This is a genomic window from Rhizobium sp. L43 (genome assembly GCF_002531725.1).
Taxonomy (GTDB): domain Bacteria; phylum Pseudomonadota; class Alphaproteobacteria; order Rhizobiales; family Rhizobiaceae; genus Rhizobium.
In genome coordinates this window covers 56,416-111,416 of the sequence record NZ_NWSQ01000016.1, presented here as the reverse complement: position 1 = coordinate 111,416, position 55,001 = coordinate 56,416, and the positions used below count along the sequence as shown (strand labels likewise).

Annotated in this window: 59 protein-coding genes and 1 pseudogene (2 of these 60 only partly in view); 33 read left to right on the top strand and 27 right to left on the bottom strand. The window is 61.9% G+C overall.

Annotation, left to right across the window (positions count from 1 at the left end):
- The 3 genes from CO667_RS21550 to CO667_RS21540 form a co-directional block, all read left to right on the top strand.
- Positions 1-760, top strand: partial view of a DMT family transporter gene (locus CO667_RS21550; protein WP_097620294.1) — the 3' portion only. Its footprint begins 131 nt before the window's first position; only the last 760 of its 891 coding nucleotides appear in the window; the start codon falls outside the window, past its left edge; the stop codon is at positions 758-760.
- A gap of 486 nt (positions 761-1,246) precedes the next feature.
- Positions 1,247-1,462: a cold-shock protein gene (locus CO667_RS21545; RefSeq protein WP_003561293.1), complete on the top strand. Its 216-nt coding sequence runs from the start codon at positions 1,247-1,249 to the stop codon at positions 1,460-1,462.
- Between the two features lie 141 nt (positions 1,463-1,603).
- Positions 1,604-2,071, top strand: coding sequence for a BA14K family protein (locus tag CO667_RS21540; protein ID WP_179874189.1), 468 nt, complete (start codon positions 1,604-1,606; stop codon positions 2,069-2,071).
- Between the two features lie 62 nt (positions 2,072-2,133).
- Here the strand turns inward: CO667_RS21540 and CO667_RS21535 are convergent, their stop codons facing one another.
- On the bottom strand, positions 2,134-3,006 hold the full coding sequence (locus tag CO667_RS21535) for an oxidoreductase (protein ID WP_097620367.1): 873 nt from the start codon (positions 3,004-3,006) through the stop codon (positions 2,134-2,136).
- A 35-nt stretch (positions 3,007-3,041) separates the two neighbouring features.
- On the opposite strand from CO667_RS21535, the gene CO667_RS21530 reads away from it, so the two are divergent.
- The gene (locus CO667_RS21530) at positions 3,042-3,497 is read left to right on the top strand and encodes a helix-turn-helix domain-containing protein (protein ID WP_097620292.1); all 456 of its coding nucleotides are present in this window, start codon (positions 3,042-3,044) and stop codon (positions 3,495-3,497) included.
- Here the strand turns inward: CO667_RS21530 and CO667_RS21525 are convergent.
- From CO667_RS21525 to CO667_RS21515, 3 genes are read right to left on the bottom strand one after another with little or no spacing between them, the layout of a single operon-like run.
- Positions 3,494-4,870, bottom strand: a complete 1,377-nt coding sequence (locus tag CO667_RS21525; protein ID WP_097620291.1) for an ATP-binding protein — start codon at positions 4,868-4,870, stop codon at positions 3,494-3,496. The two genes, CO667_RS21530 and CO667_RS21525, sit on opposite strands and share 4 nt — an antisense overlap.
- Before the next feature lie 23 nt (positions 4,871-4,893).
- Positions 4,894-5,595, bottom strand: a complete 702-nt coding sequence (locus CO667_RS21520) for a response regulator transcription factor (protein WP_097620290.1) — start codon at positions 5,593-5,595, stop codon at positions 4,894-4,896.
- Positions 5,596-6,087 (bottom strand): MarR family transcriptional regulator, encoded by a 492-nt coding sequence (locus tag CO667_RS21515; RefSeq protein WP_097620289.1) that lies wholly within the window; start codon positions 6,085-6,087, stop codon positions 5,596-5,598.
- 245 nt (positions 6,088-6,332) lie between these two features.
- Here CO667_RS21515 and CO667_RS35940 point away from each other — a divergent pair.
- A pseudogene (locus CO667_RS35940) lies at positions 6,333-6,749 on the top strand (branched-chain amino acid aminotransferase); the annotation flags it as partial.
- 40 nt (positions 6,750-6,789) lie between these two features.
- Here the strand turns inward: CO667_RS35940 and CO667_RS21505 are convergent.
- Both CO667_RS21505 and CO667_RS21500 read right to left on the bottom strand, forming a co-directional pair.
- A complete protein-coding gene (locus CO667_RS21505) occupies positions 6,790-7,059 on the bottom strand; it encodes a hypothetical protein (RefSeq protein ID WP_097620288.1) in 270 nt (89 codons plus the stop codon).
- 183 nt (positions 7,060-7,242) lie between these two features.
- Complete coding sequence (locus CO667_RS21500) at positions 7,243-7,860, bottom strand: DUF1236 domain-containing protein (protein ID WP_097620287.1); 618 nt, start codon at positions 7,858-7,860, stop codon at positions 7,243-7,245.
- A 287-nt stretch (positions 7,861-8,147) separates the two neighbouring features.
- Here CO667_RS21500 and CO667_RS21495 point away from each other — a divergent pair, with 287 nt between their 5' ends.
- A complete protein-coding gene (locus CO667_RS21495) occupies positions 8,148-8,801 on the top strand; it encodes an MBL fold metallo-hydrolase (RefSeq protein WP_097620286.1) in 654 nt (217 codons plus the stop codon).
- A gap of 53 nt (positions 8,802-8,854) precedes the next feature.
- Here the strand turns inward: CO667_RS21495 and CO667_RS21490 are convergent, their stop codons facing one another.
- The 4 genes from CO667_RS21490 to CO667_RS21475 form a co-directional block, all read right to left on the bottom strand.
- On the bottom strand, positions 8,855-9,196 hold the full coding sequence (locus CO667_RS21490; RefSeq protein WP_097620285.1) for a tRNA-binding protein: 342 nt from the start codon (positions 9,194-9,196) through the stop codon (positions 8,855-8,857).
- A 7-nt stretch (positions 9,197-9,203) separates the two neighbouring features.
- Entirely contained in the window at positions 9,204-10,031 is an 828-nt protein-coding gene (gene proC, locus CO667_RS21485; RefSeq protein WP_097620284.1) for a pyrroline-5-carboxylate reductase, read from the bottom strand.
- A gap of 1 nt (position 10,032) precedes the next feature.
- Complete coding sequence (locus tag CO667_RS21480; RefSeq protein WP_003561305.1) at positions 10,033-10,533, bottom strand: YbjN domain-containing protein; 501 nt, start codon at positions 10,531-10,533, stop codon at positions 10,033-10,035.
- Positions 10,534-10,973: 440 nt separating this feature from the next.
- Positions 10,974-11,234 (bottom strand): accessory factor UbiK family protein, encoded by a 261-nt coding sequence (locus CO667_RS21475; protein ID WP_097620283.1) that lies wholly within the window; start codon positions 11,232-11,234, stop codon positions 10,974-10,976.
- 202 nt (positions 11,235-11,436) lie between these two features.
- Between CO667_RS21475 and lgt the strand changes: the two genes are divergently transcribed.
- The 6 genes from lgt to CO667_RS21445 all read left to right on the top strand — a co-directional run bounded on the left by lgt (position 11,437) and on the right by CO667_RS21445 (position 17,431).
- Entirely contained in the window at positions 11,437-12,285 is an 849-nt protein-coding gene (gene lgt, locus CO667_RS21470; RefSeq protein WP_097620282.1) for a prolipoprotein diacylglyceryl transferase, read from the top strand.
- Positions 12,286-12,301: 16 nt separating this feature from the next.
- A complete protein-coding gene (locus CO667_RS21465) occupies positions 12,302-13,402 on the top strand; it encodes a class I SAM-dependent methyltransferase (protein WP_097620281.1) in 1,101 nt (366 codons plus the stop codon).
- A gap of 112 nt (positions 13,403-13,514) precedes the next feature.
- On the top strand, positions 13,515-14,309 hold the full coding sequence (gene pgeF, locus CO667_RS21460; protein WP_097620280.1) for a peptidoglycan editing factor PgeF: 795 nt from the start codon (positions 13,515-13,517) through the stop codon (positions 14,307-14,309).
- A 5-nt stretch (positions 14,310-14,314) separates the two neighbouring features.
- Positions 14,315-15,466, top strand: coding sequence for a Xaa-Pro peptidase family protein (locus CO667_RS21455; RefSeq protein WP_097620279.1), 1,152 nt, complete (start codon positions 14,315-14,317; stop codon positions 15,464-15,466).
- A gap of 105 nt (positions 15,467-15,571) precedes the next feature.
- The gene (locus CO667_RS21450) at positions 15,572-16,393 is read left to right on the top strand and encodes a hypothetical protein (protein ID WP_097620278.1); all 822 of its coding nucleotides are present in this window, start codon (positions 15,572-15,574) and stop codon (positions 16,391-16,393) included.
- Between the two features lie 105 nt (positions 16,394-16,498).
- On the top strand, positions 16,499-17,431 hold the full coding sequence (locus CO667_RS21445; protein WP_097610893.1) for a ribose-phosphate pyrophosphokinase: 933 nt from the start codon (positions 16,499-16,501) through the stop codon (positions 17,429-17,431).
- A gap of 215 nt (positions 17,432-17,646) precedes the next feature.
- On the opposite strand, the gene CO667_RS21440 is transcribed toward CO667_RS21445, so the two are convergent.
- The gene (locus tag CO667_RS21440; protein WP_097620277.1) at positions 17,647-19,203 is read right to left on the bottom strand and encodes a hypothetical protein; all 1,557 of its coding nucleotides are present in this window, start codon (positions 19,201-19,203) and stop codon (positions 17,647-17,649) included.
- 349 nt (positions 19,204-19,552) lie between these two features.
- Here CO667_RS21440 and CO667_RS21435 point away from each other — a divergent pair, with 349 nt between their 5' ends.
- The 5 genes from CO667_RS21435 (at position 19,553) to CO667_RS21415 (ending at position 24,829) form a co-directional block, all read left to right on the top strand.
- Positions 19,553-20,161 carry a 50S ribosomal protein L25/general stress protein Ctc gene (locus tag CO667_RS21435; protein ID WP_097620276.1) on the top strand — a complete coding sequence of 203 codons (609 nt, stop codon included), beginning with the start codon at positions 19,553-19,555 and terminating at the stop codon, positions 20,159-20,161.
- 186 nt (positions 20,162-20,347) lie between these two features.
- Positions 20,348-22,699 carry an EAL domain-containing protein gene (locus CO667_RS21430; protein WP_097620275.1) on the top strand — a complete coding sequence of 784 codons (2,352 nt, stop codon included), beginning with the start codon at positions 20,348-20,350 and terminating at the stop codon, positions 22,697-22,699.
- A 25-nt stretch (positions 22,700-22,724) separates the two neighbouring features.
- Positions 22,725-23,438 carry a transporter substrate-binding domain-containing protein gene (locus CO667_RS21425; RefSeq protein WP_097620366.1) on the top strand — a complete coding sequence of 238 codons (714 nt, stop codon included), beginning with the start codon at positions 22,725-22,727 and terminating at the stop codon, positions 23,436-23,438.
- A 198-nt stretch (positions 23,439-23,636) separates the two neighbouring features.
- The gene (gene pth, locus CO667_RS21420; RefSeq protein WP_097620274.1) at positions 23,637-24,359 is read left to right on the top strand and encodes an aminoacyl-tRNA hydrolase; all 723 of its coding nucleotides are present in this window, start codon (positions 23,637-23,639) and stop codon (positions 24,357-24,359) included.
- On the top strand, positions 24,356-24,829 hold the full coding sequence (locus CO667_RS21415; protein WP_097620273.1) for a GNAT family N-acetyltransferase: 474 nt from the start codon (positions 24,356-24,358) through the stop codon (positions 24,827-24,829). Before pth ends, CO667_RS21415 begins: the two co-directional genes overlap by 4 nt.
- 22 nt (positions 24,830-24,851) lie before the next feature.
- Here the strand turns inward: CO667_RS21415 and clpS are convergent, their stop codons facing one another.
- The 3 genes from clpS to CO667_RS21400 form a co-directional block, all read right to left on the bottom strand.
- Complete coding sequence (clpS, locus tag CO667_RS21410; protein WP_097620272.1) at positions 24,852-25,163, bottom strand: ATP-dependent Clp protease adapter ClpS; 312 nt, start codon at positions 25,161-25,163, stop codon at positions 24,852-24,854.
- 90 nt (positions 25,164-25,253) lie between these two features.
- A complete protein-coding gene (locus CO667_RS21405; RefSeq protein WP_245433183.1) occupies positions 25,254-25,655 on the bottom strand; it encodes a type II toxin-antitoxin system VapC family toxin in 402 nt (133 codons plus the stop codon).
- Positions 25,652-25,909 carry an AbrB/MazE/SpoVT family DNA-binding domain-containing protein gene (locus CO667_RS21400; protein ID WP_097620270.1) on the bottom strand — a complete coding sequence of 86 codons (258 nt, stop codon included), beginning with the start codon at positions 25,907-25,909 and terminating at the stop codon, positions 25,652-25,654. The genes CO667_RS21405 and CO667_RS21400 overlap by 4 nt, the downstream gene beginning before the upstream one ends.
- 138 nt (positions 25,910-26,047) lie before the next feature.
- Between CO667_RS21400 and ychF the strand changes: the two genes are divergently transcribed.
- Complete coding sequence (gene ychF / locus CO667_RS21395; RefSeq protein ID WP_097620269.1) at positions 26,048-27,151, top strand: redox-regulated ATPase YchF; 1,104 nt, start codon at positions 26,048-26,050, stop codon at positions 27,149-27,151.
- Between the two features lie 120 nt (positions 27,152-27,271).
- Here ychF and CO667_RS21390 read toward each other — a convergent pair whose 3' ends face one another.
- The gene (locus CO667_RS21390; RefSeq protein WP_097620268.1) at positions 27,272-28,345 is read right to left on the bottom strand and encodes a hypothetical protein; all 1,074 of its coding nucleotides are present in this window, start codon (positions 28,343-28,345) and stop codon (positions 27,272-27,274) included.
- A gap of 80 nt (positions 28,346-28,425) precedes the next feature.
- On the opposite strand from CO667_RS21390, the gene CO667_RS21385 reads away from it, so the two are divergent.
- Together CO667_RS21385 and CO667_RS21380 are read left to right on the top strand one after the other, a co-directional pair.
- Positions 28,426-28,914, top strand: coding sequence for a MaoC family dehydratase (locus CO667_RS21385; RefSeq protein ID WP_097620267.1), 489 nt, complete (start codon positions 28,426-28,428; stop codon positions 28,912-28,914).
- Positions 28,911-29,378, top strand: coding sequence for a MaoC family dehydratase (locus tag CO667_RS21380; RefSeq protein ID WP_097620266.1), 468 nt, complete (start codon positions 28,911-28,913; stop codon positions 29,376-29,378). The genes CO667_RS21385 and CO667_RS21380 overlap by 4 nt, the downstream gene beginning before the upstream one ends.
- An 18-nt stretch (positions 29,379-29,396) precedes the next feature.
- Here the strand turns inward: CO667_RS21380 and CO667_RS21375 are convergent, their stop codons facing one another.
- The 4 genes from CO667_RS21375 to petA all read right to left on the bottom strand — a co-directional run bounded on the left by CO667_RS21375 (position 29,397) and on the right by petA (position 32,944).
- Positions 29,397-29,939: an adenine phosphoribosyltransferase gene (locus CO667_RS21375; RefSeq protein ID WP_097620265.1), complete on the bottom strand. Its 543-nt coding sequence runs from the start codon at positions 29,937-29,939 to the stop codon at positions 29,397-29,399.
- 218 nt (positions 29,940-30,157) lie between these two features.
- Positions 30,158-31,045, bottom strand: coding sequence for a cytochrome c1 (locus tag CO667_RS21370; protein ID WP_097620264.1), 888 nt, complete (start codon positions 31,043-31,045; stop codon positions 30,158-30,160).
- A gap of 25 nt (positions 31,046-31,070) precedes the next feature.
- Positions 31,071-32,351, bottom strand: a complete 1,281-nt coding sequence (locus tag CO667_RS21365; RefSeq protein WP_097620263.1) for a cytochrome b N-terminal domain-containing protein — start codon at positions 32,349-32,351, stop codon at positions 31,071-31,073.
- Positions 32,352-32,365: 14 nt separating this feature from the next.
- Positions 32,366-32,944, bottom strand: a complete 579-nt coding sequence (gene petA / locus CO667_RS21360; RefSeq protein ID WP_003565524.1) for a ubiquinol-cytochrome c reductase iron-sulfur subunit — start codon at positions 32,942-32,944, stop codon at positions 32,366-32,368.
- 286 nt (positions 32,945-33,230) lie between these two features.
- Here petA and CO667_RS21355 point away from each other — a divergent pair, with 286 nt between their 5' ends.
- Positions 33,231-34,163 carry an endonuclease/exonuclease/phosphatase family protein gene (locus tag CO667_RS21355; RefSeq protein ID WP_097620262.1) on the top strand — a complete coding sequence of 311 codons (933 nt, stop codon included), beginning with the start codon at positions 33,231-33,233 and terminating at the stop codon, positions 34,161-34,163.
- On the opposite strand, the gene CO667_RS21350 is transcribed toward CO667_RS21355, so the two are convergent.
- Complete coding sequence (locus CO667_RS21350; protein WP_097620261.1) at positions 34,119-36,032, bottom strand: ABC transporter ATP-binding protein; 1,914 nt, start codon at positions 36,030-36,032, stop codon at positions 34,119-34,121. The genes CO667_RS21355 and CO667_RS21350 overlap by 45 nt on opposite strands.
- 162 nt (positions 36,033-36,194) lie before the next feature.
- Here CO667_RS21350 and CO667_RS21345 point away from each other — a divergent pair, with 162 nt between their 5' ends.
- Complete coding sequence (locus CO667_RS21345) at positions 36,195-36,425, top strand: ribbon-helix-helix protein, CopG family (protein WP_097620260.1); 231 nt, start codon at positions 36,195-36,197, stop codon at positions 36,423-36,425.
- Positions 36,426-36,533: 108 nt separating this feature from the next.
- Here CO667_RS21345 and CO667_RS21340 read toward each other — a convergent pair whose 3' ends face one another.
- Positions 36,534-38,390, bottom strand: coding sequence for an ABC transporter ATP-binding protein (locus CO667_RS21340; RefSeq protein ID WP_097620259.1), 1,857 nt, complete (start codon positions 38,388-38,390; stop codon positions 36,534-36,536).
- Between the two features lie 391 nt (positions 38,391-38,781).
- Here CO667_RS21340 and CO667_RS21335 point away from each other — a divergent pair, with 391 nt between their 5' ends.
- The gene (locus CO667_RS21335) at positions 38,782-39,243 is read left to right on the top strand and encodes a tRNA (cytidine(34)-2'-O)-methyltransferase (RefSeq protein ID WP_097620365.1); all 462 of its coding nucleotides are present in this window, start codon (positions 38,782-38,784) and stop codon (positions 39,241-39,243) included.
- A gap of 213 nt (positions 39,244-39,456) precedes the next feature.
- The gene (locus tag CO667_RS21330; RefSeq protein WP_097620364.1) at positions 39,457-41,103 is read left to right on the top strand and encodes a Na/Pi cotransporter family protein; all 1,647 of its coding nucleotides are present in this window, start codon (positions 39,457-39,459) and stop codon (positions 41,101-41,103) included.
- Between the two features lie 3 nt (positions 41,104-41,106).
- Here CO667_RS21330 and CO667_RS21325 read toward each other — a convergent pair whose 3' ends face one another.
- A complete protein-coding gene (locus CO667_RS21325; RefSeq protein ID WP_097620258.1) occupies positions 41,107-41,367 on the bottom strand; it encodes a hypothetical protein in 261 nt (86 codons plus the stop codon).
- A gap of 176 nt (positions 41,368-41,543) precedes the next feature.
- Here CO667_RS21325 and hemF point away from each other — a divergent pair, with 176 nt between their 5' ends.
- The 3 genes from hemF (at position 41,544) to CO667_RS21310 (ending at position 43,128) form a co-directional block, all read left to right on the top strand.
- Positions 41,544-42,455, top strand: a complete 912-nt coding sequence (hemF, locus tag CO667_RS21320; RefSeq protein WP_097620257.1) for an oxygen-dependent coproporphyrinogen oxidase — start codon at positions 41,544-41,546, stop codon at positions 42,453-42,455.
- Between the two features lie 103 nt (positions 42,456-42,558).
- Entirely contained in the window at positions 42,559-42,828 is a 270-nt protein-coding gene (locus CO667_RS21315) for a hypothetical protein (protein WP_097620256.1), read from the top strand.
- A 114-nt stretch (positions 42,829-42,942) separates the two neighbouring features.
- Entirely contained in the window at positions 42,943-43,128 is a 186-nt protein-coding gene (locus CO667_RS21310) for a DUF1059 domain-containing protein (RefSeq protein WP_003593041.1), read from the top strand.
- Positions 43,129-43,254: 126 nt separating this feature from the next.
- On the opposite strand, the gene CO667_RS21300 is transcribed toward CO667_RS21310, so the two are convergent.
- Genes CO667_RS21300 through CO667_RS21290 form a run of 3 tightly spaced genes read right to left on the bottom strand, consistent with a single transcriptional unit; the run spans position 43,255 to position 45,787 of the window.
- Entirely contained in the window at positions 43,255-44,520 is a 1,266-nt protein-coding gene (locus tag CO667_RS21300) for a CCA tRNA nucleotidyltransferase (RefSeq protein WP_097620255.1), read from the bottom strand.
- The gene (locus CO667_RS21295; RefSeq protein WP_097620254.1) at positions 44,517-45,167 is read right to left on the bottom strand and encodes a CoA pyrophosphatase; all 651 of its coding nucleotides are present in this window, start codon (positions 45,165-45,167) and stop codon (positions 44,517-44,519) included. Before CO667_RS21295 ends, CO667_RS21300 begins: the two co-directional genes overlap by 4 nt.
- Positions 45,164-45,787: a DUF1285 domain-containing protein gene (locus CO667_RS21290; RefSeq protein ID WP_097620253.1), complete on the bottom strand. Its 624-nt coding sequence runs from the start codon at positions 45,785-45,787 to the stop codon at positions 45,164-45,166. Before CO667_RS21290 ends, CO667_RS21295 begins: the two co-directional genes overlap by 4 nt.
- 158 nt (positions 45,788-45,945) lie before the next feature.
- Here CO667_RS21290 and CO667_RS21285 point away from each other — a divergent pair, with 158 nt between their 5' ends.
- Genes CO667_RS21285 through CO667_RS21265 form a run of 5 tightly spaced genes read left to right on the top strand, consistent with a single transcriptional unit; the run spans position 45,946 to position 53,192 of the window.
- Positions 45,946-46,956 (top strand): MoxR family ATPase, encoded by a 1,011-nt coding sequence (locus CO667_RS21285; RefSeq protein ID WP_097620252.1) that lies wholly within the window; start codon positions 45,946-45,948, stop codon positions 46,954-46,956.
- 13 nt (positions 46,957-46,969) lie between these two features.
- The gene (locus CO667_RS21280; protein ID WP_097620251.1) at positions 46,970-47,890 is read left to right on the top strand and encodes a DUF58 domain-containing protein; all 921 of its coding nucleotides are present in this window, start codon (positions 46,970-46,972) and stop codon (positions 47,888-47,890) included.
- Entirely contained in the window at positions 47,887-50,700 is a 2,814-nt protein-coding gene (locus tag CO667_RS21275) for a DUF4159 domain-containing protein (protein WP_097620250.1), read from the top strand. The genes CO667_RS21280 and CO667_RS21275 overlap by 4 nt, the downstream gene beginning before the upstream one ends.
- A gap of 1 nt (position 50,701) precedes the next feature.
- On the top strand, positions 50,702-52,771 hold the full coding sequence (locus tag CO667_RS21270; protein ID WP_097620249.1) for a hypothetical protein: 2,070 nt from the start codon (positions 50,702-50,704) through the stop codon (positions 52,769-52,771).
- A gap of 4 nt (positions 52,772-52,775) precedes the next feature.
- A complete protein-coding gene (locus CO667_RS21265) occupies positions 52,776-53,192 on the top strand; it encodes a GNAT family N-acetyltransferase (protein WP_097620248.1) in 417 nt (138 codons plus the stop codon).
- Here CO667_RS21265 and CO667_RS21260 read toward each other — a convergent pair whose 3' ends face one another.
- Complete coding sequence (locus CO667_RS21260; protein ID WP_097620363.1) at positions 53,193-53,756, bottom strand: N-acetyltransferase; 564 nt, start codon at positions 53,754-53,756, stop codon at positions 53,193-53,195.
- A 234-nt stretch (positions 53,757-53,990) separates the two neighbouring features.
- Here CO667_RS21260 and CO667_RS21255 point away from each other — a divergent pair, with 234 nt between their 5' ends.
- On the top strand, positions 53,991-54,977 hold the full coding sequence (locus CO667_RS21255) for a glutathione S-transferase family protein (RefSeq protein WP_097620362.1): 987 nt from the start codon (positions 53,991-53,993) through the stop codon (positions 54,975-54,977).
- Between the two features lie 10 nt (positions 54,978-54,987).
- On the opposite strand, the gene CO667_RS21250 is transcribed toward CO667_RS21255, so the two are convergent.
- A protein-coding gene (locus CO667_RS21250; RefSeq protein WP_097620247.1) for an NUDIX domain-containing protein crosses the window boundary here: on the bottom strand, positions 54,988-55,001 show its final stretch. It continues 466 nt past the right edge of the window; 14 of the gene's 480 nt are visible here — the last part of the coding sequence; the start codon falls outside the window, past its right edge; its stop codon occupies positions 54,988-54,990.

Here is a 55,001-nt window from a genome sequence, read left to right as displayed (position 1 = left end):
CACGTTGGCCGTGCTGCCTTTCGTTCTTTTTGAAGCGCGCAAAGCCACGGTGAGGACAAGCCGACGCCATGCGAAACTCTATGTCCTGACCGGCCTTGCCCTTTTCAGCGGCGCAGCCACACAGCAGGTCGGGCTGCAGACGACGACGGTCACCAATTCCAGCTTCATCACCGGCCTCTATGTCGTCTTCGTGCCGCTGATCGCCGTGTTCTTCCTGCGTCGTGCCCCGCATTGGGTCATCTGGCCGGGCGCGCTGATGGCTGCCGCGGGTATCTATCTCCTGTCCGGCGGTCATCTCTCGGCCCTCACATCCGGCGATCTCCTGACCGTCGTCTGCGCCGTCTTCTGGGCCATCCAGATCACCCTTGCCGGCACGACCGTGTCTGCGACCGGAAGGCCGCTCGCGCTCTCGGCCACGCAATTCGCCGTTACCGCGGTCTGCGCGCTCGCCATTGCCGCAGCCGTCGAACCGATCACCCTATCGGCGATATGGGCCGCAGCACCTGAGATACTCTACGTCGGCATCTTCTCCTCCGGCCTCGCCTTCGTGTTGCAGGTAGTTGCCCAGCGCTACACCACGCCCTCGCAGGCCGCGATCTTCCTCTCGTCCGAGGCATTGTTCGGCTCATCACTCGCCGCCCTTCTGCTCGGCGAGACGATGCCGGCGACAGGCTATGCAGGTTGCGCGCTCCTGTTTACCGCTATGCTTGTGGTCGAACTCGTGCCCGGGCTCGCCCGGCGGCGCCTGCCGGCCGCCTGAACACGCGTCCAAATATGGGTTGGTCACGCATCCGAGAAAAATTTGTCGGAGGCGTGAAGACGCGCTCACGTTGCATTTTTGGGAAAATCTGCTCGGAACTTATATTGCAGACGATATAAAACGTTAATCATTCCCTATCTTCGAAGAAAATTTTGCGTTTTTGCGCAAATTGGGTATCCGCAGGGGTTTGCCCCACACGGCAGGCTAAAAACTTTTGCTTGCCAAAATCCTTTAAACGCAGCACTCTCAGCGCGTTCGGGCATTTTGCGAGCATGGGAAGTCCTTAAGTATTTGCGCGCCGGGAACGCCAATTATCCCGGTCAGCCGGTTCCGAAAATGGCGGGCGAAAGTCCTGCCTGGGACAGGCCGAGGTAGAGGGGACCTTTTTCTCACATTTCAAGAATTGCCTGCCCACACCTCCTGCAAGGAGGCAATGCTATGATGCTGCCCGTGTGGATGGCGGGCAGAGAGAAAAGGACCTGACGCATGGCCGAGACTGGCACTGTAAAATTCTTCAATACCGACAAAGGCTTCGGCTTCATCAAGCCGGACCGGGGCGGCGCCGATATCTTCGTTCACATTTCTGCCGTTCAAGCCTCCGGGCTGGCCGGTCTGACGGAAAACCAGAAGGTAAGCTTCGACACGGAGCCGGATCGCCGTGGCAAAGGCCCGAAGGCCGTCAATCTGCAGATTGCGGGCTGAACCCTTAACAAGGCTGTCGAATTCGAGTTGAAGCCCGGCAGCGATGCCGGGTTTTATCGTTCAGCCTTCGTTCAGCTAAAAATCTGTACGTCTATGACCATCGAGAAAGGAGCCGGCGTTCGGTTCCCGGGATTAGGATTTATGCCAATGAACAGGCTCGCCAAGACTCTTCTGCTGACGGCAACCGCTGCGGCGCTCACGCTTTCCGCCATTGGTGAGGCGTCTGCCCGCGACCGCCATTGGCGCCATCACAACGGCAACGACGCGCTCGTCGGCGGCGCCGTCGGCCTCGCGACCGGCCTGATCGTCGGCTCGGCCATTGCCAATGCCAATAACGGTCCGGTTTACGAAGAGCGTCGCTACATCGACCCGGCTTATGAACCGGATTACTACGAGCCCGCTCCGGTCTATCGCGCCCCGCGCCGCGTCTATGTCGAGCAGCCGCAATATGTCGAGCAGCCGGGATACTACGCGCCGGTCCGCACGTCAGTCGAGCCCTGGTCGCCGCAATGGCAGCGTTACTGCTCGTATCGCTACCGGTCCTTCGATCCGCGCAGCGGCACCTATATCGGCAATGACGGCCGCAGCCACTTCTGCACCGCCGGCTGATTCCTCGACCATTCCTGATACGAAGCGCCGCTTTTCAGCGGCGCTTTTGTTTTTAGCTCCGTTCAGCCCGCCTTCTGTTCCCGGGGCGTCAGCTCCGCCTCGCCATCCGGCTCGAAATCGGTCGAGACACTGACGGCACGCCATTCCCGATCAGCTTCGATACGCCCGGCATCCGCTTTCTCGACATTGCGCACGGCATCGCTGCCGAGCAGCAGCCGAAGCGGCGGCGCATCGAGCCCGGCGATATGGATGACGACCGCAGCCGCTTTGGCAGGATCTCCGGGCTGGCGACCATTATACTCACGCTGGAAGCGCACGGTCGCGCCGACCGTCTCCGCATAATCCTGCCGCCCTTCGGCAAGCACCGTCGAGGCGCCGGCGAAATCGGTTCTGAAGCCGCCGGGCTCAATCACCGTCACTTTGATGCCGAATGGCGCAACCTCTTTCGACAACACCTCGGAAAAACCCTCGACAGCGAATTTCGCCGCCGAATAAGCGCCGCGCCCGGCAGGTCCGATCCGGCCGCCGACGGATGAGAACTGAATGATATGCCCCGCCCCCTGCCCGCGCATCGGAGCGATGACTGCCTTGGTCATGATGATCGTGCCGAACAGGTTGGTCTCGATCTGGGCGCGGAAATCGGCAAGGCAGGTATCTTCGATCGAGGAGACATTGCCATAACCGGCATTATTGACAAGCACGTCGATGCGACCGAACCTCTTCACACCAGCCTCGACCGCGGCCGCGGCCGCCGCCTCGTCCGTCACGTCGAGCGCCAGCGTCAGAACCTGGCCGCCATACCGCTCGGAAAGATCGGCAAGCTGGGCAGGATCGCGCGCCGTCGCCACCAGATTGTCGCCAGAGGCCAGAACCGCCTCCGCCAGCGCCCGGCCGAGACCGCGCGAACTCCCCGTAATCAACCATACCTTCGACATCGGAAACCTCTCCTTGATTGGTTCCCGGCCCATGTATGTTCTATTGTTTCCGATCGAAAGAAGGTACCAACAAGATCTATACATACCTCGAGGTAACTGAAGTGACCAGCGACATATTCGATTTCTGCTGCAACATGACGGACGAACAGGATGCGCGGGCGCGCGCCTTGATCGAACGGGCGGCGGCAAAGTGGCCGCTGCGCATCCTGCACGCGCTCTCCGATGCTGGCGCGCCCTTGCGCTTTTCGCGCCTGCTGGAGCGGGTCGAGGGCATCAGCCAGAAGGTGCTGACGCAGACGCTGCGCACCCTCGAAAGCGACGGCCTTATCATCCGCACGCTCTACCCGGAGATCCCCCCGCGCGTCGAATACGAATTGACGCCGCTCGGCCGCGATCTCCTCATGCAGGTCGTAACGCTCTGGCGCTGGATCGTCGAACGCCTGGACGATTTCGATGCGCGCAAAGCCGTGAAGCTGACTGCGGAGAGTTAAGCCGGAATGCGGATCGTCGCCCTCAAGCCCCCGAGCGGGCTGTCGCCGAGGGTGACGTTGCCGCCGTGGCTGCGGGCGATGTCGCGGGCGATCGCAAGGCCGAGGCCGGTGCCCGACGCATCGAGGTTGCGCGCCATATCCAGCCGGAAGAATGGCTTGAACACGTCCTCGCGGTTCTTTTCCGGAATGCCCGGCCCGTCATCGTCGAAGACGACCGTCAGCCATTTGGCATTGTGCTTGGCCTCGATGTCGAGCCTGTCGGCGTAACGGCGTGCGTTCGAGGCAAGGTTGGTGACGAGACGCATGAAGGCGTTCGGCCGGACCGATATGTCGTCATCGCCTTCGATCGAATAGCTGAATTTTTTGCCGTGCAGGGCGAAATCGGATTCCAGCTTCGCGAAGATCTCGCTCAGTTTCAGCTCGCCGACATCCTCTTCGACCTCACCGCGCGCAAACGCCATATAGGCCTCCAGCATGGTCTGCATATCGTTGACGTCGTCATTCAGCCCATGCAGATCGGGATTGTCGCCGGCCAGCGCCAATTGCAGCTTGAAGCGGGTGAGGATGGTGCGCAGATCATGGCTGACGCCGGAGAGCATCGCCGTTCGCTGCTCGATCTGCCGTTCGATTCGCTCGCGCATCAGGATGAAGGCAAGGCCGGCGCGCCGGACTTCGTCGGCGCCGCGCGGATGGAAATTGTCGGGCTTCTGCCCCTTGCCGAAGCTTTCGGCCGCGCGCGCCAGCATCAGGATCGGCCGGATCTGCCCACGCAGGAAGAGGATCGAGATGCCGATCAGCACCAGCGAGGTGCCGACCATCCAGACGATGAAGATATGGGTGTTCGAGGCATAGGTCTGGCTGCGCTTGGTCAGCACCCGCAGGATCTTGTTGTCGAGCTTGATGCGGATCTCGACGAGGTTCGAGTTGCCGACCGTGTCGATCCAGAAAGGCCGGTGGATCTCGTCGGTGATCTCGTCGCTGAGGATGCCGTCGAGGATCGAGAAGAACGGCTTGACGCGCGGCGGCGGCAGGTCGCCGTCCGGCTCGATGGAGATCTGCAGGCTGAGCTGGTCGCGGGCGATGCGGATGATCTCGCTATAGTCGGAATTCTGCGGGTAGGTCTCGATGATCTCGATGATCGCCGCGATGTCGCGGGTGACGGCAAGCGACAGCCGCTCCGTCACCATCTGCCAGTGGCGCTCCATGAAGACGGCGGCGACGACGGATTGCAGCAGCACCATCGGAATGATGATGATCAGCAGCGAGCGCGCATAAAGCCCGGTCGGCAGCCGCCGGCGCAGCCAGCGGACGATCCAGCGCCAGCCCGGCGCAGAAGGGCGGTCTTCCCGCCGCAAGCTGTCGATCGTCACCATCAGCGCCGGTCCTGATCTTGAGTTTAATCGATGCTCAGCCTGTATCCGATGCCGCGCACCGTCTGCAGCCAGACCGGGTTGGCCGGATCCTCCTCGATCTTGCGCCGCAACCGGTTGATCTGCACGTCGATCGTTCGCTCGCCGACCTCGGTGTCGTTGCCGATCAGCTCGTGGCGGGGGATCGTATCGCCGGCGCGGCGGGCAAAGAGCAGCATGATCTCCTGCTCGCGGTCGGTGAGCCGGATCACCTCGCTGGCCTTCTTCAGCTCCTTGCGGGTCAGCGAGAAAGTATAGGGACCGAACATCACCTGTTCGATCTTCGGTCCCTCGCCGCCGGCATTGCGGCGCAGGATGTTGTTGATGCGCAGCACCAGTTCGCGCGGGTCGAAGGGCTTGGAAAGATAGTCGTCGGCGCCCGCCTCTAATCCTTCGATGCGATTGCCCGATTCCGCCAGCGCCGTCAGCATGATGATCGGCACGTTCTTGATGGCGCGAAGCCCGCGGGTGACCTCGATGCCGGATTCGCCAGGCATCATCACGTCCATGATGATGAGATCGAAATCGAGGCCCGTAAGCTTGCGCTGCGCCTCGGCGCCGTCGGCGGCGACGGTGACGCGGAAGCCGTTCTCGGCGAGATAACGATTGAGCAGCGCACGGATGCGCGAATCGTCGTCGACCACCAGCAGATGCGCCGCATCGTCGGAAATACCTGTCTTGACCGCCATTCAATCCGCCTTCTGTCTGTCCCGCATCCCTCTGAGGAAAGCTTTTACGCCCTCCCGCACCTCCGCAGAAGCCCCTTCGAATGCCCGCTCAATGCGGCGCGATTGCGGCTCGGCAAGGGCAAGCGCCAGCTCCCGCCCCGATTTCGTCGGATAGAGCTTGCGCTGCCGCCGGTCCTCGGGCCCCGCCACCTGGCGAATATAACCTGAATCGATCAGCTGTTTCAGCACCCTTGCAAGGCTCTGCTTGGTGATCCTCAGCGTATCGAGAAGATCAGCGACCGTCATGCCGGGATTGCGGTTGACGAAATGCACGACACGGTGATGCGCCCGGCCGAAGCCGCTCTTTTCGAGGATGGCGTCAGGATCGGAAACGAAATCGCGATAGGCGAAGAAGAACTGCTCGATGATCTCGAAATCGATAGTGTCGGTATCTTCCATCGCCGTGGCCAGCGGCTCAGGCTTGCCCGCTTTCGGACCGGTCTGTCGTGACACTCGGCATTTCCTTTCTCTTTCCCAGCACAGCGGGAAACTTTCGCGAAGATATGTAAGCTTTATTGACGTAAATTTGTTCCGCTGCTGGCTTCGCCGTACTCTGCCGGGAGCCGCACGGCCTCATTTCCCTGGAAACCAAGGCCCGTCCGGCACACCGACGCAATATGCGATTTCCCCTCGCGTCTGTGGATAAAACGTAATGGGGACAACAATCAACAGGCATGGCGCCCGCGGCGACCGTCGAGCTCTCGAAGCGCCAGGGTTTGCAGGATGTCTATAGCAGCCCGATCGCCTGGCGCGGCAGCGAAATGAAGGGCGTTTCGGCGCAGGCCAATCGCATCAACGTCGCCATGCCGAATACCGTCGTCCGGATCCGAAGACCGCGCCCTGTGCCTCCAAGGCCCCCGGTCTCTCCATAACCTGCAATTGTTTCCAAGCACACCGCCGAAGCCAAGGGCTGCGCGGATCGCGGCCAGGTCGGCGAAGCGACCGGGCCAACATCGTCTTCGTCAAGATAGAACGCGCGATCCCTGCCGGAAGAGCTCTCCGATTTCAGCGAGCACTTCCTCACCGGCTCGGCGGCGGAAGTGAGGCCGGTTTCCGAAACCCGGATGAACGACGACTTAAAGGAGGTCTATCCGGCGGCGGTCGCCGCCGGATAATATCCGTCACGCGTTCGCTCCGGCCGGAGTGTCGGGCCTTTTACCTGTGTGCCCGCGCCATCACCAGTCCGGCGAGCGTCGAGAGAATGCCGCCGCCGATCAGGCCGCCGATGCCGTCGGCGATCAGGCCGGTCATTGCCGCTTCCCCGCCGACCATGCTGAGCAGCATGCCACCGCCCACACCGCCGATCGCGCCGGCAATCGTGCGGGCGACGACATTGATCGACTGCTGCTTCAACGCCGCACTCGCCGCGTTGCCGCCGATGGCGCCGGCAATCAATTGAGTGACGAGCGGAAGTAACGCTTCCATGATTTCCTCCTCTGGCGATCTCCCCGATCGCCGATCCATGCCGACCTTCGGCATATTAGAATTTTATCATATTTTAAGAAAAAGCGTGAGGAAAAATCAACCCAAACGGGATTAAGGCGGCGAGAGGAGAGGCAGGAACCGAGGCGGCCGGACGACCGCCTCTTTGGCATTTTGCAGATCACGTCACTGATAGACGTAGACGATTCGGCGCGTACCCGGATCGACCAGCACCGGCCGGTCATTGATCCTCGTATAACGATATTCGTAGTCCGGGATCGTCTGGAAGGTGACGTCGGCAGGCACCTCAGCGCCGACGACGACATCACCGCCGAGCCGCACCGTATCAGCCGGATTGGTCTCGATGTAGGTGCGCACCGTTTCCGGCGGAGTGATGGTCTCGACCGCCCCGACGGGACCGAGCAATTCGTCGCCCGGCGCCGGCTGCGGGTCGGCGGGGACGACACTTGCGGTCGACTCGTAAGTCACGACGGGAACGCCGATCTCGGCGCGGTGCTGTTCGACGATGACAGAGCTGCCGCCATGATCGACCTGCAGATAATCGGCATAGACCCAGCCGCGCATGCCGTTGACGTCGACACGGCACCAGCGGCTGCCTTCGATGCAGCCGTCGAGCACCGCGGTCGAGCCACGCGTGGCAAGACCGACTGCCGGATATTGCGGGCCGGGACCGGCGCGGACGTTGAGATCATTGACGGTCGTCGCCACCATCTCCGCCTGCGCAAGACCGCCGCTCGCCAGGAGTACGGCTCCCGCCAGCAGAATGTTTCTCTTCAAGGTCATATGAGCGTCTCCTTGGTTTCGATGGGCTGACAACGCGTGGGCTTCCCCGATGTTCCCAGGCGCTCCACAGCGCGAAACGCCGCGTGCAGGATTTTTTTCACAAGCCATTGAAGAAGTTGAATAAAGTTTGATTTTTCTCGCCTCCGGAAACAGTATCGCGAGGCATAAATTCTTGTTGCAGTCCGTCTTTTTGCCGTGAGGCAGGCCGCGGAGGCGGAAGATTCCGGCTGTCCTTGCAGTCGTTTCGGACTATACCCGGAGCATCAGAGACACCAAGCGAGGCACTTATGGGCATGCTCCAGGCCGGCATCATTCCGGTGACACCCTTCCAGCAGAACTGCACGATCTTCTTCGATGCCGATACCAAGGAAGGCGTCGTCGTCGATCCGGGCGGCGACGTGCCGCTGATCCTTCAGGCGATCGCGCAAAACGGCCTGACCATCAAGGAAATCTGGCTGACCCACGGCCATCTCGATCATGCCGGTGGCGCCAGCGAACTGAAGGACGCCTTGAACGTCCAAGTGGTTGGCCCGCATCAGGACGACCTGCCGCTGCTGCAGCGGATCGAGTCCCAGGCCGAAAAATACCGCATATCGGGATTGCGCAACGTCCTGCCCGACCGCTGGCTGAAGGATGGTGACAAGATCTCCTTCGGCACCCACGAATTCGAGGTCTATCACGCGCCCGGCCATGCGCCCGGCCACGTCATCTATTTCAACCGCGCGCAGAATTTCGCCCATCTCGGCGATGTGCTCTTCAACGGCTCGATCGGCCGCACGGACCTGCCCGGCGGCAATCATCAGCAGCTTCTGGATTCGATCCGCGACAAGGTATTGCCGCTCGGCGACGATGTCGGCTTCATCTGCGGCCACGGCCCCGGCAGCCGCATCGGCGATGAACGGCGGAGCAATCCGTTTCTGCAGGAAATCCAAACCCCGTGAAGCATCGCAGGCACATCAGGCCAAACGCCTGATAGGACGATGTGAGCTCACGCTCACATCAGCTTTCGGCCGTTTGGCACCGGCTGCTCGACGGCCGCCAGCACGATCGCGCCGTTCTCGTCCTCGAAACCCAGTGTCAGCACCTCCGAGCGGAACGGCCCGATCTGGCGCGGCGGGAAGTTGATGACGCCGAGCACCTGCCGACCGATCAGGCTTTCCGGCGTATAATGGACGGTGATCTGCGCCGAGGATTTTTTCGTGCCGATGTCAGGGCCGAAATCGATCACCAGTTTGAATGCCGGCTTGCGCGCTTCCGGAAAGGGATTGACCTCGACGATCGTACCGACACGGATGTCGACACGCTCGAAATCGGCGTAGGTGATCTCTTCCGCCATGTCTGCGTCAGCCCGCCAATTCTTCGGCCCGCTTGCGCGCCGCCGCAAGTGCAGCATCGAACAGAGGCTGCATGCCGTTTTCGCCCATCAGCACCGCGAGTGCGGCCGCCGTCGTGCCGCCGGGAGACGTCACATTCTGCCGCAGTCGCGAAGCGTCGTCGGGGGACTGGTGCAAAAGTTCACCAGCCCCCGCGACTGTTTCCCGCGCAAGACGCATGGCGAGGTCCGCCTGCAAGCCGAGTTTACGGCCTGCCTCCGCCATACATTCGACGAGATAGAACACATAGGCAGGACCGCTGCCCGAAAGCGCCGTCACGGCATCGATATCAGCCTCGGCGGACACCCATTCGACCGGACCCGAGACACTGAGAAGCGAATGGACACGCTCGCGCTGCTGAGCGCCGACACCTGAATTGGCAAAGGCGCCGGTGACGCCGCGCCCGACCATGGCCGGCGTGTTCGGCATAGCCCGCACCATGGCGGCTTTACCGAGATGTCTCTCGAGGAAACCGAGCGTCTTGCCGGCCGCGACCGAAACGACCACCGTTTCCGCGCCGACGGCGCTCTTCACATCAGGCAACACCGTCTCCATCACCTGCGGTTTGACCGCCAGAAACAGAACGCTCGCCTTCAGATCCGTGGGAAGCGCGGTCAGATGCTTCGCACCCGCCTCGCTGATCGTCGCGAGCATTGCCGGTGAGGGGCCGGGATCAACGACGATGACGGCCGAGCCCGGGACGCCGCTCTTCAGCCAGCCGGAGAGCATCGCCCCGCCCATGTTTCCGGCACCGATCAGGACGACGGGTTTTTCCGAGGAGAAAGCCTTCGTCGGCATCTTATGCCTCGCCAACCGTTTCGAACAGCACGGCTTCCATCGCCTTCGTTGCGTCCATACCGGACCAGACGACGAACTGGAATGCCTGGAAATAGGCCTCGCAGGTGTCGAGCGCGCTGGACAGCAGCACCTCAACCTGGCGGTTGGTCGGCTCAGCACCGCCGGCAAGCAGCAGTGACTGGCGAAAAATGACGACATCTTCCTGGCGCCAAAGGTCGAAATGCCCCATCAGCACCTGCCCGTTGATCGCCGAGAGCAGCTTGACCACCTCGTTGACCCTGATGTCGGGAACTTTGATATCGAAGGCGCAGCCAAGGTGCAGCGCCTCGAATTCCTCCATCCAGGAGAAGGAGACATGGTAGTCCGTCCAGCGGCCCTCGACCGTCATCGCGATCTCGTCCTCGCCGGACCGTTCGAACGACCAGTCATTGTTGGACGCAACGTACTCGATCATATCGACCGGGTTCGACTGACGCTCGACTTCCAATTCCATCAGGTTCATGCAGCACCTTCTTGACCGGAACGAATGCGACTAACTTGGTGTACGAACACAAGAAAGACACACGCAAATACCGGAACCACCACTCGGATGATCGTTGAACCGCTGCCAGACTTAACGCAGATAACCTGCCCGGAGCTTACCAAGTCGCTTCGAATCATCATTTAAAATCAGTGTATAGCGCCCCTTGCCCCCTGCCAGCCCCCATAAGGGAAAATAGGGCCGGTCACTGTGGAAAGGCTCTTCGAAATTCAATTCAGAAGGGAGAATAAGCGACTCTGCGAATTGGCTTTTTTGGCAGTGTCCACAGGTGGAAAACTCACCTGAATTTTTTATGAAAGATGCGGCATGTGGCAACAAGGCCATGCCGCATCCTGCGTCGTATCGGGACTTTCAGACATGTCCCGCAGATGTGGGCAGCGGTTTTACGATCGCGACGTGTTTTAGTGGCCTTCGCCGGCAAGTTTTGCCTCGAGTGCCGCGATGCGGGCAGCAAGCGCCTCGTTTTCGTCGCGCGCCTTGATCGCCATCTCGCGCACGGCTTCGAACTCCTCGCGCTTGACGATATCCATGCTGTTCAGCCAGCGCTCGGCCTGGGCGTTGAAGGCGGTTTCGATCTCCTTGCGGACGCCCTGGGCGGCGCCGGCCGCATCGGTCATCAGCTTGGCGAATTCGTCCATGATGCGGTTCGTTCCGGTCGTCATGGCGTTTTTCTCCTTGGCATGAGGTGAATTCAGCCCTTCGGGGCCTCGAAGATTGAGGTAGGGCTTCGCCACCCGTGATGCAAGCGCTTTGCATCGGATAAGCTTGCCCGGAACCGGCCGCCAAGGAGCCATCACGAACAATGGACTTGACCGTCCGGGATCGCAGCGGCATGTTCCGCCGACCTCAACGGATGGGAAAACCTTGCCGATAGCCGCCGATCTCCTTGCCATCATGCCTTTTCCGGATATCGATCCGATCGCCGTTTCGATCGGTCCGCTGGCGATTCACTGGTACGGTCTTGCTTATGTCGCCGGCATCCTGCTCGGCTGGGCCTATGCGCGCCGCCTCGCCGCCAACGACAGTCTCTGGCCCGGCAATAGCTCGCCGATATCAAGGACGCAGCTCGATGATTTTATCGTCTGGGCAGCCCTCGGCGTCGTGCTTGGCGGTCGTCTCGGCTATATTTTCTTCTATGATCTTCCGGCCGTCCTGCGCAGTCCCGTCCGTGCGCTCGAGATCTGGAACGGCGGCATGTCCTTCCATGGCGGCCTGACCGGCACGACGATCGCCATGATCCTCTTTGCCCGCCGCAACGCCATCCCGACTTGGAGCCTGTTCGACATCGTCGCGACCGTCGTTCCCTTCGGTCTGTTCTTCGGCCGCATCGCCAATTTCATCAATGGCGAGCTCTGGGGCCGGTTGACCGACGTGCCCTGGGCCGTGGTCTTCCCGACCGGCGGTCCCTTCGCCCGCCACCCGAGCCAGCTTTACGAGGCCGGCCTCGAAGGCATCGTTCTGCTCCTGGTGCTGGCCGCCCTCGTCTATGGCATGCGCGCCCTGAAAAGCCCGGGCTTCATCACAGGCGTTTTCGTCTGCGGTTATGCGCTGTCGCGCATCTTCGTCGAGTTCTTCCGCGAGCCCGACGCCCAGCTCGGTTATCTCCTCGGCACGAACTGGCTGACCATGGGCATGGTCCTCTCCTCCCCGATGATCCTGCTCGGCCTCTGGGCGATGCTGCGGGCTCGCCGCCAGGCTGCGCTGCAGCTCTAAAACGGCAGGACGCGACATGACCACCGCTCTCGGCGAAAAGATCAAGGCGATCATCCAGGCCAACGGCCCGATCAGCGTCACCGATTATTTCTCGCTCTGCCTGGCCGATCCCGAACATGGCTATTACCGCACCCGCGAGCCCTTCGGCCGGTCCGGCGATTTCGTCACCGCACCCGAGGTCAGCCAGATTTTCGGCGAGATGATCGGCGTCTTCATCGTCCATGCCTGGCAACGCCACGGGACGCCAGCGGACGTGCGCCTCGTCGAGATCGGCCCCGGCCGCGGCACCATGATGGCGGATATGCTGCGCGTCATCTCCCGTATCGCCCCGCCGCTTTTCGACGCCATGACCGTGCATCTCGTCGAAACCAGCGAACGCCTGCGCGATGTCCAGAGCCAGACGCTCGAGGATTACGGCGACAAGATTGCCTGGCACAACGGCTTCGACGAAGTGCCATCGGGCTTCACGCTGATCGCCGCCAACGAGCTATTCGACGCCATCCCGATCCGCCAGTTCGTCCGCATGCCGACGGGTTTCCGCGAGCGCATGGTCGGCATCGGTGCCGATGGCGAGCTGACCTTCGCCGCCGGCGTCGCCGGCCTCGATCCAGCACTTCTCCCCGAACCGGTGCAGAACCTGCCGCTCGGCACGCTCTTCGAGATCTCGCCTGCCCGCCAGGCGGTGATGATGGCGATCTGCGAGCGGCTGCGCGCCTTCGGCGGAACGGCGCTCGCGATCGACTACGGCCATCTCGTCACCGGCTTCGGCGATACGCTGCAGGCCGTGCGCATGCATGAATTTGACCCGCCGCTCGCCCATCCCGGTGAAGCCGATCTGACGAGCCATGTCGACTTCCAGCAGCTCGCCGAAACGGCGCTCGCGGCCGGAGTCCATCTGAACGGCGCCCTGCATCAGGGCGATTTTCTGACCGGCCTCGGCATCCTCGAACGTGCTGCCGCCCTCGGCAAGGATCGCGAACCGCAAACCCAGCAGGTCATCCAGACAGCGGTCGAACGGCTTGCCGGCGCCGGTGAAGGCCGGATGGGCGAACTCTTCAAGGTGATGGCGGTCTCTCATCCCGCCGTCGACCTCATGCCCTTTCGTCCGGTGGATTGACAAGGCGCACGCGGCTGGTTCAACATCCCAGCGAAACAAGAACTTGAAGCGCGCCGCCGGTGCGATGCGCTTGGGATAATAACAAACCCCTTAAAAAACCCCGGAATCACAGATGCAGGACGCGGCCTCTCCCGCACCGATCGAAAGCGCGCTGCTGAACGAAGTGGCGGGCAGCACCATCCGCCACGGTTATTTCACCCGGGCCGGCGGCGTTTCCGAAGGGATCTATCGTGGCCTCAATGTCGGCCTCGGCTCCAACGACGAACGCGACAAGGTTATGGAAAACCGCCGCCGCGTCGCCACCTGGTTCAGCCTGCCGATCGAGCGGCTGGCGACCGTGCATCAGGTCCATTCCCCTGATGTCGCGACGATCGGCGCCGATTACGACGGCGCCCGCCCCGAAGCGGATGCGATGGTGACCGCCACGCCGGGTATTGCGCTTGGCGTGCTCGCCGCCGATTGCGGCCCGATCCTTTTTGCCGATCCCGACAATCGCGTCATCGGCGCCGCCCATGCCGGCTGGAAGGGCGCGCTGACCGGCGTGCTCGAAAACACCATCGCTGCCATGGAAGCGCTGGGGGCCGACCGCGCCAGCATCGTCGCCTGCCTCGGCCCCTCGATCAGCCAGGCAAGCTATGAGGTCGGCCCGGAATTCGTCGACCGTTTCATCGCCGAGAACCCGGATTACGAACGCTTCTTCGTGCCGTCAGCAACATCAGGCCACGCGATGTTCGATCTGCCGGCGCTGACCGTCGACAGGCTGACCCGGGCCGGCGTGCGGGCCGAAAGGCTCGGCCTCTGCACCTATCCGGACAGCGAGCGCTTCTTTTCCTACCGCAGGACGACGCATCGCAAGGAGCCGGACTACGGCCGCCAGATTTCAGCGATATCAATCAGGGAGACTTGAGCAGAATGGCACTCCACTTCGAAAAGGCCGAGTTCGCAAGCCGGCTTGCGCGCCTCACCGAGAAGATGAAGGAAGAAAAGCTCGACGCCCTGCTGCTCTTCGCTCAGGAAAGCATGTACTGGCTGACCGGCTACGACACCTTCGGCTACTGCTTCTTCCAGACGCTGGTCGTCAAGAGCGACGGCACCATGGCGCTGATCACCCGCTCGGCCGATCTTCGCCAGGCCAGGCATACCTCGATCCTCGAGGACATCCACGTCTGGGTCGACAGGGTCAACGCCGATCCGACGCTCGACCTGAAGAACCTGCTGGTCGAGATGGATCTGCTCGGCGCCCGTATCGGTGTCGAATATGATACGCACGGCATGACCGGCCGTGTCGCCCGCCTGCTCGACGCACAGCTGACCGCCTTCGGCCAGATCGTCGACGCTTCCTATCTCGTCAGCCGCCTTCGCCTGATCAAAAGCCCGACCGAGGTCGCCTATGTCGAACGCGCCGCCGTTCTCGCCGACGATGCACTCGATGCCGCGATCCGGCTGACAAAACCCGGCGCCGACGAGGCCGATATCCTCGCCGCCATGCAGGGCGCGATCTTTTCCGGCGGCGGCGATTATCCCGCCAACGAGTTCATCATCGGCTCCGCCGCCGATGCCCTGCTCTGCCGCTACAAGGCCGGCCGCCGCAAGCTCGACGCCAACGATCAGCTGACGCTCGAATGGGCGGGCACTTACGCGCATTACCATGCCGCCATGATGCGCACGATCGTCATCGGCGAACCGACGCACCGCCACCGCGAGCTCTACAACGCCTGCCGCGAAACCATCGAGGCGATCGAGACCGTGCTGAAGCCCGGCCATACCTTCGGCGATGTCTTCGACATGCATGCCAGGATCATCGATGAGCGCGGCCTCGCCCGCCATCGGCTGAATGCCTGCGGCTATTCGCTCGGCGCCCGATTCTCACCGTCCTGGATGGAGCATCAGATGTTCCATGTCGGCAATCCGCAGCCGATCGAGCCGAACATGTCGCTCTTCGTGCACATGATCATCGCCGATTCCGATACGGGCACGGCGATGACGCTCGGCCAGACCTATCTGACGACAGCGGATGCGCCGCGTGTGCTGTCCCGCCATCCGCTCGATTTCATCGGGCTTTAAAGATCGCGTTTGCTCCGGTTGAGAATCCGGAATTGACAGAGGACCTTCCCCACCCGCATAAATTCGGGTGGGGCTGATGCGATTGTGGGAAGGACGGATCAAGGGATGACGCGAGCTGCGATTGTGCCCACGCTCCTGGTCGTCATGGCTCTGCTCACCGCTTGCAACACCACCGATGCGCTGACGCCGCAGGTCGATATCGGCGATTCTTCCGGGCGGCCGTCATCGAGCCCGGTGACCCAGAGCGAGGCCGAGCGTTTGGCAGGCGCCCGCCAGCCGGGTTTCGCCGGAAGCCCGGAGCCCGGCGGTTACCATCCAGCCTATGATCAGTCGCAACGGGCCTATCGGCCCGGCACCGGCGCGCCGCCGACGACAATGCAGGAGCAGGCTGACGCCCTGTCGAGGAACAGCTCCTCGCCGGCCGCCTCCGCCCCGATCGAGGGACAATCGCTGCCGCCGCCGGCTTCAGGCGGTGGGCTGGACGCACAGTCGGCTCAGCCGGCCGAGGCGCAACAGCCGCAGCAGACCGCCGCCGTCAGCCCCAACGCCTCTTCCGGCCGCGGCAATACCGTGCGCTTCCTGCCGATCATCGGCGCTCCTGTGCAAGCGGTGACGCCGCTCTCGCGCCAACTCGGCGCCGAGGCGCGGGCCCACGGCCTGTCCATCAAGAGCTCGACCGATGCGAGCAGCGACTACATTCTCAAAGGCTATCTCTCCGCCTTCAGCGACGACGGCAAGGTCACCGTGGTCTATGTCTGGGACGTTCTCGACAGTGGCGGCGGCCGCCTGCACCGCATCCAGGGGCAGGAAAGCGTGCCGACGGCCGCGGCCGATCCCTGGGCGGGCGTTCCGGCCTCGGTGATGCAGCAGATCGGCTCGAAAACCATCGCGGAATTCTCCTCCTGGCGGCAGACGCAGGGCGGTTAGTCACAAACTTTTTGCAAATATGGAAGCCTGTGACGCCTTTCCCCTTGCATTCATGGGGAAGCTGGCTAAAAAGCGCGGCTATCAGCGCATAACAGGCGGACCAAAATGAAGGTTTTCGCAGGCAATTCGAACCGGCAACTCGCCGAAGCGATCTGCACCTATCTCAATGTTCCCTTGGGGAAAGCCAGTGTCCGAAGGTTTGCCGATCAGGAAATCTTCGTGGAAATCCAGGAGAATGTGCGCGGCGAGGACGTTTTCCTCGTGCAGCCCACCGCCTTTCCTGCCAACGACCACCTGATGGAATTGCTGATCATGATCGACGCGATGCGTCGTTCCTCGGCCCGCCGCATCACGGCGGTTCTTCCCTATTTCGGCTATGCCCGTCAGGACCGTCGTGCCTCCGGCCGCACACCGATCTCCGCCAAGCTGGTTGCAAACCTGATTACCGAGGCCGGCGCCGACCGCGTCATGACGCTCGATCTCCATGCCGGGCAGATCCAGGGCTTCTTCGATATACCCACGGACAATCTCTTCGCCCTGCCCGTGCTGACGCGCGACATCAAGAGCCACTATGACCTCAGCAACGTTATGGTCGTCTCGCCCGATGTCGGCGGCGTCGTTCGCGCCCGCGCGCTTGCCAAGCGGCTGGACTGTCTTCTGGCCATCGTCGACAAGCGTCGCGATCGGCCGGGTGAATCCGAAGTGATGAACATCATCGGCGACATCGCCGGCAAGGACTGCCTGCTGATCGACGACATCGTCGATTCCGGCGGCACGCTCTGCAATGCTGCCGACGCGATGTTGGCCCAGGGCGCGGCCAGCGTCACCGCCTATATCACCCACGGCGTCCTCTCCGGCGGCGCGGTCACCCGCGTCACCTCCTCGAAGCTTCGCGAACTCGTCATCACGGATTCGATCCAGCCGACCACGGCCGTGCTCTCGGCACACAATATCCGCATTGTGACGACGGCGCCGCTGATCGGCGAAGCCATCAGCCGAACGGCCCAGGAAGAATCCGTCTCCAGCCTCTTCGATTAAAAAGAGCCGGCACTCGACCGGCTCTTTCAATGTCTGCATCAGATGGACCAGCTATTACCGGGCATGCTCACCGAGCCGCATGAATTGCCGGCCGTTGATTGTCGCGGAGCAAGCCGCCGTGCCGATCGTTGGTCGCGGCGAAGTTTGTGGCGCAAAATGTAAAAAAGGCCGGCACAAAGGCCGGCCTCTTCATTTCTGATCCCGATTGATAAGGCTCAAGGCTGCTGTGGCGGCGCAGGTACTGCGTCCTGACCCTGATCCGGTTCCTGCTCCTGATCCGGCTCCAGCCCCGTATCCTGGTCCTGATCTTCATCCGGACCATCGGGCCCCTTGATCTGCTGGCCGTTGATCGCCACGGAACCATCGCGGCTGACACTGATGTCCCAACGCGAGCGGCCGTCCGCATCGGTCTTGGCAAAGCCCTTCACCATCATGATGCCGAAGGAGACCTGGTTGAGGTCCGGATCCGTCTTAGCAAGCTCCTGGACCGCGGCGATCGTCTTGTCGAGATCGCGGGCAAGGATCGTCGCCTCCATCGAATAGTCCTTCTCGGTGTCGACCCGTCCCTCGATCTTGCCCGTCATGTCGACGTCGTAGACATCGGACTTGGCACTGATCTTCGGAAACTCGACGGCAAGGCGGCCGTCGCGGAAGAACTTTTTCGCCATCTCGTCGCCGCTCTGCTCCGGCTGCTTGGCGTTGAAATCCATCGCCATCAGCGCGTCGCCGAAGGTGGCGAAATCCAGATTCGGCATGGCGAGCTGCAGTTCGAAGCTGGTCGGCAGGAAAGGCGAATAGTTTGCCGGCATCAACGGGCTGTCGAAGCTGATGTTCTGTGCATTCATGCCGAAGCCGAAACGCATGGCGTTGCTCGGCCCATCCACAGCCAGGTTGTAACCGAACGCCTTGACGCCGGCATTCCCCATCTGGCTGCTGATGGCCAGATTATTGACCCCGATCGTCTCGCTGAACGAGGCAAGAATCGGAAAGGCTTCCTTGAGCATCCCCTTGATCTTGTCGCTGTTCTCGGGGCTCAACTCCTTCTCGTCGAGATGGTCGAGAACGAAAAGGGCGATCTCGCGGATCTGTTTGGCCGGCAGGCCGTTCACCTTTGCCTCGACATCGATCGAGTCGGCGCGGATTTCAACGGGCGGCATCTGCAGGCCGGAAACCTGCTCGACGAAATTCGACATCGAGCCGCTGCCGACAAAATCGATACGCCCATTGCCGCCGGCGCTGTCCGTCGAGCTCAGCTTCTGGTCCATCCCGGCGATGCTGGCATGGACTTCCTCGGTCTCGGACTTGCTGGAAAGCTTGATGTCCTTGGCCGTGGCGGTGCCGGAGCGCAGATAACTTATCGCCGGGTCGAAGACGCCGCTGTAAACAAGCGAAGCGATGGAATAGGAGAAATCCGTCGGCTTTTGCTCTGGGCCTTTGAAATGGCCGGAGACATCGAGCTTGTTGTCACCCTCGATATTCCAGAGCCCGCTGTCGAGCGGCGTGGCGAACATCGAGAACGGCGTCAGTCCGTTGATCGCGAATGTCGCCGGATCGGCCTTGGCAAGCAGCTTCGCCAGATCGTAGATGATCTCGTAGCGCGCGCCTGCCGGATTGACGGTAACGAGGCCGCTCTTCGCCAGATCCTGGGGAAGGAGTTTCGTCAGAGTGTCCTTGACTGCATTGGCGCCGTCCTGGTTGATCTCGACGCTCTGGGCCGTGGTGGCAAGGCAAAGTGCCAGCAAGCTCGTTGCCGTGACAAGTTTGAGACGCATAGTCCGATTTTCTCCTCAGCCGCTTTTTAAATGCGGCCATCCAAAGAGGTGAAGCGCGCCGATGTCAACCTCGACCTGAGCGGGAAAGCTGAATTTTGCTACCTGCAGGACCGGGAATACGATCGCCGCGATCTCGGGCGCGGTTTCGGCTTGCCGAAGCGCGCATTTCACCGGAAAACAGCCTGAATCCGCAACTTGCGTTTCCGACCGACTTATAATATACGCCACCGGTCCGCGTAGACACCCTTGGAGGCAACGCGGATGAGGATGGGGAAACCCGCCTCCGGTTCGTCGGAACAAGGCTTTTGCCCGCCGCTGAACTCTCCAAATAACCTCGAAAGGAATAGCCATGAGCCAGGAAACTTACGAGCTCAAGGCCGAGGCGCGCGAACGGGTTGGTAAGGGGTCCGCCCGTGAACTTCGCCGCAACGGTTTGATTCCCGCTGTCATCTATGGTGACAAGCAGGCCCCCATTGCCATCGCTCTGAACACCAATGAGGTGACGAAGCGCATTCACGCCGGTGGTTTCATGACCACCGTGGCGACGATCGAAGTCGACGGCAAGAAGTTCAAGGTTCTGCCGAAGGACTATCAGCTCGATCCGGTCCGTGACTTCACGATGCACGTCGATTTTCTGCGCGTCTCCGGCAACACCCAGGTGACCGTCGAAATCCCCGTTCACTTCATCAACGAAGAGAAGTCCCCGGGCGTCAAGGTCGGCGGCGTTCTGAACATCGTTCGTCACGAAGTCGAAGTCCATTGCCCGGCCGATGCGATCCCTGAATTCTTCAACGTTGACCTCAACGGCAAGAAGATCGGCGACAGCATCCATATTTCGGAAGTCACCCTGCCGAAGGGCGTCACGACGGTTATCGATCGTGACTTTACGATCGCGACCATCATTGCCCCGGCTGGCGGCATTGACGAGGCTGCTGCCGAAGGTGGAGCCGAAGCCTGATCGCTTCGACCAATTTGTAAAGCGTACGGCCCGCTTCCCCCTGGGAAGCGGGCTTTTCATTGCCCGGCAAAGACCTCCGTTTCAGCAAATTTAATATATTCGTGAAAGCATGCCCCGTCAGCTGCGATGAAGCCTGCCCGAACGCGCGACAGCAAATATGGCCGGCCTGGGGGAGTAGACGGAACCATGAACAATTCCGTTGAGAACAGATTTTTTGCGATAGTTTGCGGAGCGCTGCTTGTTTTTGTCGCTCCTCTCTTTGTTCTCTTCCTTTTTCTTTCCTCGGAACGGGCCGACAAGGAAATACGCGATCATATTTCCGTTCTTCTTGTCGCCAATGCCCAGGCGCTGGCAAAGCCGCTCTGGGATCTCGATGAAGACAGCGTCACCCAGATCAGCGCGACGGTCGTTTCCCAGGGCGCCATCGTCAAGGTCGAAGTGCGCGACCAGTCGGGCCAACTCGACGTCAGCCAGTCCACCATTCCGCGCTCCTTCGACGGCACGCTCGTGCAGGTGTCGCGCGCCATCATCTACAACACCGTCGACGGCCCGAAGAACCTCGGCAGCATCAGCGTCTATTATCCAGCACTTGGCCTGTTTTCCGGCCTGAAGCAGGAAGAGGTCGTCTTCATCTCGATCTTCATCTTCGCCGTGCTGACCGTTTTCGGCACGGCGCTGATCGGCAACCGTTTCTTCGTCATCCAGCCGCTCATGCGGCTGACGGCAGCGATCGAGGCCACCCGCCAGCTGGGCTCCCGTCACCATGTCGACTGGCAGTCGAACGACGAGATGGGACGGCTTGCCCGCAGCTTCAACGAGATGCAGACCAAGCTTGAAAGCGAGGAAAAGGAGCTGAAGCTCGCCCACCGCCGCGCCACCGACATCTATAATCTGACCCCCGCCATGCTCTTCTCGCTCGATGAGGAAGACCGCATCACCGCCGTCAGCGATTACTGGCTGCTTGCCACAGGTTATAACCGCGCCGCCGTCATCGGCCGCAACTTCGCCGATCTCGTCACATCGACCACCCGCGACAAGTTCGTCCGGCGCCGCCAGGCCGAGAGCGGCATGACCGTCACCGTCAAGTTCGTCTGCCTAGACGGCCGCACCATGGACGTCCTCATCATGGAATCGGAGGCGGAAGCCGGCGCTCACGACCGCCTGTCGCTCTCGGTCATGACCGATGTGACCGAACTCAAGGCCTCCGAGGACCGCAACCACCGCCAAGCGATCACCGATCACCTGACCGGGCTTCTCAATCGCCAGGGCTTCGAAGCCGTGCTCGACAACAAGATCGCCGCCGCCGACGCGGCCGGCCAGGAGCTTGCCTGCCTCTTCGTCGATCTCGATCGCTTCAAGTGGATCAACGACAATATGGGCCATGCCGCCGGCGACATGGCGCTGGTCGAGCTCGTCGAACGCCTTAAGACCTTTCTTGCCCCCTCCGATGAGGCGGCCCGTCTCGGCGGCGACGAATTTGCCATCCTGCTGCCGGCCAAGGACGCCGAAAAACGCGCGAAGATGATGTGCGAGCAGATCGCCTCGATCTTCGAAACGCCGTTCGCACCCGACATGCATCTGAGTGCTTCCGTCGGCATCGCCATCTATCCGCACCATGCCGCAACCGCGGCCGAACTGCTGCAGAAGTCCGACTTGGCAATGTATGCCAAGAAACGCGACGGCAAGAATGGCGCGCAGCTCTTCGACAACGCCATGCTCGACCGTGCCCGCAGCCGCGCCGAGATCGAAGCCAATATCGAAGCCGGCCTCGTCGACAACTGGTTCGAGGCCTTCCTGCAGCCGATCGTCAATCTGAACGGTCGTGGCATTGCCGGTTTCGAAGCGCTGATGCGCCTCAACCATCCGCAGAAGGGCTTAATGCCGCCGGCCGAGATCATCAGCGTCGCCGAAGAGACCGCAAAGATCGTCCGCGTCGGCAACGTCATCATGGAAAAGGCGATCGCCAATCTCGCGAAGATTTCCCGCATATCAGGCATGCAGGATACCTATCTCGCCATCAACTTCTCGCCGCTTCAGTTCGAGCCGGCGCTGCCGGCCCGCCTCGCCGCCATCGTCGGTCGCCATGGCATCCGCCCCGAGCGCATCGTCGTCGAGATCACCGAGGCCGTGCTGATGCACGACAACCCGCAAATCCGCATGATCGTCACGGAGCTTCGCCGTTTCGGCTGCCGCATCGCGCTGGACGATTTCGGCACCGGCTATTCATCGCTGAGCTACCTCAACCGCTTCCCTGTCGATATCATCAAGATCGACCAGTCCTTCACCCGCGCGATCAACGACGGCGACGACGATGTGCGCCAGAAGAGCCGCATGCTGATCGAGGGCATTACCACGCTCTCGCACAAGATGAACTGCACCGTCATCGCCGAGGGCATCGAGACCGAAGAGGAATGCCGCACGCTCCACCAGATGGGGCTTGATTATGGCCAGGGCTACCTCTTCCATCGTCCGCAGCATGCAACCACGCTCATCGAGCAACTGGTGGGCTCACCATCGGCCGTGGCACGCGCCTCGTGAATGAAGAACGAAGGAGATTGATATGATGAAAAAGCTCCTGCTTCTCGCATGCCTGGCACTGCCCTGTGCTGCCCATGCGCAGACGGTGACTTTCACTACCGAGGATTATGCCCCCTTCAACTATCGCGAAGGCAAGGAGATCAAGGGCGCGACTGTCGAGCAGGTCGAAAAGGTGATGGCAGCGATCGGTGTCGATTACACGCTCGAGGTCATGCCTTGGGCGCGCGCCTATGGCCTTGCCCGCACGGCGCCGATGACCTGCGTCTTTGCGACCGCCCACAACAGCGCGCGCGACCCCTTGTTCAAATGGATCGAGCCGCTGCTCATCGACCGCAACATCCTGATTACCCGTAAGGGCTCGGGGGTCACCGCCGCCAATCTGGACGAGGCGAAGAAATATACGATCGGCACCCAGCGCGAGGATTACACCGAGACGATCCTGAAGGATAAGGGCTTCACCAAGCTCGACGTCGCCAGCGACTTCAACGCGACGCTACGCAAGCTGCTTGGCGGGCGCATCGACATGATGCCGATCTCTGAACTCTATTTTGAAAAGCTGAAGGCCGACCAGCCGGTGGAATTGGTGACCGTGCTGTCCGCCCAGCCGATGGGCATCGCTTGCGAGAAGAACTTTCCGGACGATCTGCGCGCCAGGATGCAGGCTGCTCTCGACAAGCTGATCGCCGATGGCGACCAGAAACAGATCTACCTGAAATACGGCATGAACCTGTCGGACTGACACCGCCCGGCAGGCCGTTGCCCTTTCCGCTTGACTTTGCTTTCGTTTCCGGGTGGTGAACTCAGGAAAGCTCCAAGGCGCGGCGCGATCTTTCAGATTCGCTTGGCCCGCGCTTTAGGTCTCTGATTTCTAGCATGTCGTGATCGCAAAACCGCTGCACATTTTTGCGCGACATGCTCAAGCGAGGGAAGACAGGCCATGCTGATCATCGCGGGTCTCGGCAATCCCGGCGGCAAATACGCCGGCAACCGCCACAATATCGGCTTCATGGCCGTCGACGCCATTCATAGGCGTCACAGCTTCTCGCCCTGGTCGAAGAAGTTCAGGGCCGAGATCGCCGAGGGCGAGCTCGGCGGCGAGAAAGTGCTGCTGATCAAGCCGCAGACCTTCATAAACCTCTCCGGCGAGTCCGTCGGCGAGGCGATGCGCTTCTACAAGCTCCAGCCTGCCGACCTTGTCGCAATCTACGACGAACTCGACCTTCCCCAGGGCAAAGCGCGACTGAAGACCGGCGGCGGCCATGGCGGCCACAACGGCATCAAATCGCTGGACGCCCATTGCGGTAAGGAATACCGGCGGCTGCGCCTCGGCATCGGCCATCCCGGCGTCAAGGAAATGGTGCAGAATCATGTGCTCGGCGATTTCGCCAAGGCCGACAAGGTCTGGCTGGAGCCGCTGCTCGATACACTCGCCGACAATGCCGACATGCTGGTGCGAAACGAGGATTCGCAGCTGATGAACAAGATCGCGCTGGCGCTCGGCGGCAAGGCCGAGGAGGAGAAACCGCGGAAGGAAAGCGAGAAGAAGCCGGCCGGCCAGTCGCATATCCGCCAAGCCCGCAACAGCAATCAGCCGAAACTTCCCGTCACCGGGCCGATGGCCGAGATGCTGAAGAAGATGTTCGGCAACAAAGGGGAATGATGCGCGTGCCGGATCACGACTTGGACCGGGATTTCGCCATCCGCCCCGCCGCATCAGGCGATCTCTCGGGGCTGACCGTGCTCTACCGGCATTTGAACCCGGCCGATCCGCTTCTCGAAGATGCCATGGCCGAAGAGCGGTTCTCCGCCATCCTCGCCCAGCCCGGCATGACTGTATTCATCGGCTTTGCCGGCGGCCTCGCCGCTGCCACCGCCACCCTGATCGTCGTGCCGAACCTGACGCGGAACGGCGCCTCCTATGCGCTGATTGAGAACGTGGTCACCCACGCCGACCACCGCCGGCGCGGTTATGCCGGCGCCGTCATCGGCCATGCGGTGACTGAGGCCTGGAAGAGCGGCTGCTACAAGGTGATGCTGCTCACCAGCTCGAAGAACCCGGCGACGCTGCGCTTCTATGAGAATTGCGGCTTCATCAGCGACAAGCCCGGCTATCAGATCCGCCGGCCCTGAGCCCAGGCGTGTCTGCGCACCATCATTCCTCGGGTTCGGTGGTGAACATCAGCGGAAAGCCCATGCCCTTGGCAAGGTCGATGCCCTCCTTGGCCTTGGTCTCGGCGATGTCCCTGACGCAGACCACGACCACGCAGGAACCGAGCTTGTGCGCGGTCATCATCACCCGGTAGCCGGTCTCCTCGCTCATGCGGAAGACCGCCTTCAGGATCACGATGACGATTTCGCGCGGCGTATAATCGTCATTGACGAGAATGACCTTGTAGAGCTTCGGCTTGTCCAGCTTCGGCTTCACCTTGATCTTCGGTTTCAGGGCGACGTCATTGTCACTCATCGGAAAATCCACCCCGTTGATGACATGAAAAAGCGGAAAAACATCCGCCGATAATATATTGCACCGTCAGCACAGCAGTTCAATAACGGATCATTCGGCGGAGAGCAGGAGGCAATTCTGGCCGGCTTTTCGAAGGATGGCAGCCGCTTTCCTGTCGAATGTCGCAAAGCTTTCTCCGCCGAGCCTTTCGCCTTCGAACGCAATGATGCCATCCGCGAAATCGCCGCCAGCCTCCAAGTACAAAAGACCACTTGCAACAGCGGCACGATCGAGTGTGACCGTCTCCGCATCTGCGAGATATGTTACCGCCTGCTTCACTTCAGCTGCATCGAATTTATAGAGCCGTTGAAGAACCCAGACTAATTCGCAAAGAGTCTGGTTCGGCACGACGATCCTGTAGGACCGAAGGAACTCTTCGGCCTTCGGACTCTCGACAGGATGGTCCCGCGTGAACATCCGCACGAGAATGTTCGTATCGACGACGACCTTCAAACCTTGTCCTCGCCAGCCCATCCAGCCTCGATCGCCTCATTTATTTCATCGATGGAATAGGCTCTGTCGGCCTTGTGCGAGAACATGCCGAAGAGGCGCTCGATAGGCACCATCGGCTTGATCGCATGGATATTTCCACTGCCCCTCGTCAGGAGATCGATCTCGATCTCGTCACCGGGCGCTACCCCAAGATGGTCGAGAACCTCTTTCTTGAGGGTCACCTGACCTTTCGCCGTAACCTTGAGCCTGACCATCACAACACTCCCGCTCCATTGAAAGTAAGGCAACTTTGCCTTACTTTCAATGGAGCTTTAATTTCATGGACCCTTGACCGGGGAAAGGTGTTCCCCCATAGGCAGGGGCAAAGTTTTCACAGATACGGACATCAAGCCATGGGCTTCAAATGCGGCATCGTCGGTCTGCCGAACGTCGGCAAATCGACCCTCTTCAACGCGCTCACCAAGACGGCGGCGGCACAGGCAGCGAACTATCCCTTCTGCACCATCGAGCCGAACACCGGCGAAGTCGCCGTGCCCGATCCGCGCATGCGCAAGCTTGCCGACATCGCCAAGTCGAAGGAGCTGATCCCGACCCGCATCTCCTTCGTCGACATTGCCGGCCTGGTGCGCGGCGCCTCGAAGGGTGAAGGCCTCGGCAACCAGTTCCTCGCCAATATCCGCGAAGTCGATGCCATCGTCCATGTGCTGCGCTGCTTCGAAGACAGCGACATCACCCATGTCGAGGGCCGCATCAATCCTGTGGCCGATGCCGAGACGATCGAGACCGAGCTGATGCTCGCCGACCTCGAAAGCCTGGAGCGCCGCACCGAGCAGACGCGCAAGCGCGCCACGAGCAAGGACAAGGATTCGATGGCGATGCTGCCGATCATGGAAGCCTCTCTGAAACTGCTCAACGAAGGCAAGCCGGTGCGCACGCTGCTGTCGACGCTCGACGCCGAGGAAATCGCCATCCTCAAGGGTCTCAACCTTCTGACCTCGCATCCGGTGCTCTACGTCTGCAACGTCGCTGAGGCCGAGGCTTCGAGCGGCAACGAATTCACCGAGGCCGTCGCCGTCATGGCCAGGGAACAGGGTGCCGAGACCGTCGTCATCTCGGCGGCGATCGAGGCCGAGGTCGCCCAGCTTCCAGAGGAGGAGGCCAAAGAATTCCTCTCCGCCCTCGATCTCGATGAGGCCGGTCTCGACCGGCTGATCCGCGCCGGCTACAAGCTGCTCCACCTCATCACCTACTTCACCGTCGGTCCGAAGGAAACGCGCGCCTGGACGATCGAGCGCGGCACCAAGGCGCCGCAGGCCGCCGGCGTCATCCATTCGGATTTCGAGCGCGGCTTCATCCGCGCCAATACCATCGCCTATGAAGACTACATCAAATACAATGGCGAAGTCGGCGCCAAGGATGCCGGCAAGGCGCGCGACGAAGGCAAGGAATATGTCGTCCAGGACGGCGACGTCATCCACTTCCGCTTCAATACCTAGAGCATGTCGCGCAAAAGTGTGCGCGGTTTTGCGATAAAGACATGCGTAAAAACAAAGACTTAAAGCGCGGCAAGCGAATCTGAAAGATCGCTACGCGCTTTAAGTAGACAGGCTACCGCCTCAACCCGGCGGCAGCCTGTTTGCGATTGCCGGCGGCAGTGCGCGCAGCACCTGCCGTCGAAGCGGCATCCAGCCGGTGCCGATGATCAATACGATCGCGCCGACGACGATCAGCGTGGTATAGATATAGGTGTCGACAGTCGCGCTTCCGTGCCGGAAGACGCTGAAGATCGCGACACCGAGCGACAGCAGCCCCGAGGTGACGAAGGCGCGGCGGTCGATGACGAGGCCGATCAGCATCAGCGCCGCCACAGTCGCGACGACCACAGGCGTTCGAGCCGACATGTTCGCCAGATCGAAGATACGACCGCTTTCCCCTACAGACAGCAGGGAAACGGTGCTGTAGAGCAGCGCCGGCGCCGCGCCTAGATGTAGCCAGAAAGCGATATCCGAGCGCGTCGTCCGGCGCAGCCGGTCGCCGAGGTCGAAATAGAGCGCCGTCGCGAAGAGGCCGAGCGCGCAGACGAGGGAGATCCCGGCCAGCAGGGCAAGATGATCGACGAAAAATGCGGGATTGCCGCTTAGCCATTGCACCAGGCGCAAAAGCAGGGTGAGTACCAGGGCGAGCGTCGACATGATGGCGAGCGCCAGCGCCAAGGGCACGCGATAGCGCGCATAGTAGACGCCGAGAAGAATCGGGAAGCCGGCGACGAACTGCGTCAGATCAGCCCCGATTTGGGAAGTCCACGGCGTGAAAACCCGGGACATCAGCAAAAATGTCCAGCAGAACAGGGCGATCGCCAGGCTGACCGCCGGCAAGGCAAGTCGCTGGCGGCGCACCAGGATTTCCGAAAGCACGATGATGGCAGGCGGCACGGCGTAAAGCGGCGCAAGGCCCCAGAGGCCGACGAGCGCGACGATAACGCCGATGGTGATCAGCACGTCGTGGAAGCCTCGCACGAAACGCGGCGTCTCCGTATCCGACCATGCCTGCCCCTCGGCTGCGATCGCCGGCTGCGCTGCGGCGACAGCCACGCCGCGCTCGATGAGAAACGGCAGAAGCCGCCCACCCGCCTCCGACGAAATCAGCCCTTGGCGCGCCGCCTCGTCGAGTATCGACCTCAGTTCCGTCATGCCGGTTTATCTCCCCGGAATCATTGAGCCCGCCCCGATGCTATTGTAAGCATTGTGCGCTTGATATGGCGGAGGAGCGAATGTCGGCAGAAAAGCTTTCCTTCGAGGATTTTGAACCTGGTCGCCGCTTCGCCCTCGGCCCGAAGCTGGTGCTCGCCGAAGAAATCATCGAGTTTGCACGGGAGTTCGACCCGCAGCCGATGCATGTCGACGAGGCCGCCGGCCGCGCCAGCATTCTCGGCGGGCTCGCCGCTTCCGGCTGGCATACCTCCTCGATGCTGATGCGCATGATGGCCGACAGCTATATCCTGAACGCGCTCTGCGAGGGTGCGCCGGGCATCGATCTGATGGAATGGCGAAAGCCGGTGCTGGCAGGCGATACGCTGCAGGGCCACTCGACCGTGCTCGAAGCCCGGCCGATGCGCTCGCGTCCCGGCCTGGGCATCGCCAAGTTCCGCCACGAGTTGGAAAACCAGCGCGGCGAACTCGTTTGTCTCTCGGAGAATTCGGTCATGATCCGCATGCGACCTGCCCCCGGCATCAGCGCGAGCCCGGAGACGACAGCATGAGAATGTCCGAACTTTACGCCGTCGGCGAAAAGGCCGAGATCGGCAGCTACACCTTCACCGAGGAAAACATCATCCGCTTCGCCAGACGTTACGATCCGCAGCGTTTTCACGTCGACAAGGAAGCCGCCAAAGATACCCTATTCGGCGGCCTTTGCGCTTCGGGCTGGCACACCACCGCCGCCTGGATGCGGACCTTCCTCGCCTTCTGGAAAAGCCAGAGCGTCGCACTGGCGCACAAGGGTCTGACGGCGCCGAACCTCGGCCCCTCGCCGGGTTTCCAGAAACTGCAATGGCTGCGGCCGGTTTTCCCGGGCGACGCCGTGACCTATTCCGTCGCCCTCCTCGCCAGCCGGCCGCTCGCGTCGCGGCCGGGCTGGCACCTCAACACCATCCTCTGCGAGGGCGTCAACCAGAACGGTGATGCCGTCATGCGCTTCGAAAGCGGCGTGCTGGAATTCGACTGACCTCGTCGGAATACGCGCTCAGTGTCCGGCGAATTCGACCAGCGTGTGCACGTTGACGCCGAGCTCTTCCAGCTTTCTGCGACCGCCAAGGTCCGGCAAATCGATAACGAAGCAGGCGCCGACCACCTCCGCGCCGATCTGGCGCAGCAGTTTGGTCGCACCGACGGCGGTGCCGCCGGTGGCGATCAGGTCGTCGACCAGGATCACCTTCTCGCCGGGCTGGACAGCGTCGCGATGCATCTCCATCTCGTCGACGCCATATTCCAGGCTATAGGCGATGCGCACGGTATCATGCGGCAGCTTGCCCTTCTTGCGGATCGGCACGAAGCCCGAGGAAAGCTGGTGCGCCACAGCGCCGCCGAGAATGAAGCCGCGCGCCTCCATGCCGGCGATCTTGTCGATCTTCGTGCCCGCATAAGGCTGCACGAGTTCATCGACCGCCCGGCGGAAAGCGCGGGGGTTGCCGAGCAGCGTGGTGATGTCACGGAAGATGATGCCGGGCTTGGGGTAGTCGGGAATGGAGCGAATGCTGGCTGCGAGCTCCGAAATCGTATTGTCCATGGCAAGTCCATATTCTGCTAAAGCATGTCGCGCAAAAGTGTGCAGCGGTTTTGCGGTCACGACATGCGCAAAACCAAAGACCTAAAGCGTGGCAAGAGAATCTGAAAGATCGCGACACGCTTTAGGGCATGAAACTGGCCGCACCCTATCAATTGCCAGGGGCGGAACCAACAAAAAAGGCGGCCAAGGCCGCCTTTTGAATGTCGATCGGGAACCGGTCAGTGTTCCTTGTTGGCGTAGACCGAGCGCTTCGTCAGATAGATCAGCAGAGTGAAGATCGCCAGGAAGATCATGACCATGAAACCGGTGCGCTTGCGCTCCTCGAGATGCGGCTCGGCGGCCCACATCAGGAAGGCGGAGACGTCTCTCGAATACTGGTCGACGGTCGCCGGCGCGCCGTCGTCATAGGTCACCTGGCCGTCGGAAAGCGGCTTCGGCATGGCGAGGACGGCGGCGGCATGGAAATACGGGTTGTAATGCTGGCCCTGCTGTATCTCGAAGCCGGCCGGCGGCTCTTCATAGCCGGTCAGCAGCGCGTGGATGTAATCCGGGCCGTTTTCCTGATACTGCGTGAAGATGTCGCCGACGAAACGCGGGAAGCCGCGCTCGACTTCGCGGGCCTTGGCGATCAGCGAAAAGTCGGGCGGAGCCGCACCGTTGTTGGCAGCGGCGGCCGCCTCCGCATTGGCGAAGGGCGACGGGAAGTGGTCGGAAGGAACCGCCTTGCGGGTAAACATTTCGCCGGCGGCGTTCGGGCCGTCCTGGACCTCGTAGTTTGCGGCGAAAGCCTTCACCTGCGCCTCGGAATAACCGAGCTCGTCCAGCATGCGGAAAGGCACGAGGTTCATCGAATGGCAGGCGGAACAGACTTCGGTATAGACCTTGAGGCCGCGCTGCAGCTGAGCCTTGTCGTAATGGCCGAACGGACCGGCAAAAGTCCACTCTTCCTCCTTCGGCTCCTTCAGCGGATAGTGTGGCGTCGCACCTTCCGCGTGATGGGCGGCGGGTGCTGCTCCGTTCGCAGGCGCCGCTTCCTCAGCGAAGGCGGCGCTGCCGAGAAGAGCCGCGACGGCGAGCGGCAGAATGCTTGCAACAAGCGTTTTCATATTTCTGTTTCCTTCCGTCGCGCGCTTACGCATTGGCCGCTGCACTGGCGGCAGCTGTCTTGTTGCGCTTTTCGAGCACCGCTTCGGTGATCGAGTTCGGGATACGGCGCGGCGTTTCCACCAGGCCGAGAACTGGCATCGCGACCAGGAAGAAAGCGAAGTAGAGGAGCGTGCAGATCTGAGAAATCCAGATGAAGTCGCCTTCCGCCGGCTGCGAACCGAGCCAGCCGAGGATGATCGCATTGATCACGAACAGCCAGTAGAACAGCTTGTACCAGGGACGGTAGACGGCCGAACGGACCTTCGACGTGTCGAGCCAGGGCAGGAAGAACAGCACAATGATCGCACCGAACATCACCAGCACGCCGCCGAGCTTGGAGTCGATCGGGCCGATGTTGAAGGTGATCGAGCGCAGCATCGCGTAGAAGGGCAGGAAGTACCATTCCGGAACGATGTGGGCCGGCGTCTTCAACGGGTCGGCCGGGATGTAGTTGTCGGCATGGCCGAGGAAGTTCGGCAGGTAGAAGACGAAATAGGCATAGACCAGCAGGAAGATGGAGACGCCGAGCGCATCCTTCATCGTTGCATAGGGCGTGAAGCGCACCGTATCGGTCTTCGTCTTGACCTCGACGCCTGTCGGGTTGGTCTGGCCGACGACGTGCAGCGCCCAGATGTGCAGGACGACGACGCCGGCGATCATGAAGGGCAGCAGGTAGTGCAGCGAGAAGAAGCGGTTCAGCGTCGGCTGATCGACGGCAAAGCCGCCGAGCAGGAACTGCTGGATCCATTCGCCGACCAGCGGGAAGGCCGAGAAGAAGCCGGTGATGACGGTCGCGCCCCAGAAGGACATCTGCCCCCAGGGCAGAACATAGCCCATGAAGCCGGTCGCCATCATCAGCAGGTAGATGACGACGCCGAGGATCCAGAGGATTTCGCGCGGCGCCTTGTACGAGCCGTAATAGAGGCCGCGGGCAATGTGCAGGTAGACCGCAACGAAGAAGAAGGAGGCGCCGTTGGCATGCATGTAGCGCAGCAGCCAGCCATGATTGACGTCGCGCATGATCTTTTCAACGGAGTTGAAGGCGATCGTCGTGTCGGCGGCGTAATGCATGGCGAGCGTCACGCCCGTCAGGATCTGCACCACCAGCATGACGGCGAGCATGGCGCCGAAAGTATAGGCATAGTTCAGGTTCCGCGGAACCGGATAAGCAATAAAGCTGTCATAGACCATGCGCGGCAGCGGAAGGCGCGCATCGACCCATTTTTCCAAGCCGGTTGATGGCTCGTAGCTGGAATGGCCACTCATGAATCAGTCTCCCCTCAACCGATCTTGATCTTGGTATCGGATATAAATGAAAAGGTCGGAATCGCCAGATTCTGCGGCGCAGGACCCTTACGGATGCGGCCGGCCGTATCGTAGACCGAGCCATGGCAGGGACAGAACCAACCGTTGTATTCGCCGGCCTGCCCGAGCGGAACGCAGCCGAGATGGGTGCAGGTGCCGATCATGACGATCCAGTTTTCCTTGTCCTTGCCGCCGGAACGGTCGACACCGGTTGCCTGAGCTTCAGGCGGAAGGTTCGCGTTGCGGGCAACCGGATCCTTGAGATCGGCCAGCGGAACATCGGCGGCGGCCTTCACTTCCTCGGGCGTACGGTTGCGGATGAAAATCGGCTTGCCGCGCCACTTCACCGTCAGCGACATGCCGGGCTCGAGGCTCGCAACGTCGACTTCGATAGAGGCGAGTGCCAGCGTCGATGCGTCCGGGCGCATCTGGTCGATGAACGGCCAGGCAACCGCAACGGCGCCGACAGCGCCCGCCATACCAGTGGTGAGATAAAGGAAATCACGGCGAGTAGGCTCTGTCGAAGCCTCGCTTGTCGTTACGTGTTCGCTCACGGCCTAACCATCCTCTGCGCAATTATTGCGGAATTCCGCCCTGCCCCCTCTGCCGGCGAATCGATCTGGACACAATTCGGCCATAGATTCACCGGGCAATCCGGCGCGTTCTAAGCTTGATCGCAAATTATGTCCAGTCTTGGCAAGGGGACGAGGGCACAATGTCGCGGGAATTTCCGATGAATTTTTTAAGGCAAACACACGCTTGCCATTATGCTGCATTGCAACAAAAGGGCCGCCGTGATAGGCGCAGTCGCAGCCACGTCAACGAGCCGGACCGGAGCGGATGAGAGACACGATTTTTTGCGTATTCAGCGTTCTCACAACCCTCGTTCTCGCCATCGTCTCGCTGCGCTACGTCAAAGATTTCTATCTGCTTTCCTTCTTTTACAGCTTCCAGGTCCATCTGGCAGTGGCCGCAGCGGCGGCGTCTATCGCAGCCCTTCTCATCAAACGGCACTGGTATGCGCTGCTGACGCTTAGCGTATCCGTGGTCCTTGCCGTCCACGGCATCGTGATGATGCGCGAATTCGTCGAACCCGCTGTCGAAGAGAACCGCCCGGCCCTCTTCAAGCTGATGTCTTTCAATATCGAGAACGATAATTTCGCCAACGGCGCTGATATCGCCGACATGGCCATCGCCTCCGGCGCCGATGTCGTCAACATCCTGGAGGCCGAACCGGTTTTGTCGGAACTGCCACGGCTCTTGAAGACCTATCCTTATTACATCGGCTGCGGTGTCGGCATGCAGGAATGCGATACGCTGGTGCTGTCGAAGCGCCCGCTCATCGAACCCCGCATCCGCAATCTCGGGCTGCTCTGGCGCAACCGGCTGACGATCGCGACGGTCGATTTCGACGGTCAGAAGGTCAATTTCCTCGCGGCGCACCTGACCAAGCCCTATTATGACGAATTCCATGGCCTTGAGATCGAAGATCTCGCCGAGATCATCCCGACCCTGCCGGGACCGCTTGTCCTTGCCGGTGACTTCAATACGTCCATCCTGGCGCCCGACGTGCAGTATCTCATGCGCAGCCAGGGCCTGGGCACGGTATCGCAGGAGCCGGCGACATGGCCGATCGCTGCAGGCGCCTTCGGCATCCCGATCGATCACGTCTTCAGCAAAGCGCCTCTGCGGCTGAAATCGGTCCGCCGCATCAAGGACAGTTTCGGTTCAAATCATTTTGGCCTGATGGCGGAATTCGTCGTCGATCCCTGAGCTCGGATCCTCGTCCGTCGCCAGGAAGCCGCCGGACTGACGCGCCCAGAGTTCGGCATAGAGCCCGCCGCGGCGAAGCAGTTCGTCGTGGCTGCCCTCCTCGATGATCCGGCCGAGATCGACGACGATCAGCCGGTCGAGTGCTGCAATCGTCGACAGCCGATGGGCGATCGCGAGCACGGTCTTGCCTTCCATGATCCGATGAAGATTGGACTGGATCGCTTCCTCCACTTCCGAATCGAGCGCCGACGTCGCCTCGTCGAGAACGAGGATCGGGGCGTCCTTCAGCATGACCCGGGCAATGGCGATGCGCTGGCGCTGGCCGCCCGACAGTTTGACGCCGCGTTCGCCGACATGCGCATCAAAACCTCTGCGGCCCTGCTGATCCTGCAGGCGCTCGATGAAGTCGATGGCTTCGGCGCGCCTGGCCGCCTCGACCAGCCGCTCCTCGCCGGCATCCGGCCGGCCGAACAGGATATTGTCGCGCACCGAACGATGCAGCAGCGACGTGTCCTGGCTGACGACGCCGATCTGCATCCTCAGGGTTTCCTGTGTCACGGCTGCTATATCCTGGCCGTCGACGAGGATGCGGCCGTCCTGAATATCGTAGAGGCGCAGCAGCAGGTTCATCAGCGTCGATTTCCCCGCGCCGGAACGGCCGACGATCCCGACCTTTTCGCCCGGGCGGATGGTGAGCGAGAAATTTTCGACGACCGGCTGGTGATCTTTGCCGTAGCGGAAGGAAACATTGTCGAAACGAATACCCGGCTGCCGGATCACCAGGTTCTTCGCTTCGGCCCGATCGACGAGCCCCAGCGGCTGGGAGATCAGCTCGGCGGCATTCTGGATGGTGCCGAGATTGCGCATGATGCCGTTGAACTGCGTCATCAGCCGCCCAAGCAGGAAATTCAGCCGGAGCACCAGCGCCAGCGAGAAGGCCACCGCACCGGAGCTGACCAGGCCGCGCAGCCAGAGATCGACGCTCAACCCCGCCATCGTCACGATCATCAGGCCGGAGAGCAGCGCCATCGAGGCCCTGACGCCGGTGATGAACCGCGTGAAGCGCAGCACGGTGTCCTGATAGATGTCGAAGCCCTGCCGCATATAGCGGTCGCTCTCCTCATCGCGGGCAAATAGCTTCAGCGTCTGCATATTGCTGTAGGAATCGACCATCCGGCCGTTCAGCATCGATCCGGCCTCCGCGGTTTCGCGCGAATGATGGCGGATCCGCGGAACGAAGTGGCGAGCAAGCAGGCCGAAGGCGCCAAGCCAGAACAGCACGACAGCGGCAAGGGAAAAGTCCAGCCGGGCGACAAGCACGAGCGTCGTCGCGGCATAAATGCCGACGAACCAGACGCTTTCCATCAGCGAGGTAACAAGATCGCCGGTCGCCTGCCCTGCCGACCAGACCTTGGTGACGATGCGTCCGGAGAAATCGCTCTGGAAGAACGACAAAGACTGCCTTGAGACATGGAGATAGGATTGCCAACGTGCTAGATTGTAGAAACCAGGTGTGATCACCTGCTGATCGACAAGCGCGATCAGGAAGGCGACGACGAAGCGCACGATCCCGATGAGAGCGAGCATGCCGAAGAGCTCGCCGCCATGGGCTGCGAGAAGACCGCTCCAGCCGGTGCCGGGCGTGATGCTGCCGAGGATATCGACCAGCCGCCCGACGAACCAGAAGAGCGCCGCCTCGATCGCTGCCGACGTGCCGCCGAGAACGAGCATGGCGATGAAGGGCATCTTCGCCTGGCCGATATAGAACCAGATGAATCCGAGCGTCGAGCGCGGAGGCTGGAGATTGGCGCGTGGACGAAACGGATCGATCCAGGTCTCGAACAGGCGGAGGATGGGGCTTAAGATCATAGAAAGCGATATAGGCGGATTAGGAGGACCGGCAAAGAGAATGAAATGCCGACAAACCTTATATTTTCGTAATGATCGATAACATCGGCGGCATCGCTATTGATTGCCCCCGAACCGGTCACAATCTGACACTACGATGGCGCTTCACCGGAGATAAGTTTCATGGAAACGAAAATGCTCGATGCGCATATTCCGCTTCCGCTCGCAGAGAGGCTCGATGCCCTGGCCATCGACCTGGCGATGCCGCGCGACGAGATCGTGACCGAGGCCATCGCCGCCTGGCTCGACCAGGAAGAGCGCCGCCGCATCGTGGCGCTGCGCACGATCGCAGCCGCCAACACCATCGTCATCGTTGAACATGACCGCGTGATCGACTGGGCCGATAGCCTTTGAGCGGATAACAGCAAACGCGCTCAGGGTTTCGGCAACCATTCGGCAAACCCACAGCCGCCCCAAATTTCAAGAGGCCCTCCCGCTTTCGCAGGGAGGGCCTCTTTCATTTTATTCCGCCGCCTCTTCCGCTTCCTCCGCATGATCGGAGAGGAAGCCGCCGGACTGGCGGTTCCAGAGGTCGGCGTAGATGCCGCCACTCTCGATTAATTCGCCGTGCGAGCCGGCCTCGATGATCCGGCCTTTGTCGAGCACGATCAGCCGGTCCATCTCCGTCAGCGTTGAAAGCCGGTGGGCGATCGCGATCACCGTCTTGCCCTCCATCAGGGCAAAGAGGTTTTCCTGGATCGCCGCCTCGACTTCCGAATCGAGCGCCGAGGTTGCCTCGTCGAGCACCAGGATCGGCGCGTCCTTGAGGAAGACACGGGCGATCGCGATGCGCTGCCGCTGGCCGCCTGACAGCTTGACGCCGCGTTCGCCGACCTGCGCGTCGAGCCCGGCGCGGCCCTGCATGTCGACGAGCCCCTCGATGAACTCCCAGGCATTGGCGCGTTTGGCGGCCTCGATCACCTCGGCATCGGTCGCCTCCGGCCGGCCATAGGCGATGTTGTCACGGATCGAGCGATGCAGCAGCGAGGTGTCCTGCGTCACCACGCCGATCAGCGAGCGCAGGCTTTCCTGCGAGACGCCTGATATATCCTGCCCGTCGATGGTGATACGGCCGCTCTCCAGATCGTAGAAGCGCAGCAGCAGGTTCATCAGCGTCGTCTTGCCGGCGCCGGAGCGACCGACGAGACCGACCTTCTCGCCCGCCTTGATGTCGAGCGACAGATTGTCGATGACACCCTTGCTCTTGCCGTAGTGGAAGCGGATGCGATCGTAGTGGATTGCGCCTTTCTTCGCCGTCAGGACGGGTGCCCCCGGCTTGTCGACGATGTCATGCTGTTTGCTCATCATCTCCATGCCGTCATAGACCGTGCCGATATTCTCGAACAGCGCCGAGACTTCCCACATGATCCATTGCGACATGCCGTTGACGCGCATGGCAAGACCGATGGCAATGGCGATCGCGCCGACTGAGATCGCCCCGTTCAGCCAGAACCAGATCGACAGGCCGGAGACGACGAAGAGCGCAACGCAGTTGTTCAGGTAGACGCAGATGTGGAACAGCGTCACCTTGCGCATCTGCCTGTGCACGGTCTGCAGGAACTCGTCCATGCCCTCCTTGGCATAGACCTCCTCGCGGCCGGCATGCGAAAACAGCTTGACGGTTGCGATGTTGGTGTAGCTGTCGACCACGCGCCCCGTCATCATCGAGCGTGCATCCGCCTGCTGCGCCGCGATCTTGCGAAGCCGCGGCACGAAATAGGCGACGATGCTGATATAGACCGCGAGCCAGACGAGGATCGGGATCATCAGCCGCCAGTCGGCCGCCGCAATCACGATGATCATCGTCAGGAAGTAAGTCACGACATAGACGAAGACGTCGAGGATCTTCATCACCGTTTCGCGCACGGCAAGCGAGGTCTGCATCACCTTGGTGGCGACACGCCCGGCAAACTCGTTGGCGAAGAACGTCATGCTGTGGCGCAGCAGGAAGCGGTGCATCTGCCAGCGGGCGCTCATCGGATAATTGCCGAGCAGCATCTGGTGCATGATGAGGGAATCGAGCCCGGCCGCCAGCGGCAAGCCGACCAGCACCAGCGCCGCCATCCAGAAAAGCTTGTGGCCCTCCGTCTGCAGGAAAGTGGCGCGGTCGGCATTGGTCAGCCAGTCGACGATATCGCCGAGAAACTGGAAGAGCGCCACTTCGCCGACAGCGATCGAGGCCGTCAGCATCGCCATCAGGCCGAGCCAGGGTGCTGCCGGCTTGCTGTAGTGCCAGCAAAAGGCAAAAAGCCCCTTCGGCGGAGCGACGGGCTCCTCGCTCGGAAAAGGATTGAGTCGCTGTTCGAACCAGCCAAACATGAAATTGCTCCGAAACGTCAGCGTTTCGGCTCCCGGCTTCGCGCCATCCCGGCGCCATGCAAGCACATATGGGAACCGAACGTTCAAGGGGCGAGGCTTAAACAGCCGCACAATGGATCAAGAAGGGGATTTCAGGAAGAAATGCGCACTAGCGGCGCCGTGTCGCCTTGATCGGCATCACGGCGGGAAAGCGCATATCGAGCAAAATATTCATGTCGGCCCTCCCTGCTGGCGATTGAAGATGTGCATGGATAACGCGAAAATCGCGAAATTTCCAGCCCCATAATGGCGTAAATTGAACGTTTCGGCGCCAAAATGCGCCCCTGTTGCTCCGAAATAACAGTTGGATTACGCCTCGCGCATCGAAACGAAAACAAAAAGGCGACACGTCATGACGGACCTCAGACTGGCACTCTATCAGCCGGATATTCCCGGCAACACAGGCACGATCCTGCGGCTTGCCGCCTGCCTCGGCTTCGCGGTCGATCTGATCGAGCCGGCCGGCTTCGATGTCTCCGACCGCAATTTGAAACGGGCCGGCATGGATTATATCGCCGCCGCTGCGCTGACCCGCCATGTCAGCTGGGAGCGCTTCGAGGCGTGGCGCGCCACATCAGGCCGCCGCCTGATCCTCGCCTCGACGAGAGCCGCCGATCGCTACACCAACCTTGCCTTCCGCCCCGACGATATCCTGCTTTTCGGCCGCGAAAGCGCCGGCGTGCCGGATCAGGTGCATGAGACCGCGGACGCCCGCATCCTGATCCCGATGGTCGTTGGCCAGCGCTCGATCAATGTCGCGGTCTCGGCCGCAATGATCGTCGGCGAGGCGATGCGCCAAACCGTCTGGGCCTGACGAAGGCGGGCGCGGGCCGAGGACAGGCCTGCGGGAATTGCCGATCAGCTCCGCAACATGTCGCAAAACGACGTTGTCAATCGCGCAAACTGGCGTATATTTATTAGCCGAACAATCAAAAACTTCGCATTGCCTCCACGATTCCAATAGGTTGGAAGAGCCATGGAGGAAAACAGCGCCTCATACGGACGAAAGCAGAATAAAAACAATAAAATGGACTCCACAATCATCATGATCAACCTGTTCGGCGCCGTGGCTCTGCTGCTGTTCGGTCTCGCGCAGGTGAAAGATGGAGTGACGAGGGCCTTCGGCGCTCGCCTGCGAACGGGCCTGGCAACCGGCACGCGTGGCAGTCTTCGTTCTTTCCTGTCAGGCCTCGTTGCAACCGTCGCGCTGCAGAGCTCGACGGCGACGGCACTGATGACGGCCTCCTTTGTCGAGCGTGACCTGATCAAGCCGCGGATGGCGCAGATTGTTCTGCTCGGCGCCAATGTCGGTACCGCGATCACCGCCTGGATCGTGGCGACGGGCATCGAGTGGCTCTCTCCTCTTCTGATCCTGGTTGGCATCGTGCTTTGCCGCGGCCGTTCAAGCACCGCCCAGGGTGGCGGCACAGCGCTGATCGGTATCGGGCTGATGCTGCTGTCGCTGCACCTCCTCGGCCTTGCGACCGAGCCGATGCGCACCTCCCCCGCTCTCGCCGCTTTCATCGGCCTGCTGGACGGCGCCCTGCCCGTGGCAATGATCGTGTCCGCGGCACTCGCTTTTGCGTCTTCGTCGAGCCTCGCGGTGGTGGTGCTCATCCTGTCGCTCGCCTCGGCCGGCGTGGTCTCCGCCGAACTTGTCATCGTGCTTGTGCTCGGCGCCAATCTCGGCGGCGCGATACCGCCAGTCGTCGCGACATTATCCGGGCCTGTTTCTGCGCGGCGCGTGACACTTGGCAATCTCGCCATCCGCACGCTCGGCTGCCTCATCGCTCTACCGCTCGCAGGCTATGGCGCCGAACTCATCCAGATGCTGCCCTTCGGGCCAGCCAAGCTGCCGGTCGATGCGCATCTGGCCTTCAACCTTCTGCTCGCAGCACTCGCCTGGCCCTTCTCCCGGCCGCTCGCCGTTCTGATGGCCCGGCTGGTGCCGGATCAGGCCGAGCCCGACAACGCCCCGAAATATCTGGATGCGCAGGAGTTATCGACGCCTGTCGTTGCCCTGACCAGCGCCACCCGTGAAGTGCTCGGCGTGGGCGACCTTATCGAACGCATGCTGATCAGGGTCTCCGAAGCCTTCGAGCATGACGACGCATCGAAACTTACCGAGATCCCGCCCCTCGAAGAGCGCGTCGACCGGCTGCAGCAAGCGGTGAAGGTCTATCTCTCGAAGCTCGGCCACGGAGGTCTCACCGACGAGAACGCCCGCCGCTCGATCGTCGTCATCGATTATGCGATCAATCTCGAACATATGGGCGATATCATCGAGAAAGGCCTGGCGGAGCAGGTTGCGAAGAAAATCTCCCTCGGGCTCAAATTTTCCGAAGACGGCCACCAGGAACTGCGCAAGCTGTTCGATCTGACGATCGACAATCTGCGCGTCGCCCAGACGATCTTCGTCACCCGCGATTTCAATCTCGCGCGGCAGATGATGGAGGTGAAGGTCGAGGTACGCCGGATGGAGAAACAATCGGCCGAGCGCCATCTCGAGCGCCTGCGCGACGGTCGCGCCGACAGCCTGCAGACGAGTTCGCTGCATCTCGACATGCTGCGCGACCTCAAGCGCATCAACGCCCACATCGTTTCAGTGGCGCATCCGATCATGGACGAAAGCGGCCTGCTGATCGAAAGCCGCGTGCGGCCCGCAGCGGAGTAACGGTCAGTCGGCCGAAGGCAGGCGGCGCATGGTGAATTCGATGTGGTCGCCGTCGAGTTGACGCCAGCTTTCCACCTCGGTCCAATAGGCTGCTTTCGGATATTCGTCGAACCATTCGCGCGCCTTGGCGCGGGCATCGATGAGGCCGAGGCAATATGTCTCACGAACGAAATGGTCTTTCTTGCGGGGAGGATTTTCCGCCCGGTGTCTCGCCATTCTGCGCTTCAGGCCGTCGAAGGACGGAGGTCCTGGAATTTTTGCCATCAAACCTACCTCTTGTGAAAAAGGTAATATCGAAATCCTTGATTTGCGAGTCGAATCTTGGCTGCACACGCCGTACCGGTCGGCTTGGCGAGATGCGGCGCCAACTGCTAAACCGAAAGTGCAATCAAGAATGAGCGAGTCGCGTCCTGAGAGGGAGTGGTCGCTGGAGGCGTGACATGGAAAGACCGGAACTGCCGATCGGCCTGCCTGACGATATCGAAGAGAAGAAGGTGGTCGCCCGCAATTGGTTCGAGGGATTGCGCGATACGATCTGCGCCTCCTTCGAAGCCATCGAGGATGAGTTGGAAGGGCCGCTCTCCGACCAGGAACCCGGCCGCTTCGTCGCCAAGGACTGGTCGCGCGAAAACGGCGCCGGCGGCGGTGGCCGGATGTCGATGATGGAGGGCCGCGTCTTCGAGAAGGTCGGCGTCCACACCTCGACCGTTCACGGCGAATTCTCCCCGGACTTCCGGGCGCAGATACCCGGCGCCAAGGACGATCCGCGTTTCTGGGCCTCGGGCATCTCGCTGATCGCCCATCCCGTCAATCCCAATGTTCCGGCTGTGCATATGAACACACGCATGGTGGTCACCACGAGCCGCTGGTTCGGCGGCGGGGCCGACCTGACGCCGGTGCTGTCGCGCCGCCGCACGCAGGAAGATGAGGACAGTCAGCTCTTTCACAAGGCCATGGAGATCGCCTGCCGCAATCATGCCGTCGCCGATTACGACGCCTACAAGGCCTGGTGCGACGAGTATTTCTTCCTGAAGCACCGCAACGAGGCCCGCGGCATCGGCGGCATCTTCTACGACTGGCTGCATTCCAGCGAGCAGGCCGGCGGCTGGGACGCCGATTTCGCCTTCACCCGCGATGTCGGCCGGGCCTTCGCCATGGTCTATCCGAAGATCGTCCGCTCCAACTTCAACAAGCTGTGGACGGAAGCCGACCGCGACGAACAATTGATCCGCCGAGGCCGTTACGTCGAATTCAATCTGTTGTATGACCGCGGCACCATCTTCGGCCTGAAGACCGGCGGCAACGTGGAATCCATCCTGTCGTCGTTGCCGCCCGTCGTCCGCTGGCCATGACACTGTGAGATCTCATCGATAAATTCGAGGTGAAAGACCTTCACGAAAACTCAGTGCGTCCTAACTTTATATGTATGTGCGTAACAATCGGAGGAGGATTGTCATGACGGTACAAAGTGGCTCGCCTGCGTCCACGGATGTCCAGGAAACATCCCGCACGATCGACACATCCGAGTTTTTGACGCGCATCGCCGAGAAGCTACGGGCCAAGAGCGGCTCAGATCTGCCATTGTCCTGCTTCATCGAGCAGGTCAAGCTGCAACTGGCCGGCGGAAAATCGCCGGAACAGCTGCAGAACGAAGCTGCGGCCGCCAACAGCAACATGCCCGGCCAGCTTTCGGACACCTACAAAGCTTGGGCGATGCCCGACTGATACGGCCTTTACTGGCCGGCATGCCGATGCCGGCCGGAACCTTCCCTCCTCCCGCACATTCATAAATCGCGTGAGATCGCGATCGTCGTTGTGTTTCGAACAGAGGAGAAGACCATGCGACTTTTCGAATGCGGCACTCTCGTCCCGGGCTGCGCCTGGCATACGCGCGCGGATAGCGACGCCGAGGTGGTCCGCCGCGCCGTCGAGCATCTGAAAAACGCTCACGGCGAAACCACAATCCGCGAGAACATGGTGGATAATATCAAGTCTCGCATCCGTGACGAGGTGAACGCCGCCTGATTGGAGCAATTCCAGCAAAAGTGTGCAGCGGTTTTGCCAGGCAAAGCGTGAAACGCTTTCTGCCGGGAATTGCGTGAAAACAAAAAGATAGAGCATTTTCGTGATTCGAAGAAAAACGGAAATGCTCTAGCTCAAGCGCTCCAGCAGCCGGGCGAGCAGCGCCGCCCGGTCGGAAACGAAGTTTTCCTCGACCCACTGGTTTTCCAGGCCGGCAAGCAGTTCGCCGACGCGCGGGCCGGAAGCGATGCCCGCTGAAATCACATCGCCGCCGTTCAACGGAAACTGCGGTTTCTTCCAGTTCGTCGCCTGATCCAGCAGCTTTGTTAGCCGCGCCGACCGCGCCATTTCACCGAAATCCCCTTCAGCCTTGCCGCGCGCAACGGCGAGCGCCAGCTTGAGCCGCGTCGTGATGCCGTCGGCGCCGTTGCGGTAAAGCAGCCGTTCGAAGCTCGCCGACGACATCTCGTCATTCACAGGCGCTGCCATCGCCCAGGCCTTGAGAGTGGCCGCTTCCGCATTCGAGAGCTTCAGCCGAACCGCAAGTGCCTCCAGCCGTGCCGCATCGGGCGGCACGATCGCGGCAAGGCGCAGCAGCGGATCGGGCGTCCAGCCGAGCGCCCTTTCGGTGGCGATCAGCGAGGGAATCGCATCGATCCCCCATTTTTCCGATTCCGGCAGGATTTCCGTCAGCACCCCCATCTGCCGCATCCAGAGCAGCGCCCGGCCGGGATCGGCAGCACCGAGCAGCTTTCTAAGCTCCGACCAGACACGTTCCGCCGACAGCGTCTTCAGTTTCGAACGCGCCGCCGCACAGGCCTTCAGCCCCTCGGCATCCGGCCGTCCGGAGCCGTAATAGGCAAAGAAGCGGAAGAAGCGCAGGATGCGCAGATGATCCTCGGCGATACGCCTTGCCGCATCGCCGATGAAGCGGATATTGCGCGCTTTGATATCGGCGAGCCCGCCGACCAGATCCACCACTTCGCCCCCGGCGTCGGCATAGAGCGCGTTGATCGTCAGATCCCGCCGTTCGGCATCCGCCTTCCAGTCGGTACTGAAGGCAACCTTGGCATGCCGTCCGTCGGTTTCGACATCGGTGCGAAGCGTCGTCACCTCGAAGGGCTTGCCGTCGATGACGAGCGTCACCGTGCCGTGCTGCAGACCGGTTGGCACCGCCTTGATGCCGGCCGCTGCCGCCCGGTCCATGACGATCTCGGGTGTCAGTGTCGTGGCGATATCGATATCGCTGACCGGCAGGCCCATCAGGCTGTTGCGCACGGCGCCGCCGACCACCCGCGCTTCCCCGCCATCGGCCCCACCATCGGCGTTGAGAAGCGAAAGGATCCGGCCGAGTGCCGGATCGCGGAACCAAGCTTGGTCGGCAAGGCTGGTCATGCATAAAGCCTTTCGTAAAGCGTGCGGACGATGCCGGCGGTGATGCCCCAGATCATTCTGGTTTCATAGGGCACGCGGTAGAAATGCCGGTCGATGCCGTCGATGACACGCCTGTCGCGGCTGTGGTTGGCGGGATTCATCAGGAAGGAAAGCGGCACCTCGAACACATCGTCCACCTCGGCCGGGTTCAGCGTCAGCGCGAAGCCCGGCGAGACGACGCCGAGCACCGGCGTGATGCGGAAGCCCGTCGAGGCAAGATAATTCGGCAGCCGCCCAACGGTTTCGACGAAGGAGCCGGGGAGACCGATCTCCTCCTCCGTCTCGCGGATCGCCGCCATCTCAGGTGAGATATCGGCGGGATCGATCGAGCCACCGGGAAAGGCGATCTGCCCGGAATGTTTGCGCAGCGTCGCCGTGCGCTTGGTGAAGATCACCTGCGCCTCTTCGCCGTCGTCGACGACGGGCACGAGCACGGCAGCGTCGCGCAGCTTGAAGGTCTCGACCTCGGCCACGATATCGGGATTGAGGATGTGGTCGCCGTGATCGCGCCAGGCATGATCGACCGGCCCGCCATTCTGGTTGAGCGCGCGACGGCGGAATTCGGCTGCGGAAAACAGCGGATAACGGTGGGTGATCGCATCATTCATCGGCAAAGAGCATCCAGTTCGTCGGCCGGCATGACAGGGAAAACCTCGCCGGCGGAGCGGATCGCAAACATCGCCCGCCCCTCCACGTCGAGGACCTCGCCGAGCGCGACCAGTTCATACATCACCGCACGCGACACCAGCGCCTCCAGCCGCCCGCGCACATGCAGATAGGGTTTCAGTTCGGCGTTGCCGTCCGCAATGGCAAAGCGCAGCCGATGCTTGTCCCCCGCCTCCACGACATCGCCGACATTGGTGCGGAAGGTCAGCACCTGTTGACCTTTCCCTTCCGTTACGCTCATCTCCACGGCGATGAAAGGCGCGTCGGCGACCCTTATCCCGACCTTTTCCACAGGAGTTACGAGATAGGTCTTCTGGTCGTCGTCTTTCCGCAAAACCGTCGAAAACAGCCGCACCAGCGCCGGCCGGCCGATCGGCGTGCCCATGTAGAACCAGGTGCCGTCGGCCCTGATCTCCATATCGATATCGCCGCAGAAAGGCGGATTCCACCGCTGGACTGGCGGCAATCCACGTTTTTTACCGCTACTTTCCGCAGACGCGCGCGAAATCATTGCGGCAAGTCCCGCCGCATCCGCCTGTCCGCTGATTTCTTCGGCTGCCATTCTTCCGTCCCGGTTTGTCCTTAACGAAGTAAAGTCACGAGATAGTCATTCGCAACGAACTTGTCAGCCCGTCGCATCTCCATAACTCTATCGAGTATGAGGCAGATGTATAAGTCCGCCGATTCGCTGCCGAATGATTTCAGCCGTTGGAGATGCCCGTGGGTATGATGAAGACCGAAGCCAGCCTCGATGAAAAGGCGATTGTCGCCGCCGCCGAGAAGGCGCTCTCCGATATCGCCGCCATCCGCGGACAAGTCTCGAAGGTAATCTTCGGTCAGGAAAGCGTCGTCGAGAACACCATTCTCGCCGTGCTCTCCGGCGGCCATGCCCTGCTCGTCGGCGTCCCCGGCCTTGCCAAGACCAGACTGGTGACGACGCTCGGCGAAGTGCTCGGCCTTGCCGCCAACCGCATCCAGTTCACGCCGGATCTGATGCCTTCGGATATTCTCGGATCCGAGGTGATGGATCAGGACGACAGTGGACGCCGCTCTTTCCGCTTCGTCAAGGGTCCTGTTTTCGCCCAGCTGCTGATGGCCGACGAGATCAACCGCGCCTCGCCGCGTACCCAGTCGGCCCTTCTGCAATCCATGCAGGAATATCACATCACCATCGCCGGCCAGCGCTATGACCTGCCGGCGCCGTTCCATGTGCTCGCCACCCAGAATCCGCTCGAGCAGGAAGGCACCTATCCGCTGCCCGAAGCCCAGCTCGACCGTTTCCTGCTGCAGGTCGACGTCAACTATCCCGAACTCGCCGCCGAACGCCAGATCCTGCTCGAGACGACGGGCTTGGGCGAAACCCGGCCGGAGGCCGTCATCGACGCGCAGCGGCTGATCGAGATCCAGACCCTGGTGCGGCAGATGCCGGTGAGCGATACGGTCGTCGATGCCATCCTGGCGCTGGTACGTTCCGCCCGTCCCGGACAGGGCAATGCCTCGACCGACAAGAACGTCGCCTGGGGTCCCGGCCCGCGCGCCGGCCAGGCGATGATGCTCTGCGCGCGCGCCAGGGCGCTCTACGAAGGCCGTCTTGCGCCGTCACTCGACGATATCTTTGCACTCGCCGAACCCATTCTCCAGCACCGTATGGCGCTGACTTTCGCCGCCCGCGCCGAAGGCATGTCGGTGCGCGATGTCATCGCCGGACTGGTCAAGCAGGCAAAGGGATAAGGAAGCCGGACGCGTGGCATCTATCGGACAGATCGTCAACCCGACGTCAGGCAGCGATGCCCTTTCCCGCGCCAGGCAGCGGGCCGCCCTGGTGCCGGACTGCCTGGTGGAAGCCAAGCGCATCGCCAACACGGTGATCGCCGGCTGGCATGGCCGCCGCAAACGCGGCATCGGCGAAAATTTCTGGCAGTTCCGTCCCTATGCCGAGGGCGAAAGCCTGTCGCGCATCGATTGGCGCCGCTCCGCCCGCGACGACCATACCTATGTGCGCGAGCGCGAATGGGAGGCGGCCCACACGATCTGGCTCTGGAGCGACATGTCGCCCTCGATGATGTACAAATCGAGCTATGGCAGCGTCTCCAAGGAAAGCCGCGCGCTGGTCGTCATGCTGGCGCTGGCCGAAATCCTCGCCCGCTCCGGCGAGCGCATCGGCTGCCCCGGCATCATGGACCCCGTCTCCACCCGCAACGCCGCCGAGCGCCTTGCGGCCGCGCTGATGCACACCCCGCTGACCGGCGGCCTGCCGGAAACGGCGATGATCCGCGGCTGGAGCGACCTCGTGCTGATCGGCGATTTCCTCGACGATGCACCGGCGATCATGGAACGGCTCGGCCCGCTTGCCCGCCGCGGCCTGCGCGGCCACGTGGTCGAGATAGCAGATCCCGCCGAGGAGATATTCCCCTATAGCGGCCGGACCGAATTCACCGATCCGGAGACCGGCGCCAAACTGGTCTCCGGCCGCGCCGAACACGTCCGCGAGGCCTATCGCAACGCCTACCTCGCCCGCAGGGACAGCCTCGGCCAATCGCTGCGCCATCTCGGCTGGACCTTCGCGACGCACCGCACCGATCATCTTGCCTCGGAGGCGCTGGTCGCCGTGCATATGTATCTGTCCGGCATGCCGGCCAAGGCGACGCATGGAGGGCAGCTATGAACGCCCTGCCCTTCGCTTTCGCCTATCCCGCCATTCTCGGCGCGCTCATCGCCCTGCCCGTCATCTGGTGGCTGCTGCGGCTGACGCCGCCACGTCCGAAGAGCGAGGTCTTCCCGCCGCTGAAGATCCTCGCATCGGTGCTGAAGCGCGAGGAGACGCCGGCGCAAAGCCCGTGGTGGCTGACGCTGCTGCGCATGCTGCTCGCCGCCGTCATCATCCTTGCGATCGCCGATCCGGTTTTCAATCCGCGCAGCAGTTCGCTCGCATCCGGCGGCCCGCTCGTCCTCTTCGTCGACAACAGCTGGGCGGCGGCACCCGACTGGGAGCGCCGCATTCAGACCGCCGACGCGTTGATAGACGACGCCGAATCCGCCGGCATGCCCGTGTCGATCGCTTTCACCGCCGATCCGACCAACGACGCCATCCCCGGCACCGCCGCGAGCGCCCGCGACAAGCTGCGTGCTGCCGAGCCGCGACCGCTGGTACCGGACCGTGAGCGCACCTTCCAGGCGCTGCGCGCCGCGCTGAACGGCATCAAGCCTGGCACCCTCGCCTTCCTGACCGACGGCGCCGCCGCCAAGGCCGACGACGCCACGGTGCGCAGGCTCGCCGAACTCCAGCCCGCCGATCTCCGCCTGATCGAGGGCGATGCCGCACGGACGGTCGCGATCACCGCGGCCAACAATGCGGCGGATGCCATGACCGTCAAGGTCACACGGCTGAACAGCTCGCATGCCGCATCCGTGGCGCTGAACGCCGCCGATAGCCAGGGCCGCTCGATTGCCAACGGTAGGGTGGATTTTCGCCCCGGTCAGAGCGTTGCGACGAGTTCGATCACCGCGCCTTTCGAAATGCGCAACGATTTCGCCCGCGTCAGCGTCGATAACGGCGCGACGGCGGGCGCGGTCCACCTTCTCGACGACGCATTCAAGCGCCGCCGCGTCGTCTTGCTGTCAGGGGAAGGAGGGGATGAGTTCCAGCCGCTGCTCTCGCCGCTCTACTATATCCAGCGGGCGCTGCAGCCCTATGCGGATCTGATCCAACCCAGCGATTCCGATCTTTCGGTGGCAATACCGAAACTTCTCGCCAGCAATCCCTCCATCATCATCATGGCCGATATCGGCCGGCTGCCGGAGGAGACCTACGAACCTTTGACCCGCTGGATATCGAATGGCGGCATGCTCCTGCGTTTCGCCGGTCCGCGCATGGCGGCAGCGCCTGCGGACGATCCGCTGATCCCTGTCATCCTGCGCCAGGGAGAACGGGCGCTGGGCGGCACATTGTCGTGGAGCGAGCCGCAGTCGCTCGCCGAATTTCCGAGTTTCGGGCCCTTTGCCGGCATAACCCGTCCCGCCGATGTCGTCGTCAAGCGCCAGGTGCTGGCCGAACCGACGCCTGATCTTGCCGAACGCACCTGGGCGAGCCTGGCCGACGGCACGCCGCTCGTCACGATGAAGCAGCTCGCATCCGGCCAGATCGTCCTGTTTCATGTCACGGCGGAAGCGACGTGGTCCGATCTGCCGATCTCAGGCACTTTCGTCGACATGCTGCGCCACCTCCTGCAGATATCACGCTCGGGTGGCGTGACGTCGGAAGCGCGCGGCAATGCGCGTGTCTCCGAAACCCTGCCGCCGTTCCGCATGCTGACCGCCAAGGGCACACTCGTCTCCGAGACGGGTTCGGCGCGGCCGCTCATTCCACAGGCCGGAGCCGAACCGACGGCGAATTTCGACAACCCGCCCGGGCTCTACGGGTCGGAAGATGGTTTCACCTCCCTGAATGTCCTGCCCGAGAATGCCGAACTGACGCCGCTCGACACAACGGGGACCAATGCCGTACGCGAAGGCCTGATCGGCGGCGAGAGCTGGTCGGCAAAACCCGCGCTCTTTCTCGCAGCTTTCCTGCTGCTCTTGGCCGATAGCCTGGTCGTTCTCTTCATGAATGGCGCGTTTTCGCGCTCGCGCCCGGCTGTCCGCACAGCGGCGATGATCGCCATTGCGCTCAGTGCCGGCTTTCTCATGCAACCGGGCACGCTTCACGCCGACGACTCCCAGCCCGGCGACGACCTCATCCTGCAGAGGCTCGATAACACGCACCTCGCCTATGTCGTCACCGGTGAACAGGACGTGGACAATATATCCGAGCGCGGCCTCGAGGGCCTCACCCAGTTCCTGACATTCCGCACGACGCTAGAGCCGGCGCCGCCGGTGGGCATCGACCTGACCAAGGACGAGCTCTCCTTCTACCCGATCATCTACTGGCCGGTTTCGGCGACGGCGCCGATGCCGTCTTCGGCGGCAATCAGCCGCATCGACGCCTATATGCGCAATGGCGGCACCGTGCTTTTCGATACGCGCGACCAGATCAGCGCATTGGACAATGGCGGTAATGTCAGCGCCAACGGTCAGAGGCTGCAGCAAATCCTCGGCAATCTCGACATTCCGCCGCTCGAGCCGGTACCGTCAGATCACGTGCTGACGAAATCCTTCTATCTCCTGTCGAGCTTTCCCGGTCGTTACACCGGCAGCCCGCTTTGGATCGAGGCCCGGCAGGGCGGCCGCGAAGCGACCGAAAAATCGGCGGCGACGGCCGACGGCGTTTCGCCGATCCTGATCACCGGCAATGATTTCGCCGGTGCCTGGGCAATCGACGACAACGGCATACCGATACTGCCGACCGTGCCGTCGGATGAAACGCAGCGCGAATATGCCTATCGTTCCGGCGTCAACATCATGATGTACATGCTGACCGGCAACTACAAGACGGACCAGGTCCATGTTCCCGACCTTCTCGAACGGTTAGGACAATGAGATGACCTTCGACTTTTCACCCTTTCTGCCTTGGCCAGTTCTGGCCGCACTGGCGGCCGTCAGCGCCATCATCGCCGCCTTCGCCATCTGGCGCGGCATTCGCGGCGCCTGGATCCGGACGCTGGCAGCACTCGCCATGCTCACCGCCCTTGCCAATCCTGTGCTGCTGCAGGAGGACCGGGATCAGCTGTCGACCATCGTCCCCGTTCTCGTTGATCGCAGCCAGAGCCAGCAGACACCCGATCGGGTCAAGACGACCGACGATGCGCTTGCGGCCTTGAAGGGACAGCTCGCCCGCTTTCCGCAGATAGAACCCCGCTTCGTCGATGTCGAAGGCGACGTCAATTCCGACGTGCCGTCGACGCGGCTGTTCGATGCGCTGTCGGCCAATGTCGCCGATGTCCCACCCGCCCGTATCGGCGGCGCCATCATGCTGACCGACGGCGAAGTCCATGATGTTCCGGCCGCCAATCAGGCGCTCGGTTTCGACGCGCCGATCCATGGCCTCATCACCGGCAAAGCCAACGAATTCGATCGCCGCATCGAAGTCATCAAGGGGCCGCGCTTCGGCATCGTCAACGAGGAGCAGCAGGTGATCTTGCGCGTCTTCGACGACGGCCCGAGCCCCGGCGGCACGGCCAATGTCACCGTGAAGCTGAACGGTGACGAGATCGCCACCCTGCAGGCGACGCCCGGCCAGGATACGCCCTTCTCCTTCAAGGTGCCGGCCGGCGGCAGCAACGTGCTCGAATTTTCCGTCGCAGCGCTTCCCGGCGAGGTCACCACCGCCAACAACCGCGCCGTCCACGTCATCGACGGCATCCGCCAGAATCTCCGCGTCCTTCTCGTCTCCGGCGAACCGCATGCCGGCGAGCGCGCCTGGCGCAACCTCTTGAAATCCGACGCCTCGGTCGATCTTGTCCACTTCACCATCCTGCGCCCACCGGAAAAGCAGGACGGCACGCCGATCAACGAGCTGTCGCTGATCGCCTTCCCGACGCGTGAGCTCTTCGTCGACAAGATCAAGGATTTCGACCTGATCATCTTCGACCGCTACCAGCACCGCGGCGTGCTGCCGCTGCTCTATTACGATTACATCGCGCAATATGTCGACAATGGCGGCGCGCTCCTGATCGCCGCCGGTCCCGAGCACGCCGGCCCCGATTCCATCGCGCTGACGCCGCTTTCCTCGGTCCTGCCCGCAACGCCCACCGGAGAGATGATCGAAAAAGCCTTCTATCCCCGCCTCTCCGAGGAAGGCCGCAAACATCCCGTCACGCGCGGTCTTGATGGTTCGGGCGAGGATCCGCCGCATTGGGGCCGCTGGTTCCGCAGCGTCGATGTCGACCGACCGCAGGGCGAGACGATCATGCTCGGCGCCGACAACCACCCGCTGCTCGTGCTGAACCGCGCCGGCCAGGGCCGCGTCGCCATGCTGCTTTCCGATCAGGGCTGGCTCTGGGCGCGCGGCTTCGAAGGCGGCGGTCCGAATGTCTCGCTCTATCGCCGTATCGCCCATTGGCTGATGAAGGAGCCGGCGCTCGAGGAAGAAGCGCTGACGGCGCGCGCCTCCGGCCGGACCCTTGAAGTCACGCGCCAGACGATCGGCGACAATCCCGGCAACGCCACAGTGCGTTATCCCTCCGGCAAGACCGAAACCCTGCCGCTCACCCAATCCGAACCCGGGCTCTACAAGGCCGAGAAGCGGATGGACGAAATCGGCCTCTTCGAGATCCGCAACGGCAAGCTGTCGACGCTTGTGCATATCGGCGCCGTCGACGCACCGGAATTCAAGGCGATGATCTCGACGACCGATGTGCTGAAGCCGGTCGCCGACAGAAGCAAGGGTCTCGTCACCCGCGTTGCCAATGAAAGTGGCAGGATCAGCGTGCCGCCGATCCTGCCGGTGCGCGGCCAGGTGCGCGTCGCCGACAATGATCGCATGATGATCCGCATGACCAGCGAAACGGTTCTGAAGGGCATCAACACACTGCCGCTCTTTGCCGGTTTCGCCGGCGTCGGCATTCTGCTCTTCGCCTTCGGCGCCATGTGGTGGCGCGAAGGGCGGTAATCTTATGCCGGAATTCGAACTGACCGCCTCGCCCTCGCCGGAGGAACTCGCGACGATCGCCGATGCGCTCTCGGCCTTCAACAACAGCGATGTCGGCCCGTCCGATCGCCGGACGCTCGCAGTCCTCATCCGCGATACCGACGGCAAGGTGACCGGCGGTCTTTCCGGCTTCACCGCCTGGGGCTGGCTCTTCACCCAGATGCTCTATATTCCCGATACGCTGCGCGGCACCGGTCTCGCCGGCGAGCTCCTGAGCAGAGCGGAAGAAGAGGCGAGAGCCCGGGGCTGCCGCGGCGCCTGGATCGACACCTTTAGTCCGCAGGCGCTGCGCGCCTATCTGCGTCAGGGTTATGAGGTCTTCGGAGAGCTTGAGGATTTCCCGGAAGGCCGCATGCGCAGCTTCCTCCGCAAAAACCTCTGATCATCCGTGCCAGGCGATGATGCCTTTTAGCCGTTCGTGCACGCCCTCGGCGATCGGAACGACGAGCACGCGGCCGGGATCGACGGGGCCTGGAAACGAAAGCGCGTTGTAGGCGACCTTCTGGAAGCCGAGCGGGCCGTAATAGGGCGGATCGCCGACCAGGATGACGGCTTCCGAGCCCTTGCGTCTGGCCGCCTCCACCGCGATTCGCACCAGTTCCCGGCCGATGCCCTGATTCTTGTGCGAGGGGCGGACGGCGAGCGGGCCGAGCAGATGGCCCTTCACGGAGCCTGCCAGCACCGGCGTCATGCGCACCGAGGCGATCGTCTCGCCGTTGTCGGTGCAGATGAAGGAGAGCGATAGGTCGTGCGGCCCCTGCTCGCGGATACGCGCGGCGGCGCGGGTGAAGCGGCCGGGACCGAAGGCTTCTTCGTTGATGTGTTCGATGGCGGCGTCATGAGACGCGTCTTCGGTGAGGTAGACGAGATCGTGCTTGTACATGATGACAGAAACCGGATGGACAGATTGATGGGTCTCGAACACGCCTTGGGCGTTCGGGAGCATCAGCGTCGTCGCGGGTTTCTGGAAATGAACATCAGGCAGGGATCCCAAAATCGTGAAAAGGCCGATAGCAGGAAAAATTTCGGCCGTCCAACGCAAAATGCACTGTCAGCTGACCGACGTGACGCACTGTTCAATCTTTACCGCCTGCAAAGCCCCGCTATCTCGGATATCTTCCAGCCAACACGCAATCGAAGGCCGGTGCCAAGGGCCAGGCCAACCAAGGGAATGAAGATCATGGGAATGCTGGTGGACGGCGTCTGGCATGACGTCTGGTACGACACGAAGGAGAGCAAGGGTCAATTCAAACGGCAGCCCTCGCAATTCCGCAACTGGGTGACATCGGACGGTGAAGCCGGCCCTTCCGGCAGCGGCGGGTTCAAGGCCGAGGCCGGGCGTTACCATCTTTACGTCTCGCTGGCCTGCCCCTGGGCGCATCGCACGCTGATCTTCCGCAAGCTGAAGAAGCTGGAGGAGCTGATTTCGGTCTCGGTCGTCGACCCGCTGATGCTTGAAAACGGCTGGGAGTTCAAAGTCGGCGACGGCGCCACCGGCGACCAGCTCTTCGGCGCGGCCACGCTCTGGGAGATCTATGTTAGGGCCGATCCGCATTATTCCGGCCGCGTCACCGTTCCCGTCCTCTGGGACAAGAAGACCGGCACGATCGTCAACAACGAATCCGCCGAGATCATCCGCATGTTCAACGGCGCCTTCGACGGGCTGACCGGCGCGAAGGGCGATTTTTATCCCGAGGATCTCCGCGCCGAAATCGATGCGCTGAACGCCACCATCTACGATAGCGTCAACAACGGCGTCTACAAGGCGGGCTTTGCCACCACCCAGGAAGCCTATGAGGAAAATGTCGGCAAGCTGTTCGAAACCCTCGATATGCTCGACGAACGTTTGGGCAAGGACCGATACCTCCTCGGCAACCGTCAGACCGAGGCCGACTGGCGCCTGTTCACCACGCTGGTGCGCTTCGACCCCGTCTATGTCGGCCATTTCAAGTGCAACATCCGCCCTATCGCGGATTACCGCAACCTGCCCGGCTATCTGAGAGACCTCTACCAGACGGCCGGCGTCGCCGAGACGGTGAACCTCGCACACATCAAGCAGCACTATTACCGCAGCCACAAGACGATCAATCCGACAGGCATCGTCCCCGTCGGCCCGGCGCTCGATCTCGATAGCCCGCACGGCCGCGCCAAACTGGCCGCGGCTTAAGATTTGCCTCTCACCAGCGGTGGT

Excerpts from the sequence above, each read along its gene's own strand:
- CO667_RS21545 (WP_003561293.1), top strand. The coding sequence starts at position 1,247 with ATGGCCGAGACTGGCACTGTAAAATTCTTCAATACCGACAAAGGCTTC.
- CO667_RS21540 (WP_179874189.1), top strand. The coding sequence starts at position 1,604 with ATGCCAATGAACAGGCTCGCCAAGACTCTTCTGCTGACGGCAACCGCT.
- CO667_RS21535 (WP_097620367.1), bottom strand. The coding sequence starts at position 3,006 with ATGTCGAAGGTATGGTTGATTACGGGGAGTTCGCGCGGTCTCGGCCGG.
- CO667_RS21530 (WP_097620292.1), top strand. The coding sequence starts at position 3,042 with ATGTTCTATTGTTTCCGATCGAAAGAAGGTACCAACAAGATCTATACA.
- CO667_RS21525 (WP_097620291.1), bottom strand. The coding sequence starts at position 4,870 with ATGGTGACGATCGACAGCTTGCGGCGGGAAGACCGCCCTTCTGCGCCG.
- CO667_RS21520 (WP_097620290.1), bottom strand. The coding sequence starts at position 5,595 with ATGGCGGTCAAGACAGGTATTTCCGACGATGCGGCGCATCTGCTGGTG.
- CO667_RS21505 (WP_097620288.1), bottom strand. The coding sequence starts at position 7,059 with ATGGAAGCGTTACTTCCGCTCGTCACTCAATTGATTGCCGGCGCCATC.
- CO667_RS21500 (WP_097620287.1), bottom strand. The coding sequence starts at position 7,860 with ATGACCTTGAAGAGAAACATTCTGCTGGCGGGAGCCGTACTCCTGGCG.
- CO667_RS21495 (WP_097620286.1), top strand. The coding sequence starts at position 8,148 with ATGGGCATGCTCCAGGCCGGCATCATTCCGGTGACACCCTTCCAGCAG.
- CO667_RS21490 (WP_097620285.1), bottom strand. The coding sequence starts at position 9,196 with ATGGCGGAAGAGATCACCTACGCCGATTTCGAGCGTGTCGACATCCGT.
- proC (WP_097620284.1), bottom strand. The coding sequence starts at position 10,031 with ATGCCGACGAAGGCTTTCTCCTCGGAAAAACCCGTCGTCCTGATCGGT.
- CO667_RS21480 (WP_003561305.1), bottom strand. The coding sequence starts at position 10,533 with ATGAACCTGATGGAATTGGAAGTCGAGCGTCAGTCGAACCCGGTCGAT.
- CO667_RS21475 (WP_097620283.1), bottom strand. The coding sequence starts at position 11,234 with ATGACGACCGGAACGAACCGCATCATGGACGAATTCGCCAAGCTGATG.
- CO667_RS21465 (WP_097620281.1), top strand. The coding sequence starts at position 12,302 with ATGACCACCGCTCTCGGCGAAAAGATCAAGGCGATCATCCAGGCCAAC.
- pgeF (WP_097620280.1), top strand. The coding sequence starts at position 13,515 with ATGCAGGACGCGGCCTCTCCCGCACCGATCGAAAGCGCGCTGCTGAAC.
- CO667_RS21455 (WP_097620279.1), top strand. The coding sequence starts at position 14,315 with ATGGCACTCCACTTCGAAAAGGCCGAGTTCGCAAGCCGGCTTGCGCGC.
- CO667_RS21450 (WP_097620278.1), top strand. The coding sequence starts at position 15,572 with ATGACGCGAGCTGCGATTGTGCCCACGCTCCTGGTCGTCATGGCTCTG.
- CO667_RS21445 (WP_097610893.1), top strand. The coding sequence starts at position 16,499 with ATGAAGGTTTTCGCAGGCAATTCGAACCGGCAACTCGCCGAAGCGATC.
- CO667_RS21440 (WP_097620277.1), bottom strand. The coding sequence starts at position 19,203 with ATGCGTCTCAAACTTGTCACGGCAACGAGCTTGCTGGCACTTTGCCTT.
- CO667_RS21435 (WP_097620276.1), top strand. The coding sequence starts at position 19,553 with ATGAGCCAGGAAACTTACGAGCTCAAGGCCGAGGCGCGCGAACGGGTT.
- CO667_RS21430 (WP_097620275.1), top strand. The coding sequence starts at position 20,348 with ATGAACAATTCCGTTGAGAACAGATTTTTTGCGATAGTTTGCGGAGCG.
- CO667_RS21425 (WP_097620366.1), top strand. The coding sequence starts at position 22,725 with ATGAAAAAGCTCCTGCTTCTCGCATGCCTGGCACTGCCCTGTGCTGCC.
- pth (WP_097620274.1), top strand. The coding sequence starts at position 23,637 with ATGCTGATCATCGCGGGTCTCGGCAATCCCGGCGGCAAATACGCCGGC.
- CO667_RS21415 (WP_097620273.1), top strand. The coding sequence starts at position 24,356 with ATGATGCGCGTGCCGGATCACGACTTGGACCGGGATTTCGCCATCCGC.
- clpS (WP_097620272.1), bottom strand. The coding sequence starts at position 25,163 with ATGAGTGACAATGACGTCGCCCTGAAACCGAAGATCAAGGTGAAGCCG.
- CO667_RS21400 (WP_097620270.1), bottom strand. The coding sequence starts at position 25,909 with ATGGTCAGGCTCAAGGTTACGGCGAAAGGTCAGGTGACCCTCAAGAAA.
- ychF (WP_097620269.1), top strand. The coding sequence starts at position 26,048 with ATGGGCTTCAAATGCGGCATCGTCGGTCTGCCGAACGTCGGCAAATCG.
- CO667_RS21390 (WP_097620268.1), bottom strand. The coding sequence starts at position 28,345 with ATGACGGAACTGAGGTCGATACTCGACGAGGCGGCGCGCCAAGGGCTG.
- CO667_RS21385 (WP_097620267.1), top strand. The coding sequence starts at position 28,426 with ATGTCGGCAGAAAAGCTTTCCTTCGAGGATTTTGAACCTGGTCGCCGC.
- CO667_RS21380 (WP_097620266.1), top strand. The coding sequence starts at position 28,911 with ATGAGAATGTCCGAACTTTACGCCGTCGGCGAAAAGGCCGAGATCGGC.
- CO667_RS21375 (WP_097620265.1), bottom strand. The coding sequence starts at position 29,939 with ATGGACAATACGATTTCGGAGCTCGCAGCCAGCATTCGCTCCATTCCC.
- CO667_RS21370 (WP_097620264.1), bottom strand. The coding sequence starts at position 31,045 with ATGAAAACGCTTGTTGCAAGCATTCTGCCGCTCGCCGTCGCGGCTCTT.
- CO667_RS21365 (WP_097620263.1), bottom strand. The coding sequence starts at position 32,351 with ATGAGTGGCCATTCCAGCTACGAGCCATCAACCGGCTTGGAAAAATGG.
- CO667_RS21355 (WP_097620262.1), top strand. The coding sequence starts at position 33,231 with ATGAGAGACACGATTTTTTGCGTATTCAGCGTTCTCACAACCCTCGTT.
- CO667_RS21350 (WP_097620261.1), bottom strand. The coding sequence starts at position 36,032 with ATGATCTTAAGCCCCATCCTCCGCCTGTTCGAGACCTGGATCGATCCG.
- CO667_RS21345 (WP_097620260.1), top strand. The coding sequence starts at position 36,195 with ATGGAAACGAAAATGCTCGATGCGCATATTCCGCTTCCGCTCGCAGAG.
- CO667_RS21340 (WP_097620259.1), bottom strand. The coding sequence starts at position 38,390 with ATGTTTGGCTGGTTCGAACAGCGACTCAATCCTTTTCCGAGCGAGGAG.
- CO667_RS21335 (WP_097620365.1), top strand. The coding sequence starts at position 38,782 with ATGACGGACCTCAGACTGGCACTCTATCAGCCGGATATTCCCGGCAAC.
- CO667_RS21330 (WP_097620364.1), top strand. The coding sequence starts at position 39,457 with ATGGACTCCACAATCATCATGATCAACCTGTTCGGCGCCGTGGCTCTG.
- CO667_RS21325 (WP_097620258.1), bottom strand. The coding sequence starts at position 41,367 with ATGGCAAAAATTCCAGGACCTCCGTCCTTCGACGGCCTGAAGCGCAGA.
- hemF (WP_097620257.1), top strand. The coding sequence starts at position 41,544 with ATGGAAAGACCGGAACTGCCGATCGGCCTGCCTGACGATATCGAAGAG.
- CO667_RS21315 (WP_097620256.1), top strand. The coding sequence starts at position 42,559 with ATGACGGTACAAAGTGGCTCGCCTGCGTCCACGGATGTCCAGGAAACA.
- CO667_RS21310 (WP_003593041.1), top strand. The coding sequence starts at position 42,943 with ATGCGACTTTTCGAATGCGGCACTCTCGTCCCGGGCTGCGCCTGGCAT.
- CO667_RS21300 (WP_097620255.1), bottom strand. The coding sequence starts at position 44,520 with ATGACCAGCCTTGCCGACCAAGCTTGGTTCCGCGATCCGGCACTCGGC.
- CO667_RS21295 (WP_097620254.1), bottom strand. The coding sequence starts at position 45,167 with ATGAATGATGCGATCACCCACCGTTATCCGCTGTTTTCCGCAGCCGAA.
- CO667_RS21290 (WP_097620253.1), bottom strand. The coding sequence starts at position 45,787 with ATGGCAGCCGAAGAAATCAGCGGACAGGCGGATGCGGCGGGACTTGCC.
- CO667_RS21275 (WP_097620250.1), top strand. The coding sequence starts at position 47,887 with ATGAACGCCCTGCCCTTCGCTTTCGCCTATCCCGCCATTCTCGGCGCG.
- CO667_RS21270 (WP_097620249.1), top strand. The coding sequence starts at position 50,702 with ATGACCTTCGACTTTTCACCCTTTCTGCCTTGGCCAGTTCTGGCCGCA.
- CO667_RS21265 (WP_097620248.1), top strand. The coding sequence starts at position 52,776 with ATGCCGGAATTCGAACTGACCGCCTCGCCCTCGCCGGAGGAACTCGCG.
- CO667_RS21260 (WP_097620363.1), bottom strand. The coding sequence starts at position 53,756 with ATGCTCCCGAACGCCCAAGGCGTGTTCGAGACCCATCAATCTGTCCAT.
- CO667_RS21255 (WP_097620362.1), top strand. The coding sequence starts at position 53,991 with ATGGGAATGCTGGTGGACGGCGTCTGGCATGACGTCTGGTACGACACG.